Origin of the sequence: Caulobacter sp. DWP3-1-3b2, assembly GCF_049896325.1 — a bacterium.
Lineage (GTDB): Bacteria > Pseudomonadota > Alphaproteobacteria > Caulobacterales > Caulobacteraceae > Caulobacter.
This window is the reverse complement of record NZ_JAFCUB010000027.1, coordinates 1-54,443: the sequence shown is the minus strand read 5'-3', so window position 1 is coordinate 54,443 and position 54,443 is coordinate 1. Positions and strand designations below refer to the sequence as shown.

The following is a 54,443-nucleotide window of genomic DNA, read 5'->3' as shown; positions in this document are numbered from 1 at the left end:
ACGGCAAGCCCGGCCCCATCGTCATGCTACGCGGTTGGCGCAGCCTCCAGGACCGCAAATGCGGCTGGACCCTGGCTAACTTACAGGCCGCCCTCAGACATGTGTGAATCTGCTAGCCCCGTGGGAGAGGGTTTTAGCGTGACCCCCTCTTCGGAAACCACGGCACGAAGCCAGACGTCCGCGCCACATAGGCCTCGTAGTCCGGCCGCTTGCGGCGCATGCGCCCCTCGACGGTCGGCACGCCGCTCCACCGGGTCAGCAGCACGGTGATCAGGATCGGGCCCGGCAGCGACCACGCCCCCAGCCCCGTTTCGGCGGCGACGAGGTAGAGGCCCCACCAGACGCAGGCGTCGCCGAAATAGTTGGGGTGTCGGGTGTAGCGCCACAGGCCGGTGTCCAGCACCTTGCCCGCGTTGGCCTGGTCGCCCTTGAAGCGCAGCAACTGCCAGTCGCCCAGGCTCTCGAAGCCGATGCCCACCACCGCCAGCACCGCGCCGGCGATGGCCAGGGGGCCGAGCGGCGAAGGGCTGAGTTGACCCAGTTGCACCGGAAGGGCCACGACGAACTGCAGCAGATATTGCAGCGAAAACACGATCAGCAGCGAGGCCTTGGCGAAGCTCCAGCCCCGCACGGTCTCGGCATGGTGCATCATGGTCACGTAGCGGCGGTCTGGTCCCTGCTTACGCCAGCGCCACAGTAGATAGCCACCCAGGCGCACGGCCCACAGGGTGCACAGGCCGGTCAGGAGCGCCCCGTGCGGCGTCACGCCGACCTGGGCCAGCGTGCTCCAGGCGATCAGCGCCATGCCCACGCCCCACCAGGCGTCGACGAAACTGACGTCCTTGAGCCGCAGGCCAATCAGCCACAGGCCGAGGAAAGCGGCGGCGGAGACGGCGGCGTTGATCAGGAAGAGGGTGAGCAGAGGCACGATTGAACTTTCAAATTGATGGTAGCTACGTCTGGCGGCGTAAGGAAGATCCTTCCCCCTCTGAGGGGAGAATCTACACCCCCACCAACAGGCTCACCGTTGTCGTGGTCGAGCCGCCGCCCGACGGGTTGATCGGCAGGCGGCCGCGCATGGTTATGGAGCCGTCCTCGATCGCCTTCCAGCTCTCGCCCGGCGCGGTCAAGCCGAGGTGGTCGATGGCCATGTAATGCGTGGCGGTGAAGCAGTCGTAGACCTCGATCGCATCCACCTGCGACAGGTCGGCGATCCCAGCGCGGACGTCTAAACCCCTCACCCTCCCGAGCTTCGCTTGGACCCCTACCTCTCCCGGAGGGGAGCGGGTCGAGGGTCAAAGCCACAGCCCCGCCGCTGTCACGCCGTCGCCCCAGAAGCCTTCCGCCGGTCGCGTCAACCACCCGTCGGCCACTCGCGCGCCGCCGGGATAATCCTCCGCCAGCCACCAGGGTCCATCGAGATCCGCGAAGGCGCAGGACCCCGCCAGATGCAGCGCCGGCGCGATCGCCAGGGACGGGGCCACCATGCAGCCAACCATCAGGGTGAAGCCGTGGTTGCGGGCCTCCTCCAGCATCAGCAGCCCCTCGGTCAGTCCGCCAGCCTTGTCGAGCTTGAGGTTCACGGCGCCATAGCGACCCTTCAGAGCCGCCAAGTCCTCGGCGGTATGCACCGACTCGTCGGCGCAGATCGGATAGGGCGGATCATAGCCCTCCAACGCCATGTCTTCCCCGGCCGGAAGCGGTTGCTCGACCAAGGCGATATTCAGGTCCGACAGGATGGGTTTGAGCCCGTCGAGCGTGGCGAAATCCCAGCCTTCATTGGGGTCGACGATCAGGCGGGCGTGCGGGGCGGCCCGCGCCACGGCCAGCAGCCGCGCGGCGGGGTCGTCGGCCGACAGCTTGACCTTGATCAGCGGCGCGCTTGCCACCACCAGAGCGGCCGCGCCCATGGCCTCGACGGTGTCCAGACTGATGGTCACGGCGGTGATCAGGCGGTCGGGCACACGCAGAGCGGTCAAGGCCTCGACGCTCAGCCCCTCGCGTTTGGCTCGCAAGTCCCAGAGCGCGCAGTCCAGGGCGTTGCGGGCCGCGCCGGGCGTCAGCAGCGCAAGGGCCTCATGCGGCGCGGCGCCATCCCGCAGGGCCTGGACGGGTGGCTGCAGTTCGGCGATGACGCTCTCGACCGTTTCGTCGTAGCGGGCATAGGGAACGCACTCGCCGCGCCCGATCAGATCCCCTTCGACGACCTCGACCACCACCGTCTCGGCGGCGGTCTTGACCCCGCGCGAAATGCGGAACGGCGCCTTCAGGCGGTGGCTGACAGGGACGATCGAGACGGTGCGCTGCATGGCTCATCGATAAGCCAGTTTGGCGAGACTCTTCAACCGATCCGGCGCGGGATCGGCGAGTCGGCGCGGCGCTCGCGAAGCACCTGCATGGCCAACCGGGGATCCCATACGAACAGCACGACCCACACCAGCAGCACGCCGGCATAGTTCAGCGCGCCCACGACGCCGCCGGGACGGCCCGGGCGAGTGAAGTGTACCGGACGGGTCTGGGGCTGGAAAAGGCTGGGCATGGGGATGTCGGTCATGGCGTTCTCCGTGGACACCGTGACCATCGCCGCCCGCTGCGTCAGATCCGGACGTGGCCAACGACGGTTTTCGCACCCATATGTCGCTTCTGGGCGTTAGCCCTGCCGAACGAGAGCCCGACGAATGAGCAAGCCGATCACCATCACCATTCCCCATCAGCTCGGCGCCGCCGAGGCGCGTCGCCGCATCGAGGAGGGGTTTGGACAGTTGATCGGCCAGGCGGGCGGCGCGCTCAAGGACGTTCGGAAGACCTGGGACGGCGACACCCTGAACTTCTCGGCCTTGGCCATGGGTCAGACCATCTCGGGCGCGCTGTTCGTGATGGAGCAATCGGTGCGGATGGACATCGTCCTGCCCGGCCTGCTGGGCATGATCGCCAGCAAGATCACCGGTCAGGTCAAGAAGCAGGGCACGCTGCTGCTGGAGAAGAAGTAGCCTCTCGGCATTCGCCAAAATGAGCGTTGTTTAAGAGGTCTTCACCCGGCGCGCTGGCGCGTCCTTGGCCGGCGGGCGCTTGGCCGGACTGCGCTTGATACGCGGTGAGGCCTTGGACTTGGTCCGCTTCTCACGTTCTTCGCCAATCTTGCCCAAGCGCAACTGGGCCATCTCCGCATGCTCGGTGCAGCGGGCGTGCATGGCCTCCAGCTCCTTGTCGGTCAGCTTCTCGATGCCCATGAACTTGTTCTCTGCGGCTGAGGTCAGGATCAGTTCGTCAAGCTTGGTCTGAACGGCAGTTCCGTCGCGGTTCTGGATGTTCTGGATCAGGAACACCATCAGGAAGGTGATGATGGTCGTGCCGGTGTTGATCACCAGCTGCCAAGTCTCGGAAAACTTGAAAAGCGGTCCGCTGGCGGCCCAGACCAGCACCATCAGCACGCAGATCAGAAAGGCGGGCGGGCTGCCGGTGATCTTGGCGGTGGCGTTGGCGAATTTGGCGAAAAGCTTGTCCATGGGCGCTCCCTTGGCGCCTTAACGCACAAGCTGGACAATTTGTTCTGCGGTGAGACAAGGTCGTCACGAGCTTCCATGCGTTAGGGACGGGATGTTCGATCCTTATCTGCTATTCCTGCTGGGCCTGGGCGTTGTGGTGCTGCTGGTCGCCTGGCTGCCGATGGCGCTTAGCCGCCTGCCGCTGTCGCTGGCTATTCTTTGTGTCCTGATCGGGGTCGCGGTGTTCCACGGCGGCGTCGTGCCGTTCCGCTCCGATCCATTGCGCTTTTCCACCCTGACCGAACGCATGACCGAGATCGTGGTCATCGTCTCGCTGATGGGCGCGGGCCTGAAGATCGACCGGCGGATCGGCTTGAAGCGCTGGGCTTCTGCCTGGCGGCTGATCGCCATCACCATGCCGCTCAGTATCCTGGGCGTGACCCTGATGGGCATGCACGGCCTGGGTTTGGGCTTGGCCTCGGCCCTGCTGCTGGGCGCGGCCCTGGCGCCGACCGATCCGGTGCTGGCCTCGGATGTTCAGGTCGGACCGCCGATGGCCGGCGACCGGGGCGAGGCGCGGTTTTCTCTCACCGCCGAGGCCGGACTCAACGACGGCTTCGCCTTTCCCTTTGTCCATCTCGCCGTCGCCATCGCCCTGGCGGGCGGCGCGGCCAGTCAGGGTCTGCTGACCCATTGGCTGACCATCGACGTCCTGTGGCGGGTGGCGGCGGGCGTAAGCGTCGGCTGGGGCGTCGGCAAGCTGCTGGGCTGGGCCACCTTCAAGGCGCCGCACGCCCGGATGTCGGGTACGGGCGACGGTCTCGTGGCCCTCGGCGCGACCCTGGTGGCCTACGGCGTCACCGAGGCGGCGCACGGCTACGGCTTCCTGGCGGTGTTCGTCGCTGGCCTGGCCCTGCGCGAAACCGAGCGCGACCACGCCTTCCACGAAGCCATGCACGACTTCGCCGAACAGGTGGAGCGCCTGCTGATGATGTTGGTCCTGGTGCTGCTCGGTGGGGCGGTGGCCGGCGGTCTGCTGGACTCCCTGACCTGGAAAGAGATCGCCTTTGGTCTGGCCCTGGTGTTCGTCATTCGGCCCCTGGCCGGATGGATCGGGTTGATCGGCTCGCCCCACTCCCTCCGCGAACGGGCCCTCGTGGCGTTCTTTGGTATTCGAGGGATTGGTTCGCTCTACTACCTGGCCTATGGTCTCAATCACGGGCACTTCCAGCGGTGGGATCGCCTATGGGCAATCACTGGCTTCGTGGTGTTGTGTTCGATCCTGGTGCACGGCGTCACCGCCACGCCCTTGATGGCGCGGATCGACGCCTGGCGCGCGGCCAACAAACCCCGCTGAATGACCACAACCTCGACGGGATCGCGCTCGGCCTAAGGATGCGACAAAGCGTCACATCCGGAATATCGAAGAAACTCAAGGCGGTCGTTCATCGTATTCCTTCCGCCGGGGGAACGGGATCAAGATGCAGGCTAGCGCCGCCCATCAGGAGCAACGACGGCAGGACTCGCTCCTGGCGCTACTGGCGGTGTCGCTGGTGGCCAGCCAGGCCTTCAGCGACTTCCTGACCCGCGACGCCTTGGGCATCGCCGCGCTGTGGCCGTCGAACGCTCTGCTGACGGCGGGGTTTCTGGTTCTCAGCCGCCCCCGCAGGCTCATCCTCGCCGCGATCGCGCTGGTGGCCCATCTGGTCATCGACCTGTTGGTCGGCGACAGTGTTGGCCGCGCCGTCATCTATACCGTGGTCGACCTCGGCGAAGCCGTCTTGGCGTGGGTGGTGATCCGCCGGTTCTTCGGCGGTCCGCCGCGCGTGCGCACCATGCGACAGCTGGCCCTGCTGACCACCCTGACCGCTCCGGTGGCCTTGCTGATGTCAGCGGTCTGCGCGACGCTGCTGTTGATCTTCTATCGACAGCCGTTCCTGCCGGTGATGGGCGCCTGGTTCGTGTGCGGCGTGCTGGGCATGGCCATCGTGCTGCCCGGCGTGCTGGTGCTGATCGACGCCGAGCATCGCCGCACCTTTCAACGGGCGCCGCCGGAACAGCTGGGGCTGGCCGTGCTGATGGCAGGGCTTAGCGGCGCAGTTTTCTACGCCAAGGGCTTGCCCGCCCCGTTCCTGCTGTTCCCGGCCGCCGTGCTGACCGCTTTCCGCCTGGGTCCGCGCGGCGCGGCCCAGGCTTCGCTGATCGTCGCCTGCGTCGCCATTCCGCTCACCGTGAACGGCCTGTGGACCCAGCAGATCTCCACGGGCTGGTCCCACGCTCATCAGAACCGATTTGTCCAAGTGTTCGTCGGTGTGCTGTTCGTCACCAGCCTCGCCACCGGCCTGGCCCTGGCCCAGCAAGAGCGCCTGCGCCGTCTGCTGGTCCGTCGCGAACAATTGACCCGCGCCGCCCGCGCCCGCGCCCTGTCCGCCAACGAGGCCAAGACCGAATTCCTGGCCACGATGAGCCACGAAATCCGCACGCCGCTCAACAGCGTGCTCGGCTTCTCCCAACTCCTGGTCGAGCGCACGGACCTGCCGGCCGACGCGCGCCGCCAACTGGGTCTGATCGACACCGCCGGCAAGGCCCTGCTGACCGTGGTCAACGACATCCTCGACTTCTCGCGGGTCGAGGCCGGCCAAGTGGAGCTGCTGTTCCAGCCCACCTCGGCGGCGGCCGTGCTGCACGACGCGGTCGGCATTATCCGGCCCGAGGCCGAGAACAAGGGCCTGACCATCGAGGTCGAGGTGGTCGACCAGGTCGGCGGCCTGCATGACCTGGACGGCCTGCGCCTGCGTCAGGTGCTGCTGAACCTGCTAAACAACGCGGTGAAGTTCACCGAGGTCGGCCGGATCCGGGCCCGCCTGGCGATTGAGCCGGGCGAGATCGAGGATAGGCTGCGGTTCGAGATCGTCGACACCGGTGTTGGCATCGCCATCGAGCAGCAAGGGCGTCTGTTCCAGCGCTTCAGCCAAGTCGACGGCTCGGCCAGTCGCGCTTACGCAGGCGCCGGCCTTGGCCTGGCGATCAGCAAGGCCCTGGTCGAGTTGATGGGCGGCAGGATCGGCGTCGATACGGCACTGGGTCACGGCTCGGCCTTCTGGCTGGAGCTCGGCGCGCCGCAGGTCGAAGCCTATGACCTCCCAGAGGCCCAGCCAGCAGCCGAACCCGGCGCGGCGCGCATCCTGCTCGTCGATGACCACCCGATGAACCGCGAGATCGGCGCGGCGCTGCTAGCCCTGGTCGGCTGCCGGGTCGAGACCGCCGACAATGGCCAGCAAGCCGTGGCCATGGCCGCGCGCGGCGGCTACGACATCATCCTGATGGACATCCACATGCCCGAGATGGACGGCCTGGCCGCCACCCGGGCCATCCGCGCCCTCGACGGAGAGGCCGGCAAGATTCCGATCATCGCCATGAGCGCCGACGCCCTGCCCCAGCAGGTCGAGCGCTGCTATGCCGCCGGCATGGTCGACCACGTGGCCAAGCCCGTGCAGCGCGAGGTGCTGTACGCCAAGGTCAGTCGGTGGCTGGCGCGGAAGTAGGCATTCTTCTCCCTGTGGGGCAGGTGTCGGCGCAGCCGACGGAGGGGGCGTGATCGGCAGTTAGCCGGACTCGGATCGACGATCCCAAAGCTTTCCCCACCAGCCTTCGGCCGCCTCCCCCAGAGGGGAAGGAACTAGGCTTCCCTCTCACCGCCTCCCCCACTAACCTCCCCCCGCTATTCGGGGAGAAGAGCATGAACACCCTGCGCCTGGCCGCCCTGGCCCTCTGCGCCGTTTTGGCCGCCTGTTCGCCCGCCAAGCAGGCTGTGGAGACTCCCGGCCGCACGGCCTTGAAGCTGGCCACTGACTGGAAGGCTGAGGCTGAACTCGGCGGCTATTACCAAGCCCTGGCCACCGGCGAATACGCCAAGCGCGGGCTGGACGTGACCCTGATCCAAGGAGGTCCCGGCGTGAACGTGCCGCAGCTTCTGGCCGCCGGGGCGGTGGACGTGGGCGTCGGCTCCAACAGCTTCATCGTGCTGAACCTGGCCCAGCAGAACGTGCCGGTCAAAGCGGTCGCCGCCTTCATGGACAAGGATCCCCAGGTCCTGATCGCCCACCCCGGCCAGGGCGTGAACAGCATCGCCGACATGAAGGGCCGACCGATCCTGCTGTCGGACGCCTCCAAGACCGGCTTTTGGGTGTGGCTGAAGGCCAAGCACGGCTTCACCGACGACCAGGTCCACAGCTACAACTATTCGGCCGCGCCGTTCCTGGCCGACAAGCGGGTGATCCAGCAGGGCTATGTCACCTCCGAGCCCTACCTCATCGAGAGGGAGGGCAAGCTGAAGCCGGCGGTATTCCTGCTGGCCGACGACGGTTACCCCTCATACGCCTCGATGGCGCTCGTCCCCGACGCCCTGATCGCCAAGAACCCCGCGGCGGTGAAAGCCTTCGTCGAGGCCACGGCTGCGGGCTGGACGTCTTACGTCTATGGCGACGCCAAGCCGGGCGACGCCCTGATCCTCAAGGACAATCCGGAAATGACCCAGGACGTCCTCGACCAGGCGCGCGACAAGATGCGGTCCTACAGCGTGGTGCCCCGCACCGGCGTGGGCGCTATGACCGACGCGCGCTGGGCGGCGTTCTTCGCGGCAACCTCTGGCCAGGGCGTCTATCCTAAGGGCATGGACTACAAGCGGGCCTATTCGCTGGACTACCTGCCGAAGTGATCGCGGCCCTGCAACAGGTCGAGGTGGATTACCCCGGTCGCGGGCGCGCCCTGGGTCCCATAGACCTGACCCTGAACGCCGGAGAAATCGTCGCCCTCGTCGGCCCGTCGGGTTGCGGAAAGTCCACGGCGCTGCGTCTGCTGGCGGGGCTGGAGTCGCCGACGCGGGGTACGGTGACCCGCGCCGCCGGTCGGGGCGAGACCTCGGTGGTGTTCCAGGCCCCGACCCTGGCCCCGTGGATGAGCACGGCGGCCAATGTCGCCCTGCCGCTCGAACTGGCTGGAACGCCAAGGCGGCAGGCTCGGGAGCAGGCTGTCGCGGCCCTGGCCAGGGTGGGCCTCAAGGACGCCGAGACCGCCCGCCCCGCCCAGCTGTCGGGCGGCATGGCCATGCGCGCCGCCCTGGCGCGCGCCCTGGTCACCAGCCCGCGCTTGCTGCTGCTGGACGAACCTTTCGCGGCCCTCGACGAGATCACCCGGCGGGCCTTGGCTGATGATGTTCTGGACCTGGTCGAGGCCCTGGCGCCCGCTGTGGTCTTCGTCACTCACAATGTGGAGGAGGCCGTCTATATGGCCCGGCGGGTCGTCGTGATGAGCCCCGGTCCGGGCCGCATCGCGGGCGAGGTGGCGGTCGAGGGGCCTGTCGTCCGGCCGCCCGGCTTTCGGACGACAGCAGCGTTCCGCGAGACGGCGGAGGCGGTGTCAGGCTTGCTGGCGCGCGGTGTCGAGGCGGCGGCATGACCGCCGCTCAACAGGCCCTGCCCCTGTGGGGGGGGCGGCGCGAAAGCGCCGGTGGGGGGAGCAGACCCGCCTCGACCGACTCCCCCCTCCGTCGGCTTCGCCGACACCTCCCCCACGGGAGGAGGACTTGGTAATGAAGCTCCTCGCCCCCCTTGCCCTGATCATCCTTCTCCTGGCCGCCTGGGAGCTAAGCTGTCGCGTCCTCAACGTGCCGGTCTACCTCCTGCCCGCGCCCTCGGCGATCGGCGCCGCCCTGGCCCAGGGTTGGCCGCTGCTGCTGTCCAGCGCCTGGGGGACCTTGTCGACCGCCCTGATCGGCCTGGCCCTGGCCAGCCTGCTCGCCTGCGGCCTGGCCCTGCTGGTCAGTCTCAATCCCGTGCTGGAGGACGCTATACGGCCCGTGGCCGTCATACTGCAGGTCACGCCGCTCCTGGCCCTTGGACCTTTGATGACCATCTGGGCTGGGATAGACCATCCGCAGCGCGCGGTCACAGCCCTGGCCGCCGTGGCCGCTTTCTTCCCGATCTTCTCGGGCGCCCTGACCGGCCTCAAGTCCGTGGATCCAGATCTGGCCAGGTTATTCGACCTCTATGGCGCGGGACCCGTCCAGCGTCTGTGGCGGTTGCGCCTGCCCTCGGCGGTCCCGGCCTTGCTGGAGGGCCACAAGGTGGCGGCCGGCCTGGCTGTTGTCGGAGCCGTGGTCGCCGAGTTCGTCGCAGGCTCCGGCGGCGTCCAGGGCCTGGCCTGGCGGTTGCTAGAGGCGTCCTACCGCCTGCAGACCGCGCGTATGTTCGCCGCCCTGGCCGTGCTGGCTGTGCTCGGCGTGGCGCTGCACGGCGTGATGGCGCTGGTGGAACGCCGCCTGCTGGCCTGGTGGTGGGGTCGCTGACCCGAGCCTGGCGCGGCCCAGGGTCACGGCGCGCGAATTCGCGGCGCCGTTAGGCCCGGATTAAGTCGGGATGCTTATGGATCAAGGGGACCCTGCTCGTTTCCGGACCGGTTCATGCGCCTTGTTGTCCTCCTGCCCGTGCTGATCAGCGTCGCCGCCCCGGCGTATGCCGAAGGCGCGCGCGAGAGCCGCTATGGTCCCAGCAGCCCCCGCCAGACCACCGCCGCCGTCGCCGTGACCGCCGCCGCGGCGACCGCACGCTATGACGGACCCATGCTGGGTTGGGCCAACAAGCGTCAGGCGGCCGCCTTCGTCTCGACGTCAGCCACACCGGCGCCGGTCGCCGCATCGACCAATTACCAGCCCGCTCGCGCCCCGGCCACGCCAAGGCCGGCAGCCTTCACACCACCGGCCGCGCCGCTGCCGACCAGCCTCTACGCCCCGCCGACCCCGCCCGCGTCGCCGCCGCCGCCAGCCGCCCGGCAGGTCGCCGCCGTGAACACAGCCGGAACAGGTGCGCGCTTCTACTCCGTGGGCCGTGAATACGGCCTGACGCCCGACGCCATCCCGCCCCTGGGCCCTGACAGCCGCGTGCTGATCACCGCCAGCGAACCGACGCCCGAAGCCAGAGACGCCGCGCCCCGCCATGGCTCGGCCGATTGGCTGGCGGCCGGCGTGAATGGCGACGACGAAGATGACGACGGCGACAGCCTCAAGACCCGGAAATTCCAGTGATCCAGTCGCGTCTGCACGACCTCATCGCCCTGGCCGACGAGCCGTCCAGCGAGCGCCGCCGCGACCTGCTGCGTGGGGTCACCGACCTGTTCTTCGCCAGCGAGAGCCACGACGATGTGGAGATGGGCCTGTTCGACGACGTCATGGGCCAGTTGGCCGGCGAGATGGAAGAGGCCGTCAAGATTGAGCTGGCCGAGCGGCTCGGCACGGTGGCGAAAGCGCCGCCGACCCTGACCCGGGCCCTGGTCAGCGACACCATCGCCGTCGCCCGCCCGATCCTGCAAGGCGCCCCGCAGCTTACCGAGGCCGATCTGCTGCACGTGGCCCGCACCCAGGGCCAGGACCATCTGCGCGCCATCTCCCAGCGCCTCGCCGTGCCCATGGTCGTCTCGGACGCCATCGTGGCGCGCGGCGACGACACCACTTTGAGCGTGCTTCTGCGCAATGAAGGCGCGGTGCTGTCGCGCAAAGCCCACGAGACGGCCATCGACCGCGCGACCGCCAATCCCGAGTTGCACGAGGCGGTGATCGATCGCCAGGCCCTGCCCATCGACCTGCTCAACGAGATGTATTTCGTGGCCGAGGCGCGACTGCGCGACCGGATCATGGAGCGCAACGCCAATGTCGATCCGATCGCCCTCGACGCGGCCCTGAAAGCCGGCCGCAACCGCGTGGCCGAACGTGACGGCGCCCTGCCGCCCGACTATGCTGCTGCGGTCGAGGAGATCAGCGCGATGAAGGCTCGCGGCGGCGTCACGCCGCCGGTCTTGGCCGGCATACTGCGGGCCAAGAAGACCACCTTGTTTCTGGTCGCCCTCGCCGAGATGGCCGACATCGACTTCCACACCGCGCGCAAGATCATCGAGCGCCGCGAGCTCGACGGCCTGGCGGTGGTCTGCAAGGCGGCCGATTTTGATCGCGCCCTGTTCCTCACCTTCGCCCTGCTGATCCTTGATCCCAACGACAACGCCATGGACAAGGCCAAGGCCTATGGCGAGCTCTACGCCGCCCTGCCCCGCGATGCGGCCCTGCGCACTATCCGCTTCTGGCGCATGCGTCGCACCACGGGCGACGTGGCGGCGGCCTAAGGCTCGCGCCTGATCCCGACCACTGGAGGCGCGGAAACCACACCGAGCCCCGTTTGGCGTCGCGTTGATCCGGCCACGGGCGGAACTCGCTCGGCAGGCGATCGTTTGAAGTCCATCGAGGGGCCTTCCTCCGGAGCGCCCTTGTGGAACAGTCAAAGAAACGCGCGACCCTGGTCGCCTCCGTCGCCGTGGCCGGGACCATGACGGCGGCCGCCATCGCCGCCCTGGCGTGGCCAGCCCTGACGCGACCGGAGCCGCCCACGGAGGCGGCGGCGGGAGCGGACGGGATCAGTATCCATTTGGTCCAACCGCCGAAAGCGGCGGTCGCGCGGACCGGCCTCCTGGATGTTGGCCTTTCCGACGCCGCCCTGGCCATGACCAAGGGCCGGCAGGCGTTGACCGACACCTTCGCCCCCGCTGCAGATTCGCCGCCGCCGAGGCCGGTGATGGGGCTCGCGCCTCCCCGGGTCATCCCCGTCGAGCGCGACGACGAGGAGGTTGGTCTCCCCCAGACGGAGCCTGACCGTCGTGATGATCGGTGGGAGCGCGAGCGCTGGGCGCGCGATGACGCCCGGGAGGCGCAACGCGCCCGCTGGGAACGTGAGCGCATGGCCGAGGACGACCGCCGCGAACGGGCCGCGCTGGAGCAGGAGCGGCTGGAGCAGCGTCGTTGGCGCGATGACCGCGAGGACGATCGCTACGCCCCGCCGCCGCGCGGCGACGATCCGCCGCCCGGCGAGCCCTGGTAGGCCAGTCTAGCGAATACGGATGCGGACCGGGACTTCAATGAATGAGCCAGCACGGCTCTTGCCGTCGGGGCCCATCAGCTCGACCTGGAACTGCGAGGCCATCGACAGGGCGGCTTGACCGACGCCCAGTTCGGCCGGGGTCTCGCTCTGCACCGAGCAGGCGGTCAGGCCGCCATCGCGCTTGACCATGCAGCTGAGGATCGCTTCGGCGACCTGAGGCGTAGTGTCCCGGATCTGGGTCATGGCGGGTTGAGCCGAGGTGGTCGGCGCGGGAGCGATGGAAACGGCGGCGGCGGCGAGCAACGAAGCGATCACTGGGTCTTCCCTACTGGCTTGGGTCCAGGCCCCGTCGGAGCCGGCCGGTTTCATTCTGGGTCAGGCGGGGTGCGCCTGTTTCACGCGTTGCAACCCTTGAGCCGCCAACTCGGTTAGCGACCGCAGGCCCAGTTCGGCGAACACGTCAAAGGCGCTGGCCAAGGCCATGGCGGCCCGATCCAGGCGGCCATCGTCGCGACCGGTGATCTCGACTCGCGCCTCGTAGAGCCGGGCCAGATTCATCTGGGCCACGGCCCAGGCGGCCGGATCGCGCGCGCCTGGCGCGGCGGTAAGCTCGGCCTTGAAGGCCATCTCGGCGGCGTCGAGCACGGCCAGGTCGGCGGTCAGCTCGGCGCAGCGGGCCAGGCTGAGGGCTCGGTTGTTGGCGACCACGGCGCGCAGGGCCAGGGCCGGCTGGGTCTTGAGAATGTGCGAGGCGCGGTCGTAGCAGGTGACGGCGCGTTCGAAACAGCGCTCCGAGGTCGTCGCCTCGCCCATGGCTTGCAGGCCGGCCCCCAGCGCGGCCTGGGCGCGGGCCCAGTCCATGGGGCTGTGGTCGGCGGTGACCGGCTCCAACGCCTGGGCCAAGGCCTCGACGCCGTCGGCGATGTGGTTGATCTCGCCGTCCAGTTCGCCCAGTTGCACCAGCGCCGTGCCGCGCAGCGACTCGAGCCGCGACCAGGCCAGGGGCTCGAAGTCCGGGTCTAGCGCCGCCTCGGCGGCCTTGGCCTCGTTCAGCGCGACCTCGGTCAAGGCGCGGTCCTTCAGGCGAGCGGCGCACGACAGCAAAAGCTCGACGCGCGCGGCGCGCTGGTCGGCCAGCAGCAGGCGCGAAGCCCCGCCCTTGACCCGACGCGCGGCCGACAGGCCTCGCAGCGGCGATTCAAAAGCCTGGGCCGCAGCCAGGGCGCGGTCGATATCGTTCTCGGCCAAGGCGACGCGGCCTTCCAGCCCGGCCATCAGGGCCTCAGCCATGGCGCAGCGATGGCCTGGCGCGGTCTTGGCCAGGGTCAGGGTGGCGCCGGCGGCGGCGTGCAGGCCCTCATCGCCGAACATGTCGGCGCCCAGAACCGCCAGGGTCGCCTGCTCGCAGCGCGCGGCGGCCAGGCAGTCGGCGCGGCGTTCGGTCTCGAAGATTTTGGCGGCGGCTTCGGCCTGCGCCGCGCCCTTGCGCAAGGCGGCGGCGTCGCCGGAGCGGCGGGCCAGTTCGCGCCAGACCGTGGCGGCTTCCAGCAGGCGGCGGCCGCGATCCTTGGCGCCGATGCGGCCGGCGGCCACGTCGGCCGAGCGGGCCTCGTTGACCAGCAGTCGCAGGTCTAGCAACTCCAGCAGCGAGGTGTCGCCGCCGGTCAGTCCGTCCCGATGGGCGGCGGCCCTGGCGGGGGCGCCGGCGTCGACTCCGAAGAGTCTTTTCAGATCACGACCAAACTCAAACATCGCTGCGTACTCCGCACACGGAACGTCCCACGCCGGGACGTCCGGCAAGGGTTCAACGCATCTGTAGCAAAGCCGGAGCCATCGCGTTTAACAAGTCGTTAACCGACCCTAAGATGGCGTTAACCGTAAATATTTGGGACTCGTTTACGCTTCGTTCCTGAAAGCCACCCAAAGCGTTGTTTCCGCCCCGATATGGCACATTTTTTGCTTACCGGTTCTTGACGGGACGGCGAAAAAGCCATCCGCGTTAGAACTCTGTTCATCGACCTGAAGATGACGTTAACCAAGGCTTTTAAGGCCTGGTTTACTTTCTGTTCCGGCGAAGCTGTCTCCAGCCCGTTCGTCACCCGCCTCTGGCCACGTCGGGGCGACGGCCCTAGACAGGCGCCATGACCGCCGTGACCCTCTGGACCGCCGCCCTGTGCAAACCCGACCCCGGCTATGGCGGCTGGGCTTACGTGCGGCGCAACGCCGACGGGACCCTGGCCGGCGCGGCTGGCGGTGAGCGTCGCGTCACCGGCCCGCGCATGGTTCTGACCGGCCTGATCGAAGCCCTGACCGCCCTGGCCGACCTGCCGGCGCAGACGGCCGTGAAGCTCTATGTCGCCGAGCCCTCCCTGGCCGCCGAGTTGGTCGCGACCGACGGCGCCTACGCCCTGGCCGAACCCGACGCCTGGGCCGCCGCCCGCAAGCTGCTGGCCGCCCGTCCGGTGCTGACCCTGACGCCGCTGACCGACGCCACGCCCGCTGCGGGCTTCCTCAAGGCTTGGGCCGATTTCGGCCTCGACACCGCCAAGACGCGGGGCAGCTTCAAGGCCATGATCCCGAAGCCGAACCTGCTGAAGTTCCCCGGCTAGATCATTTCCCGACCTGACTGCGTCAGGCCGTGAGCTCTAATCTTCTGTTTTGACGCATTTTTCTTCACGCGAACCGCAACCACTTCGCTCGAAAAATGCTCTAGCGCCCCGCCACGATCATGTCGGCCGTCGCCACGTTGCAGGCCAGTGGCACCTCGGCCAGGGTCGCCATGCGGATCAGCGCCTTGACGTCGACATCGTGCGGCTGGGGCGACAGCGGGTCGACGAAGAACACCAGCATGTCCAGCAGACCCTCGGCCAACAGCGCGCCCAGTTGCTGGTCGCCGCCCAGCGGTCCGCTCTTTAGCCGGGTCAGGTCCAGGTCCGGCAAGGCCTCGAGGATCCGGCCGCCGGTGGTTCCGGTGGCGCAGAGCTTGTGCTGGCTCAAAAAGCCCCGGTGCGCCACGGCCCACGCGACCAGGGCGGCCTTTTTATCGTCGTGGGCGACGAGGCCGACGGCGAAGGGACGGTTGGGCATGGGCGGCTCCGGACGCCAAGAGGGACGCACTCATTTCGCGCCCTCGCCCGAATGACAAGAGCGTCCTGGCGTCGGCGCTGACGATCCCCCGAGCAGGGATGCTCCCGCCGCGAGCAGGATATCGCTTCGGCGGCGCGGCTCCAGACGAGACCTTGCGCGTCCCTCAAGAGCGGCGTGTCCTGCCAAGGTCGGGCCGGCAAGACCCGCGCCAAGGAGACGGGAACGAACATGGACATGCAAAATTCTGACGCAAAGGCTCTGGGCCGCCGGTCGTTCCTGCGCGCCGCCGCGCTGGTCGCCGCGACGCCGATCCTGACCGAGGCCAGCCTGGCTCGCGCAGCACAGACCACCGCCGCCCCGCCGTCCGGCATGGCCCTGCACGGCCAGGGCCCCAGCGTGCCGCCGCCCGGTTCGGTGCTGATCAACGCCAACGAAAACCCGCTGGGCCCGTCCAAGGCCGCCTGCGACGCCATCGCCCGCGTGGCCCCTTTGGGCGGCCGCTACGACCTCAATGGCGAGACCGAGATGCTGGCCATGACCTTCGCGGCCCAGAACGGGCTGAAGGTCGAGAACATCGCCGTCTATGCAGGCTCCTCCGAGCCGCTGCACTACAGCGTGCTGGCCTTCACCTCGCCGACCCGCAGCTTCGTCACCGCCGATCCGTCCCATGAGGCGGGCATGTATGCGGCGATGACCAGTAAGGCCAAGATCGTCAAGGTGCCGCTGGCCGCCGACTACGGCCACGACGTCAAGGCCATGGTCGCCGCCGATCCGGCCGCCGGGGTGATCTATATCTGCAACCCCAACAACCCGACCGGCACGACCACCACCAAGCAGGACATAGCCTGGGCGCTGGACCACAAGCCCGCCGGCTCGATCCTGCTGGTCGACGAGGCCTATATCCACCTGTCGGACGCCCAGGACACGCTGGACCTGGTGGCGGCGGGCAAGGACCTGATCGTGCTGCGGACCTTTTCGAAGATCTATGGCATGGCCGGCATCCGCTGCGGTTTCGCGGTGGCCCGGCCCGACCTGCTGGCCAAGCTGGCGCCGTTCGGCCAGAACGCCATGCCGATCACCGGCTCGGCCGCCGCTCGCGCCTCGTTGGAGGACAAGGGCCTGGTCGCCGAGCGCAAGACGATCATCGGCGACACCCGCCGCGACACCCTGGCCTGGCTGAAGGCCAACGATTACAGAGTGATCGGTGCGCCCGAGACCAACTGCTTCATGATCGACACTGGCCGCGACGGCAAGGGCGTGATCGCGGCGATGAAGGCCCAGCACGTCTATATCGGCCGCACCTGGCCGATCTGGCCCAACGCCGTGCGGATCTCGGTGGGGACGCCCGCCGAGATGGCGGCCTTCAAGACAGCGTTCAAGACGGTGATGGCGAGCCCGGCGGTGGCGATGGAGGGCCATGACCTCGGTGGACATCGGGCCGACCTGGGCCATTACCCGACCGCCTAGCGCCGCTGCGAACTGGCGACCGAGCCAGGGTGAAAATCCTCCCCCCGTGGGGGAGGTGGTCGCGCAGCGTCCGGTGGGGGGAGTTTTGGGGTCTTCGATCGCAGGTCTGGCCGGCATCCGATCACTCCCCCCACCGTCGGCTTTGCCGACACCTCCCCCACGGGGGAAGGACTTGAGACACACGGCTTCGTCGCCTGACGGGATGGCCCGAAAGGGGGTTGAGGAGGCGCGGAGCGGCCGGGCCAAGCCCGGATGACCGTGAGGTAGAGTTTGCGTTTCGGCGTGGACCGACCGCTCCGCGAAACCGTTTGTCTCGAGGGACGGCGATTGAGGGCTTGTTTCATCCCGATCGTCGTTCCCCCTCGGACGGGCAGGATCAAAGTCGCCCGGAAGGGGCCGTCAGCGACTCCGACAGATCCTGGAACAGACCGGTTTGACTCCCGGCCCCGTCGACCCGCGCAGATCCCGGCAAGGTTTTGATGGGCGGCGGATTTCTCCGACAACCCACACCCGCCTCGCGCGTGGCCCTGCACGGCCCCGCTCGGTTCCATCTCCATCGCCGCTTCGGGTCGGGTACCAAGCGCCCTCCTCCGCGACGGAGACGGGGTTAGTATGAGGCGGTTGTGGGTGCGCCAGCGGTCGTGACGCTGATTATTTTATAGGGCGTTGATATTGCCCGGTTGTTTATAAAGAATTGTGGGGACAGACGACGCTCGATCCCCTCTCCGAGAGGGAGAGGGTTCAACAAAGGCGGCCCGGCACCGCTAAACAAGGACCGCCCAGCCCCTTCCCTGACCGCCCGCCACGGCGAGGCCGCGCCTTGAAACCTTGATGGCGAGCTTGCTCTGCGTCTGACGATGTCAAGGACGGCGCGGAGCGCCGCCGCGACGCGGCCGCCAGAGGCGGTCCTTGACATCGTCAGACGCCAGAGCTCCGATCCACCAAGGGTTTAAGGCGCATCCGGGGCGGACGCGGGCGGTCGCCGGAAGCAGACATTCCAAAAGTCTGCGAAGAGTGGGAAACGAACAATAGCTCCGAGCGCGACGGAGCCTAAGCGAGCGCTTTCACCTCAAAATCCTGGACGAAGCCACATCCTCATCGCGTTTATAAGCTCGCGCAGAGGCTGACCTTCAATGTCCTCATCCGAGTATCTTGCAGCCTTCAAGGCTAGATAGTTCTCGCCGATGAAGTCTGTGAAACGGGCCCACAGCTCCGAGGGTGGTGGTGGCGGAGCGGCCATCGATTGAGCCAGCCAGTCGCGGACGATCTTGCATATTCGGCTAGGATCGTTGTTGTGCGCTTCAACATCAGATCCTGCCAGATCAGACAGCGCCTTTTTTAGTTCGTGAGCTTTATCCTCTAGGATGAGTATCTTTTTCTCTGCGAGCTCTCCGCCGCCATATAATCTGCACGCATAGTCGACGCCCAGCTCAAATGGCATATTAAGGCGAAAGTACTCTTTGCTCTTTTTGGCGCGCAGTCGGGACAAATCATGGACCGCAAACATACTTTCATTGATTAGTTCAATAATTTTTTCTAACCTCACGTCCGCACCATCTGCTCTCTCTAAGGCGATGCGGGGTTCGAAGCCGAGTGCTAGGATGCAAATAATTAACGGCCGAAGTAAATCGACGTATTCTTTGTCGAAGGGGCAATTAATGAATACGTTTAGGCGAAATGACAAATTCACGTCACTTCTTGTATGAGGTATGATCTCTAATCATGCCGTTCTTGCCATGAATGAAGACATCGCTACCGTCCCGGCGAGCGTGCTCTTTGCCATACTCGATGGCCTCTTCTTGCCGTGTGAAGTTTTTTGATGCCCTGGCAGCCCCCTGCTTACGGACGCTCCAGCCGCCTGACGTGCTCGGGACGACATGTCGCGTATCTTTTGCCATTGGGCCTCCGCTAGGCAAATCTACGTGCCTACACCGCTTAATGTGCCTTCCCATCCGTCGTCTTTCAAGCGCTGACGGCGGCCGAAAATGGTGGGCCTGGACGCTGCTGACCGCAAGCGGACATTCGGCAAGTCCGACTAGGCTCGGAAGCCGGCTTTGGGATCGATCCGGACAGTCGACGTCCAGCACCTCAACGCGAAGCCCTAGTTATCAGGCACTCACCCCCTACCCCCTACCCCCTACCCCCTACCCCCGCTCCTTCGTTCGCTCGAACCGCACCTTTGGGAACCGCTCTGTGACATAGCCGATTTCCCACGACGACTTGCCCAGAAATACCGGCTGGTCGTCGATGTCGTGGGCCATGGCCATGCGGTGCTTGTTGGTGAAGTCCTCGACGTCGGCGCGGTCGCCATTGACCCAGCGGGCTTCGGAATAGGGAGCGTTCTCGAACAGGCAGTCGAGGGCGTATTCGTTGGCCAGGCGGTCGGCCATGACCTCGAACTGCAGTTGGCCCACGGCGCCGACCACGAAGTCGGAGCTGCCGATCATCGGCCGGAAAAGCTGGGTTACCCCTTCTTCTGCCAGGCCTTCCAGCGCCTTTTTCAGGTGCTTGGCCTTCAGCGGATCGCGAACCCGAACGCGGCGCAGGATTTCCGGGGCGAAGTTGGGCAGGCCGGCGAAGCGCAGGGTCCCGCTCTCCGACAGGCTGTCCCCAACCCGCAGCACGCCGTGGTTGGGGATGCCGATCACGTCGCCGGCGAAGGCGTCCTCAGCCAGTTCGCGGTCGCTGGCGAAGAACATGATCGGCGCGTTGACGCTCATGGCCTTGCCGGTATTCTGGGCCTTCAGCTTCATGCCGCGCACGAACTTTCCGCTGGTCAGCCGCAGGAAGGCGATGCGGTCGCGGTGGTTGGGGTCCATATTGGCCTGGACCTTGAACACGAAGCCCGAGACCTCCGGATCGCCGGGCGCCACATGGGTGTCGACGCCGCTCTTGTTGACCTTGGCCGCATGCGGCGGGGGGGCATAGGCGCCGATGCCGGCCAGCAGCTCGTTGACGCCAAAGTGGCGCAGGGCCGAGCCGAAGAACACCGGCGTCATGTGGCCTTCGAGGAAGCTCTTGACGTCGAACGGCTTGGCGGCCTCGGAGACCAGCATGGCCCCCTCCTCCACCTCCGACAGCTCCTCTGGGTCGAGATACTGGACGATGGCGTTGGACTTCAGCGACACGGCGGCCGGGTGGCCCTCGTCGTCGGTCGAGCTCTTCTTGGCGTAGGGGATGAAGGTCTGGCCGCGCAGGTCAAGCATGCCCTTGAAGCGTCCACCCGAACCGGCCGGCCAGTAGAGCGGCGCCGGATCGAGGGCCAGTTTCGAGGAGACCTCGTCCAGCAGCTCGAACGGGTCCTGGGCCTCGCGGTCCATCTTGTTGATGAAGGTGATGATCGGGATGTCGCGCAGGCGGCACACTTCGAACAGCTTCAGGGTCTGGGGCTCGATGCCCTTGGCGGCGTCCAGCACCATGATCGCCGCGTCGGCGGCCGTCAGGGTGCGGTAGGTGTCTTCCGAGAAGTCCTCGTGGCCCGGGGTGTCGAGCAGGTTGAACATCAGGCCGTCGTGGTCGAACGTCATCACCGAGGCCGAGACCGAGATGCCGCGCTCGCGCTCGATCTTCATCCAGTCGGACTGGGTGCGGCGAGCCTGGCCGCGGGCCCGCACCGCGCCGGCCGCGCGGATCGCCCCGCCGGCCAGCAGCAGGTTCTCGGTCAGGGTGGTCTTACCGGCGTCAGGGTGGCTGATGATCGCGAAGGTGCGGCGGCGCGCGGCCTCGAGGGCGAGAGAAGTGCTCATCAGCGGGGGTTAACGCTCCGGCGCGCCGTTGTCACCTTCCCCGGGCGTCTGATCGGGCGTTTCCGACGGAGCTGCGGCTGCGTCAAACCGTACCGCTTGCACGAAAACTCTCATATGGCCCTAGGCAGCCTAGGGTTTTCGGATCATGCTGATTTTACGGCGACAGGTCCCCTGCAGAGGGACCGCCGCGAGCGAGGAAACGACGAATGGCCATGGTTCACGACCCGCGCCACCAGCGTGGCGCATGCACTCCTCAAGGCACGGCCTTGTGCTTCGGCGTCGCGGTGGCGGGCCTGGTGATGGCCGCGGTGGCGCTGAGCTGGCTGATAGGGCTGATCGGCCTGCTCTAGCCGGCCCCAAAAGACCAGCCTAGGCCGCCAGGCGTCGCCAGACCTGACGGTCGGCTTCCAGATTGCTGAGCGCGCCGGTCTTCTGCCGCTCGAACAACGACCCCATGATCTCCGGCCCAAGCTGGGCGTACCGCACCTGCACCTGATCAACCAGGCAACCGCGCGACGGGGCGATGAACAGCGCGGCGTTGATGTCCGGCATCTTGGCGATGATCAGGGTGGCCAGGCGTCGAGCCTTCTCCAGATCCTTGTGATGCAGCAGGGGCTCGGTGGCGTAAAGCTCCTGACCCAGCTTACCGACGTAGTTCAGTGACACCTTCGCGAAACGCTCGCGGGTGATCGGCGGGGCCGGTTCGGCCGCGTCGAGGCTGAGGACGACGTCGTTGAGCAGAAACAGCATCGGAACCTTGAAATCACCGGGCGGCGGCTGGGATCGGGGCGTTCGGGGAGAACCGCGTCATCCTGCCTCTGCGGGCTTTCGTTCCGGTTTAGGAGCAGGGTTAACAACCTGGGAAACCTGGAAATCCCCGATCGCGCCGGCGCCGAGCCCGGAACCAAGGCTTGGCGACCCCGCCTCGGCGCCCCATGTGGAAGCTTCGCCCTCGCCGGAGCCGCAGCACTTGATCCCATCCCCGATCACCACCGCCCTGCGCGTCGCCGGGTTCTGTCGCGTGTCGCCGCGCGAGACCGACGCCCTGCTCGGCCGGCCTGCGGTGGCAGGCTGGACGCCTTCGCCGACAGCTGGAATGATCTCGGCCTGGACCGCTTCATGGCCGACGGCGGTCGCTGTCGGCGGCGGCGGTTCGCGGCCTTTTCGGCGTCGCCGGAGCAGATTGTCCGCAAGCCCCACCAGCCGCACTATCAGAGTCGCGACCACAACGGCCTCAATGGCGGAGTGCAGCGCTGGTTCGCGCCAATCGACGACGCCATCGCCGACCATCCGGTGACCCAGGCTGTGATCGGCGCGGGCCTGGCGCTGTTCCATCCGCTAACGATGGATCCGCCCAAGGCTTGGCACGTCGAGCTCCACCAGTTCCGGATCGAGGCCGGCGATGGCGAGGCGGGGCTGCCCACGCCCGAGGGCGCCCATCGCGACGGCGTCGATTGGGTGATCATCATGCTGGTGGATCGCCACAACGTGGCCAGCGGCGTCACCGACATCTACGCCAATGACGGCGCCCGCCTGGGCAGCTTCACGCTGGAGCGCCCGCGCGACACGGTGTTCCTCGACGACCACCGCGTGCTGCATGGCGTAACGGCGATCCGCCCGCTCGAACCCGGCGCGCCGGCGCGGCGCGACGTGCTGGTGGCGACCTTCCGGCGGGAGTAGCGACCGCTAGAGCTGCGGATCGGCCTCCACCGGCTCGGTCAGGAAGTGGCGGCCTTCGCGGTCCTCGATCTCGATCACCCAGATGTCGGGATCGATCCGGGCAGCGCGCTGCGTATAGGCGTCCAGGTCGGGTTCGAAGTCCGAGCGGACCGGCTGCATCCAGAACCGCTCGCCGTCGCCGCGCGTCGCCTCGCCATAAAGGCGCGCGGTGTTGGCGCGCCGGTCCACGGCCTTGACCAGCACCGCCCCGGCGCGCGGGTCGCCCTTGCGCGTCACCATGGCGAAGGCCCCACCCAGCTCGGCGCGGCGGATCAGGGCCCCGACCCAGATATCCGTGGAAAGTAGCATCGCTAACCGAACCGCAACCTCGGCGCCCTAAGGCTGCCTGCTGAAACCGCTCTCGCAGAATACGAGACCATGACGTCGAAGACCAAGACCCTTGAGGGTTTGACGGCGCGGTGGCCAGGGATTTTCGTCGCCATCGCCGCGCTCGGCGCGGCGACCGCCGTCCAGGCCGCCACCGCCGCCGACCAGCTCTATGAACGCACGCTGATGACCTCGGCCGACGCCCGCTGCCGGCTGTTCAAGCCCGGCGTGGGTTCCGCCCTGGACGCCGCCCGGGCCCAGGCGCGGGGCGCGACCCTGCGCTCGGGGGCCAGCGAGGCCCAGGTCACGGCGCTGGAGGCCCGCGCCCAATCCAAGGCCGGCGCCGCGCCCTGCAATTCCCGCGACCTGACAACCGCCGCCGACCGCGTGCGCAAGGCCTTCGACGGCTATTCGACCATGTTGCGGATGACCTATCCGGGCGACCGCGCCACCTGGCAAGCCGACCGCTCGGTCTCGGCGACCATTCCGATCTGGCGGCTGTCGCAGCCGGCCGGCTTTGGCGCCGATCGACTGGTGTTCGGCCTGGAGGGTCGCGCCAACCAGATGCGGGCAGTGGTTGTTTTCGCCGACGCCGCCCAGCCCTACACCGCCCGCCTGGTGCTGCGCGACACGCTGCGCACCCAGGGCCCCTATCTGAACGCCCGCAACGCCAAGGGGCTCGCCGCCAACGCCGCTCCCCGCAACGCCAGCCGGGTGTTCGGCGCCGAGACCCGCGACAGCGCGCCCGTCACCCTGCTGCCGGCCGGCGCGAAGACGGGCTTGTCATTCCGCTTTCCCCGCGACGCCATCGACGCCATGAGCCGGCTGGACCCGCGCGAAGCCGCGACGCTGGAATTCGTGTTCACCGGCCGCGCGGGACAGGACGTGGTGCGGCGGGCCTATGTGGAGGTTGGCGATTTCGCGGCGGGGCGGGCGTTCTTGCGGTAGGCGCTCCGGCGGCGAACACTTGCCCTCTACGGATCGCTTCGCGATCGTCTTCCTCCAGAGGGGGAAGAGCTCAAGGCTCCGCGCCCATGGGGGCGGACAGACCGCGAAGCGGTCAGGTGGGGGCAAGTGTGTGAGCCGCCTACCGCGGCGGTGCGAACTTCACGACGTTGGGGCCTAGTTCAGGCTCGGCTTCGGGCTCGGCCATCGGCTCCAGGGTCGCCGGCATCGGCCGTGACGCGTGCAGCAGCACCGGCATGCGCACCGAGACGCTGGTGCCCGCGCCCATCCGGCTTTCCACATGCATCTCGCCGCCATGCAGCTTGGCGAAGGCGCGCACCAGCGACAGGCCAAGGCCCGTGCCCATGGCCCGCTGGTCGACACCGCCGGCCTGTTCATAGGGCCGGCCCAGGCGTTCCAGGTCTTCGGGACTGATGCCAACGCCGGTGTCGGCGACCACCAGCTCGAACTCACCGTCATGGCCGTCGGCGGTGACCGTCACCTGGCCGCCGCGCGGGGTGAACTTCAGGGCGTTGGACACCAGGTTCAGCACGATCTGCTTCAGCGCCCGACGGTCGGCGTCGACCTCCAGCTCGCCCGGCGGCAGCACGCCGCGCAGCTGCACGCCAGCCGCGTCGGCCTGGACGCGCATCAGCCGCATGGCCGCCGTTACCGCCTCGCGGGCGTCGAATTCGCCACGCGTCAGCTCGAACCGCTCGGCCTCGATCTTCGACATGTCGAGCACGTCATTGATCAGGTCCAGCAGGTGGCGGCCGCTCTCATGGATCAGCTCGGCATATTCGCCGTAGCGATCGGTCAGCGGGCCGAACATCCGGGCCCGCATGATGTCGGAAAAGCCCATGATGGCGTTGAGCGGGGTGCGCAGCTCGTGGCTCATGTTCGCCAGGAAGCGGGCGCGGCCGGCGGCCAGGCTCTCGGCCTCGGCGCGGGCTTGCTGCAAGGCGGTCTCGCGGGCGCGCTCGACGGTGGCGTCGCGCATGACCCCGACCAGCAAGGCGGGAGAAACCAGGCGCAATTCCAGGCTGACCGTGCGGGCCGGATCCAGAAGGGGCGCGAACGAGACGCTGGCCTCGCCGGCCTCGAGCGCGGCGGCCAGGGCGGCGCTGACCTTTTGGCGATCCCCGGCGCTGGCGACCGTGACCAGGCCTTCATTGACCAGATTGACCGAGCCGACGCCGCGCGGCGCCACGCCGCGCAGGGTCTTGATCCGGCCGATGCTGTTGACCACCAGCAGCAGCTGCGGCGCGCCATCGACCAGGGTCTGCAGCGTGTTGAGTTCAACGAGATGGCGGCTGTCGCGTTCTCGGGCGACGCGATGGGTCAGAATCAGGCCGGACGCCAGGCCCACCCCCACCGTGGCCACGGACAGGAAGCCGAGAATGAAGGCCAGCGGCCCTTCTGGCGCGGCGGGCGCCAGGCCGGAAAGCTGGGTCAGGGCCGCCACCGCGCCGCCAATCAAGGCCAGGCTGGCGCCTTCGGCCAAGCGTCTGGGGGACGACAGGGTCGAGGCGGCCGCCACCGGCGCCAGGATCCAGGCGCTCATCGCGCCCGAAACGCCGCCCGTGACGATCGCCGCGCCCGCGCCGCAGGTGGCCCACAGCACCAGGATCAGGGATTGCAGGCGCTCGTCCCGCCGCTCGCCGACGGCCAGGGCCGCCAGGGCCGGAACTCCTCCGGCCGCCAGGGCGAGCCAGACGTACAGGCTGGTGGCGTCGGTGAAGGCCGCCGCGCCCGCCGCCAGAAACACCGCCGCCAGCCAACCCAGCCGCCACAGATAGGCCGCGCCAAAGCCACCCGTCGCAGACAGGGGCCGGCCGTTCGGGATCTGGGCGCCGTCAATGGCCAAGGCCGCGAGAATCCCTCTTCGCTGTTTCTGGTCGTCAAAGCTTAACGCGGACCGGGCGCTGCCCCAAGGCCGCACAATCGACGCGCGATCGTTAGCGCCCGAGCTTCCTGTGGACGGAAACGGATTCGTAAGCGCCTTGGTTCAAAGGTGGTCGCTCGCGTTACGGACAGAAGGTCCGGGAGTTCCTGATGCCGCCACCGGCCATCACCGATGCGTCGCCCCATGCCGAACCGCCTCGCGAGAGCGTAGGCGCCGACATGGGACCGATGTCTCAGACCGCGACATTCCGTCGCGCGGCGGCGCGCGCGCGCCGAAAACAGGCTCTCGACGACCAGAAGCGCTCATTCCTGCGCATGGTCAGCCACGAACTCCGGACCCCGCTGAACGCCGTGATCGGCTTCTCCGAAATCCTGTCCTGCGAACTCTACGGCCCCCTGGGGGCGCCCCAATACAAGGAATACGCCACCCTGGTGCATGAGAGCGGCCTGAAGCTGCTCAAGCTGGTCAATCAGATCGTCGAGATCGCTCGGCTGGAAGGCCATGTCACCGACCTGGACCTGGGGTCCGAGGACCTGGACGAGGCGGTCGAGGACGTGATCCTGCAATTGCGGGCGGAAGCTGCGGCCAAGGGCGTCAGCATCGTCGCGCCGGAGGTCGGCGTCCTGCCCAGCCTGCGCGCCGACGGCCGAGGCCTGCGCACCATCCTGTGCAATCTTTTGCAGAACGCCATCATTCACTCGCCGCAGGGCGGGCTGATCGTCATCGAGGCGCGACGGATCGAGGAGGCGATGGTGGAGATCGAGATCCGCGACCACGGCGAAGGCGTGGATCCCGCCGATCTAAACCGCCTCGTCCGGCCTTTCGAGCAAGGTGGCAGCACGCTGACGCGGTGTTCCGAAGGCGCTGGCCTGGGGCTGCCGATCGTCGATCTGCTGACCCGGGCCATGGACGGCGGACTGCGGCTGAAATCAGCGCCCGGCCAAGGCTTCACGGCGATCGTCACCCTGCCGGAAGTTCAAGCCCGGACCGCAACGGGGCGCGGACGGCTGTAAACGGGCTTCCCCTTTGGGCGGCGGCGCACTAAGTCCCGCGCCATGCAACGCCCGATCGACGCCGCTCTGGACGAACTCGCCGACGAATTCGAAGTCCTTGGCGACTGGGAAGAGCGCTATCGCTACGTGATCGAGTTGGGCAAGGACTTGGCGCCGCTCAGCGAGGCCGAGCATTCCGGGGCCAACAAGGTGCGCGGTTGCGCCAGCCAGGTGTGGCTGGTCACCCAGCCCCAGGCCGATGGCACGGTGGTGTTTCGCGGGGACAGCGACGCGCACATCGTCAGCGGCTTGATCGCGATCGTGCTGCGGCTCTATTCGGGCCAACCCGCCAAGGACATCGTGGCGTTCGACGCGGCGGCCGCCATGGCGCGGCTCGGCTTGTCGGAGGCGCTGTCTTCGCAGCGGTCCAACGGCCTCAAGTCGATGGTGGCGCGGATTCAGCGCGACGCCGGGGCGCTGAGCTGAATCCTGCCGACCGCATCGGTCGAGATTTAGAAGAAGCCCGCCCGGGTTCCAATGAACCAGATCGCGATGACGATCAGCACTAGCTGCAGCAGCCAGTTGACCGGCGAGGGAATGGGGCTGCGTTGGACCGCATAGAGCGCTAGGCCAAGCAGAACGAGGGCGACGACGATGATGATCAGGATGCTCATGACGGCTAAACCGCGCTACCTGGACATTAGTTCCAGTCACGCTTGAGAACCTGTCACGCTTGAGAAGAAAGGCGTCACGGCCTATGGCCAGCCGATGAGCTTCCGCGTCGCCGCCCTCTATCGTTTCACCACCTTCGAGGACCCGGCCGCGATCCAGGGACCGCTGGCCGCCCTGTGCTGCGCCCTGGGCGTAAAGGGGACCCTGTTGCTGGCTCGCGAAGGGATCAACGGCACCATCGCCGGCCCGCCGGAAGCGATCGACCAGGTGCTGGGCCACATCCGCGGCTTGCCCGGTTGCGGCACGCTTGAGCTAAAGTTCGCCGACGCGGACGCCATGCCCTTCCACCGCATGAAGGTGCGGATCAAGCGCGAGATCGTCACCCTTGGGGCGGGAGAACTAGACCCCGCCAATCAGGCCGGCGCCTATGTCGAGCCCGCCGACTGGAACGCTCTGATCGCCCGGGAAGACGTGGTGGTGATCGACACGCGCAACGCCTATGAGGCCGCCATCGGCACGTTCGAGGGCGCGATCGATCCCCGAACCTCCAGCTTCAGCGACTTCCCCGCCTGGTTCCGCGCCTTCCGCGAGACCTGGGATCCAACCGCGCCGCCGCCCAAGGTGGCGATGTTCTGCACCGGAGGCATCCGCTGCGAGAAGTCCACGGCCTTCCTGAAGAGCGAGGGCGTGCCGGAGGTCTTCCACCTGAAGGGCGGTATCCTCAACTATCTGGAGACCACGCCCGCCGACGAGAGCCTGTGGCGCGGCGAATGTTTCGTGTTCGACGAGCGGGTGGCGGTCGGCCATGGGCTGACGCCCGGCACGCACGGCCTGTGCCGGGGCTGCCGACGGCCGCTGGGGCCGGAGGATCGCGCGTCACCGCTTTATGTCGAAGGCGTCGCCTGCCCCGCTTGCCACGACGAACGCGACGAAGACGCCAAGGCCCGCTACGCCGAACGCCACCGCCAGGCGGCCCGGGCACGGCAGCTGGGCATCGCCCATGTGGGGGCGGTGATGCCGCCGCGTGAAACGGACTGAACGGTCGGGATCATCGCCGCGTCGTCCGCGTTATCGAGGCTCACCCTTGTTGACGGAGCCTCCCCATGGCCGCCTATGACGCCTCCTACGGCAAGCCCGCCGCCTCGTCGGGCCTCTTTTCCAGCCTCAGCGACAAGCTTTCCGGCCTGTTCGGCTCCAAGGCCGCCCCGGCCTTCTCGACCGACCCCAACGCGCCGGCCCCGCCGGTCGATTACGCCCTGACGCCGGACGCCCAAGGCAAGATCACCCTGGCTGGCTACAAGGTGCCCGTGGCCTTGGCCGTGGTCGGCGCCGTCGCGGTCGGCGCCCTGCTGATCAACCGCCGCACCCGGGCCCCGGCTATCGCCGCAGCGGCCACCGCCTGGAGCTTCCTCGGCAAGAAGGCCGTCTAAGCCGCCGCTTAGAACCTTTCGGCCGAGCCCCGCGTTAGACTGGTCACCATTCCAAGGAGAGCCTCTCATGGCCCATACCAACGAAGACCACATAAAGCTCGTCAACGGCCTGGTGGAAACCACCATCGACAGCGCCGACGGCTATGAAGAAGCCGCCAAGGACGCCGACGGCGCCCGCTTCAAGGACCTGTTCACCCAGCGCGCCCAGGAGCGTCGCTCGGTGGCCTCCGACCTGCAGAACGAAGTCCGCCGCCTGGGCGGCGAAGCCAAGGACGACGGCACCATCCTGGCCGCCGCCCACCGCGCCTTCGTCAACCTGAAGGAGAGCCTGACCAAGGGCGACGAAGCCGTGGTCAACGAGGTCGAGGCCGGCGAGGACCACATCAAGCACAAGTTCGAAAAAGCCCTGGCCGACACCGACGTCGACACCCAGACCCGAGCCGCCATCGAAAAGGCTTGGACCTCGGTCAAGTCCGGCCACGACCAGATGCGCGACCTCAAGAAGTCGCTGCAGCATTAGGGCATTTCCCCACCTGACTGCGTCCGGCCGTGAGCTCTAATATTCTGTTTTAACGCACTTTTCTTCAGGCGAACCGGAACCACTTCCGCTCGAAAAATGCTCTAGCGTCTAGTCGGGGGACACACACTCATCCCACGCCCTCTGCCCTGTCGGCACGGGCAGGAGGTTGAGCGTTTGTCCCCCTTTCGCCCGCGCTAATCACGCCATCCGGTAGTGGCTCGCCAGTCGCTGCAGCGCCAATTTCAGGATCGTCTTGCCCGACCGCCTGGGCAGGCCCAACTCACGTTCCGCCGCCTGAAGCGCGGTCTCGGCCAGGCACACCCGCTCCAGCATCTCCCGCAGTCCCGGACCCACCGCCGCCAGGGCCGCAGCGATCCGGTCCTTGGCCGCCCGCGCCCGCAACGCCGGCTCAAGGCGTTGGCCGCCACCTGCGGAACGTGGCTGGGCGTCCCAGTTCATGGTCAGACGGCCCAGCGTGCCGGCCTTTTGGAAGTCCTCGCGCAGCCGCTCGCCCGCCGCCATCTCGACGGGCTCGATGCCGCCGCGTCGGGCCAGCCAGGCCAAGGGGGACTCGCCCAGATTGGCCTTCAACACCACGTGGGCGCTGCTGCCCTCGATCACCACCCGCTCACCCTCGATGACGCCAGGACGGCCGGGGGGCGGCAAGGCCGGGCCCTGGAGCGGGGCCAACCGCCAACCGCCCTCGCGCCGGACAATCAGGCCCCACTCACGCGCCAGAGCCCGAAAGGCGGCCTCGTCCATGGCCAGCATCGCCCGCTGGCGCGGTCCGAAGCGTACGGCGTAGCCCAGGCCCTTCACCTCTAGCAGCGCGCCGGGCCGCTGCAGCAGCCGCGCCGCCCGGGCGGCTAGGCGCTCGGCCTCCAGTTCACGCTCGAAGACACCGCTCACCGCCGCGCGCCTTGGTGACAGGTGAGGTCGGGGATGGTGTCGGGCGCCTGTTTCACGCAGGCGTCCAGGGCGTTCATCTGGGCGTCAAAGGCGGCGTTCTCGCGCATGTCTTCGATGCGGTGGCAAGCGTGGCCGCAGGTGGTGCGGTCGCGGTTGAAGGCCAGGGCCACGCGCAGCAGCGGCCAGTTGAAATTGACGTGGGCCAGATAGATGGCGATCTGCCGCGCGCGGGCCGCCGCCTTGCTGGTGCGGCCGACCGAGGCGATCTCGGACGGCGACACCCCGGTGGCCAGGGCCACGGTATGGGTGACGAAGGCCGCGGCCAATCGGTCGCGACGCGGGTCGGGCGTGATCGCCCACAGGTCTTCGAGCGCTTGAGCAATCATGTACCACCCCCAGTGGTCGACGCCCCAATGACGCCGTCTGACCATCAGCCTAGGCCGATATTCCGGGGTAGAGGATAACTTTCCTATTACGCGCGTCTAGTAGGAATATAAACCTTTGATTGTACTCAGGTGGGAGCCCCTCTATCCCCGCGTCCAAACGGGCATCGACGCTTTCGGAAGGATCGCGCCCTTGCAGCCGACGACCGCCGCGGCCAGCTCATGGCCGCGAATCACCGCCGTTTCGATGGCCAGTCCGGCCAGGCGCGAGTGCAGGTAGGCGGCGTTGAAACTGTCGCCCCGCCCCGGTGGTGTCCAGCGCCTTGACCCGCTGCGGCGCGGGCGTGGCGATGCGGCCTTCGGGGGTGTGGACATTGACCGCATGGCTCTCGTCAAGCGCCACCACCCCGGCGCCGGTGGCGGCCCATTCGGCGGCCAGGTCCTCGGCCTCGCGGCCACAGAGCGGGCGGCTGTCCTCGCTGCTCAGCGAGATGTAGCGGCAGGACGGTACGACGCCATCGAGCGCCTCGCGCGCCGGCTCTGGACTGGGCTACAGGGCGGGGCGGTAGTTGAAGTCGAGGGCCACCGCCACGCCCAGCGAATGGACATAGGCAAGAATATCCTTCAGCCGCGCCCGTCCGATGTCGCCGATCACCGCCAGGGTGACGCCGGACAGATAGACCAGGTCGCTGGCCTTGGCCGCGGCGATCAGTTGGTCGGCGGTATGCTGCGAGAACAGGTCGCGGATCGGGGCCCGCTCGCGCCAGTAGTGGAACTTACGCTCGCCGTTGTCGTCCAACACGATGGCGTAGAGGCCCGGCAGCCGGTTCTCGGCCTCGCGCACCAGCCGGGTGTCCAGCCCCTCGCGCCGCATGGCCGCCAGGGCGCCCTCGCTGAAGGGGTCGTCTTGGCCAAAGCGCCGTGCAGTAGGCGACCAAGTCGCCCAGCCGGGCCAGGTAGACGGCGGTGTTGAAGGTGTCGCCGACATAGCTCATCCGGTAGAGCCCATCGCCCTCCGGCGACAGCTCGACCATGCATTCGCCCAAGACGGTGATGCGCGCCATTATGCTACTCTGCTCCGCTGACAGTCCAATTCTAACATCACTTCAGATATCCTATCGGGGGTTTGGGTATAAATATCAGAATCTTACATTCGCTTGATAGTAAGGCTTTAGAGTCATCAGGCATTGTGGATAGATACATATCGCCAATTTTTCGAATTATGAGTCCGTCATCACATCTTGAATTGCGAGCGATCGCATCGACATATGAGGACGATCTATCAATATGACCGCCGTCTAACCCCAAAGACGCAGCAGATATGAGTAGAGACGTGTAAATAACTACAGATTCATGCCAAAAATCGGTCAGTCCCATTCTATGTTTATACCTATATATTAATATGTAATATAGTAAGATATTGGACTGCCAAAAAATAAAATATCCGATATACACTCCATGGTATAAGTTCCAAGCGAGGCCAATTATTGATATTGTGGATATAACTAAAGCGCCAAAGAGTATAATTCTCTTCATGCGATTGTTATGCGCCTCCGCAGCCGAGCGAGCCTCGCCATCGAACCGATCGATAGCGGTCGTCGCAAATGGCGTTCCAGAAGCATACCTGAGCCACACCACCACTACGGGTATAGCTAAAGATGTTATGTATATCCTAATGATAGACTGGAATGACGTCGCAAATAGGTCGTCTATTTTCAAGAATGATGAGATGTTTGCCCCAAATCCAATGCAGTAAAAAAACAAATACACTGAGACAACTACAACATGCACAAAAGGCGCAGCAACCAAAACGCTTGAAATGCCGATTTCTTGCTTATGAGACACCTCTTTAGCCCTTCTTCCGCTCCAGAATCCACGCGTCCACCTTGGCCTCCAGCACCGCCAGCGGCAGCGAGCCGTTGAGTAGCACCGCGTCATGGAAGGCACGCTCGTCGAACTTGTCTCCCAGCGCGGCCTCGGCGCGGTGGCGCAGTTCGAGGATCTTCAGTTCTCCCACCTTGTAGGCCAGGGCCTGGCCCGGCCAGGAGATGTAGCGGGCCACCTCGACGTCGATATTGACCGGCGACAGGGCGGTGTTCTCGACGAAACAGGCCTTGGCCTGGTCGATCGTCCAGTGCTTGGCGTGGAGGCCCGTGTCGGCCACCAGCCGGCAGGCCCGCCACATCTCGTAGGACAGCCGGCCAAACAGTTCATAGGGGTCGCGATAGAGCCCCATCTCCTCGCCGAGCCATTCCGAGTAAAGGCCCCAGCCCTCGCCATAGGCGTTGAAATAGACCGTCTTGCGAAAGTCCGGGACGCCGGTCTGTTCCTGGGCCAGCGAGGTCTGGATGTGAGGGCCTGGCGCGCCCTCGTGCAGCACCAGGGCTGGCAACTCATAGAGGCCGCGCTGGTCGAGCGCCGAGGTGTTGATCATCAGGCCGCCGGCCCGGCCGGTCTTGGGGTCGCCGCCGAAATAGCGGCCGGTGGTGTAGCCCTGCTCGATGCTGGCCGGCACGGGGCGCACGCCATAGGTCAGGCGTGGCAGGGTCCCGAAATGGGCCGGAAGCTGGTCGTCGGCCCGCTTGGCGATCTCGCTGGCCTTTTCCAGCAGCTGCTGGCGGCTGGTGGCGTAGAAGCGCGGGTCCTTGCGCAGAAAGGCGATGAAGGCCGGCAGGTCGCCCGTGAAGCCCGCCTGCCGCATCACCGTCTGCATCCGGCCGCGAATGCGCGCCACCTCCGACAGGCCCAGGGCGTGGACCTCGTCGGGCGTCATGGTCGTGGTGGTATGGCGGCGCACCAGGAAGGCATAGTAGCGTTGGCCATCGGGCAGGTCGGTCGCGGCCAGGCTCTTGGCGGCATGCGGCAGGTATTCCTGTTCCAGGAAGGTCACGAAGCCCGCGCGGGCCGGCGCCACCTTGTCGGCCAGCACCTTGGCGCCGTCGGCCAGCAGGGCGGCGCGGCGATCGGCGGGGATGGACGCGGGCAGGTCGCGCAGCGGGGCCAGCAGCGGCTCGTCGACCAGCGGCGTGGCGGCCGTTCGGCGGGCGCGGTCCAGCACGGCCCGCGCGGTCGGGACGGCTTGGACAAAGCCCGTGCTGATCCCGCGCCGGGCGTTGGCGATATTGGCGGCGTACCAGTCGGGCGTGGCGGCCAGCAGGCCGATCCACTGGCGCGCCTCGGCCTCGCTCTTCAGGTGCATGCCGTTGGCGCGGTACAGCAGGGTCACGTCGAAGCCGCCGTCGGTGTTGAACGGCATCCGCGCCTCGTCGAAAGACAGGCCCGCCAGCCGCTCGTCGAGACTCCATTTAAGGATGGCGTGGGTCAGGCGCTGGTCGGGGGTCAGGCCGGCCAGGTCGACGCCGTCCAGGGCCTGGCGGGCGGCCGTCAGCTGAGCCTTACGCGTGGCGTCGGCGGCCGGTCCTACTGGCGGAAACTTGAAGCGCGAAGCCTCGTCGGCCCCGCCCTCCCCGTCGTCCTCGCCCGCTCCGGCGGCCTCATAGGCCTTGACGGCCTGATCCAGCGGGTCGGCGGCGCTGGGCGTCGCGGCGGCCGCCGCGCCATTCAGGGCGAGGGTCAAGGCCAGACCTACAAGGACGCGCTTGAACATTGGAAGTTCCCCGCTAAAGCCTCGCGGTTAGAGCAGGAATCGCGGCGCCGCCCAAACGGCTAGAACGTCGTCTTGCAGCCTTGCTTGGCGTGGACGCCGCGCAGGAAGCCGCGACGGGCGAAGCCGGCGTCGAGGGCGGCGTTCATGCGGCGCTCGGCGGGGGCGGCGCCGGATACTTCGCGCACTAGCCCGCGGAACGGGATGATGGCGTTGACCACGGTCTTGCCGCCCGCCTCGGCCAGACGGCCGACGCGGTTTTCCTTGTACTCGTTGCCGACGTTGTAGTCGGGGCCGAGTTCGCCGTTGAGGCTGGCGATCTCGGCGGCCAGCGCCTTGCAGGTTTTCAGGCCCTTGATGTTGTAAGGGTCGCTGGCGGCCTTGGCCAGGATCGGCGGTACGTCGCGCTTCATCACGCCGACGTCGCGAGCCGGCTGGGTGCCGATCTCCAGGGTCTTCTTGCGCGCGCCGTCTTTCCAGCTTTCGTTGGTCTCGTCGGCGGGTTTCTTCTGCACCACCTTGGCGGGGACCTTGCCCGGATCCCTGCTCGGATCCTCCGCCTGGATCTGGCGCTCGGCTGCGGTCTCCTGGATCTTGGCTCTTGCCTGGGCGTGCGCCTGGCCAGCCAGCATAAGCGCCGCCGCAGCGACCGTCATAGAGGCCAGGCGAGCGCGTCCAAGGTTCATTCGAGTCATGTGCCGTTCCTACACCTTCACCGGCCCGACGCAGGTGAACGCCGTTTAGAAACGGCTAGCTTCACAGTGGGTTCCGCAGCGCACTCAAGGCCCACCGGATGCGTCACGCTTCAAATTCTGGGGAGGAAATTGGAGCGGGCGAAGAGATTCGAACTCTCGACCCCAACCTTGGCAAGGTTGTGCTCTACCACTGAGCTACGCCCGCATCCGGGATCTTCTGGGTCTCGTTCCACGCCCCGAAATCCGGAGAATGGAGCGGGCGAAGAGATTCGAACTCTCGACCCCAACCTTGGCAAGGTTGTGCTCTACCACTGAGCTACGCCCGCATCGGCGAGGGCTGAAACAGCGCCCCGCGACGAGGAGGCGGCTTATGGCAGAGCGCCCCGCGGTTGGCAAGCGGTCTGAGGGAGGGTTGCGGCGCATGATGGTGGACATTGCAAACTCCTCCCCCTTTGGGGCAGGCGGCCGAAGGCCGGTGGAGGGAGTATTGGGGTCGTCGATCTTGTTCGTGGCCCGCGTCCAATCACTCCCCGCTCCGTCGGCTGCGCCGACACCTCCCCCACAGGGGCCCCTGTGGGGGAGGAACTGGGGTTGCGCCGAGGCTCGTTTTGCCCGTTCATTCCGCCCCTCATTTTCAGGAACTTAGCGTTTGCGTCTGTTCGTGTTCGGATTGGGTTATGTCGGCCTGGCCTTCTGCAAGGCCCTGGTCGCGAAGGGCTGGAGCGTCGTCGGGACGACGCGGGGCGCTGACCGCGCCGTGTCGCTGCGCGCCCTTGGGATCGAGACCATCGACGCCAACGACCGCGCTGCGATGACCGCCGCCCTGACCGGCGTCAACGCCGTGCTGATTACCGCCCCGCCCACCGCCGAGGGTTGCCCCGGCCTGCAGGCGGTGATCCCCGCCCTGGCCGCGGCCCAGGCCTTTCCCGACTGGATCGGCTATCTGTCGACCACCGGGGTCTATGGCGACTTCGAGGGCCGCTGGGTGTTCGAAAGCTCGCCGCTGAAGGCCCAGTCGGTCGAGGGCGCCCGCCGGGTCGGCGCCGAGCGCGACTGGCAGGAGGTGGGGCGCGGCATGGGCCTGACCGTGACCACCTTCCGGCTGCCCGGCATCTACGGCCCTGGCCGCAGCGCGCTGGACCGCCTGCGGGCCGGCGAGGGCCGGCGTATAGTCAAGGCTGGCCAGGTGTTCAGCCGCATCCATCTGGACGACATCGTCACCGGCCTGCTGGCCTCGCTGGACCGGCCCAGGGCGGGCGGCGTCTATAATCTGTGCGACGACGAACCGGCCCCGCCGCAGGATGTCATGGAACACGCCGCCGGCCTGCTGGGCGTGGCCGTACCGCCCGACCTGCCGTTCAACGAACTGGGCCTGTCGCCCGCCACCCGCCGCTTCTACGCCGAGAACAAGCGCGTCTCGAACGCCCTGGCCAAGGCCGAGCTGGGCTGGCGGCCGAGATATCCGACCTATCGAGAGGGGCTGGCGGCGATTTTGGCGGGCGGGGGCTAGGGTCGCCCTACTCCTCCTCGGCGCTTGCCCACGGCGCCGGCGCCAGGGCCTCCAGGTTCGGCGCACCGCGGAGGCGGGCGGCTCGGGCGAGGCGGCGGGAGACCAGGTCGCCTTCGCCTTCCGTCGCGACCCGTGACCGCGCCTCGGCCACGGCCGCCACCAGCCGCTCCAGGTCCTGGGGCCGCGACAGCCGATGATCGCCGTCCTTGATCAGGGTGAAGACCACGTCGCTTGAGGTCAGGCTGTTGGCCAGTTCCAGGGCGTGGGTCCAGGGCACATCCGGATCGGCACCGCCTTGCAAAACGCGCACGGGGACGTCGATCGGCACGGCGCCTTGCAGGATCGACCAGCGCGCGCCGTCTTCCAGGAGTTCGCGGGTGATCGGATAGCCGCCGTCCTCGTAGTCGGAAGGCCGGGTCCAGAAGCCGTCGCGGGCGATGGCCGTCTTGGCCTCGGCGGAAAGTTCGGGTTCCATCAGCTTTTCGGTGAAGTCCGGAGCCGGGGCGATCAGCACCATGGCCTTGACACGCTCGGGCCGGGCGATGGCCGCCAGACACGCGATCCAGCCGCCCATCGACGAGCCCACCAGCACCAGCGGGCCCGTCGTCAGGTCGTCGATCACTGACAGGGCGTCCTCGCGCCAGCGGCTGATGGTGCCCTCGGCGAAATCGCCGTCCGATGCACCGTGGCCGAAATAGTCGAAGCGTACGAAGCCGCCGCCGGTGGCCTGGGCCTGGTCGGCCAGAACCTGCGCTTTTGTCCCCGTCATGTCCGAGTGGAAGCCGCCCAGCCAGACCACGGTCGGGCCATCGCCGATAACCTTGTGATAGGCCAACCTGAAATTGTCGTCTCGGGCGTGGTATTCAACGGAATCGGTCATGGCGCGGCCTTGTTCATTTCGATAACTACGACCCCGTAACCCTCGCCAGAGCAACGCGTGTCCATTCTCCCCGATGATTTCACGCTTCTGCAAGTGACCCCGGAGCTTGAAACGGGCGGCGCCGAGCAGACGACGATCGACGTGGCCCACGGCGTGATCGCCCAGGGCGGCAAGGCGTTGGTCGCCACCAAGGGCGGACGGATGGCCGCGCGCCTTCAGGCCGATGGTGGTCGCCTGGCCCAGATGCCGGCCCAGACCAAGAACCCGCTGATCATGCTGGGCAACGCCGCCCGCCTGGTCGACCTGATCCGCCGTGAAAAGGTCAGCCTGGTCCACGCCCGCTCGCGCGCTCCGGCCTTCAGCGCCCTGTGGGCGGCCCACGCGACGAAGGTGCCGTTCATCGCGACCTATCACGGAGTCTACAACGCCAAGTCCAGCCTCAAGCGCTGGTACAACGCGGTGATGACCAAGGGCGACCTGGTGATCGCCAATTCCGAATATACCCGCGCCCACGTCATCGCCGAGCACGGCATTTTGCCCGACAAGGTGGTGGCGATCCCGCGCGGCGTCGACCTGACCCGGTTTGAGCCCGGCCTGGTCTCGGCCGAGCGGGTCGACGCGCTGCGCAAGGCCTGGGGCGTATCGTCCGAGGATCGCCGCCTGAAGGTGGTGCTGGCCGGCCGGCTGACCCGCTGGAAGGGCCAGGCCCTGGCCATCGAAGCCCTGGCCAAGCTCAAGGCCGTCGGCGAGCTGCGCATCCTGCTGCTGCTGGTCGGCGACGACCAGGGCCGCAAGGCCTATCGGGCCGAGCTGGAACACATGATCGCGCAGGCGGGCCTGCAGGACAGCGTCAAGCTGTGCGGCCATTGCGACGACATGCCGGCCGCCTATCTGGTCGCCGACCTGGCCATCGCGCCCTCGCTGGAGCCCGAGGCCTTCGGCCGCACGGCGGTCGAGCCGCAGGTGATGGGCAAGCCGGTGATGGCCGCCGATCATGGGGCGGCGCGCGAGACCGTGCTGAACGGCGACACCGGCTGGCTGGTCAAGCCGGGCGACCCGGAAGCCTGGGCCGAGGCCCTGTCCAACGCTTGCGAGGCGGGCGCGGCGCGACGTCAGATCATGGGCATGGCGGCCCGGGCCCGCGCCCGTAAATTGTATTCTGTTGACGCGATGGTCGAAGCAACGCTCAAGGTCTACGCGCGCGTTCTGGAGACGAAGAGTTGAGCAAGGAAGTCAAGAAGGTCCTGGTCATCAAGCTGGGCGCCCTCGGCGATTTCGTACTGGCCCTGGCCGCGATGAAGAAGATTCGCGAGGCCCATCCGCGCGCCAAGATCACCTTGCTCACCACCCCGCCCTTCGAAGCCCTGGCCAGGCTGTCGCCCTATTTCAACACCATCGAGACCGACGGGCGGCCCGGCGATTTCGGCGACCTGACAGCCATGCTCGGCCGGATGCGCAAGGCGCGCTACGACAGGGTCTATGACCTGCAGACCAACAGCCGCAGCAACTGGTACTTTCAGGCCCTGCGGCCTTTTCCGCCACAGTGGTCGGGCATCGCCACGGGCTGCGCCCTGCCCCAGCGCGGCAAGGCCCGCGACCACATGCACACCCTGGAGCGGCAGGCCGACCAGCTGAAGCAAGCTGGCATCTGGCCCGACGCCCCCACCGAGCCCGGCAGCGCCCCGCCGCCGGACCTGACCTGGATTCTGCGCCGCACCAAGGAGCCCCGCGGCCCAGTGGCTGGCGCGACGGCGGCCAAGCCCTATGTGCTACTGGTGCCGGGCGGCTCGGCCCATCGGCCCGAGAAGCGCTGGCCGGTCGAGAGCTATGCGCAGCTCGCGGCGCTGCTGAAGGCGCGGGGGCTGGATATCGTCATCATCGGCGGCCCGCAGGAAAGCGCCATGGCCCGCCAGATCCAAAAGGCGGTCGGCCAGGCCCGCGACCTGACCGGCCGCACCGACTTCGCCCAACTGGCCGTGCTGGGCGCCAAGGCGGCCCTGGCGATCGGCAACGACACCGGCCCCACCCACCTGCTGGCCGCCGCCGGCGCCCCGACCATCGCCCTGTTCTCCGACGCCTCCGATCCCGAACTGTGCGGCCCGCGCGGCCATGTGGCGGTGATCCGCTCGCCGGACCTCAAGGCCCTGCCCGTCAGCACCGTGGCCAGCGCCGCGATCTCGCTGCTACCGCACTGAGGACCGGGCGGGGACATGCACTTGTGCGTGTCCCCGGGTCTTGGCGTCATGCCTCCGAGTGGGGACACGCACAAGTGAATGTCCCCAGCTCAGTTCCGATCTCAATACCCCTCGTACCGCCCAGGCTTGTGATTGGCGATGATCACCACGCTGAGCGCGACAGCCGACAGGATGGACAGCAGCAGCCTGTCCCACGAGATCACCGCGAAGGCCGCGACCACGATCACGCAGTCCGACGCCATCTGCACCTTGCCGGCGCTGATCCCGCGTTTCTCGTAGAGCCACAGGGCCAGCACGCCGATGCCGCCGACGCTGGACTTGTGCCGCGCCAGGGCCAGGATCCCCATGCCGATGATCGTGCCGCCGAAGATCGCGGCGAACAACGGGTCGACGCCGGTGATCTTCAGCCAGTGCGGCATGGACCAGGCCAGGCCCATCAGCAGCAGGTTGGTGACCAGGGTCTTGCCCGTGAACACCCAGCCCAGGGTGCGCTGGGCCAGAACATAGAACGGAATGTTGATCAGGAAGAACAGCACCCCGACCGGCCAGTGGGTTAGGTACGAGATGATCAGCGCCACCCCCGCCACCCCGCCGGTCGACAGGCCCGCGGCCTTCAGCAGGGTCAGGCCCACGGCAATGAAACTGGAGCCGATCAGCAGGGCGTGGACGTCCTCGATCGGCGTATGGCGCGCGGCTGAAGCGGGCGCGGAGGCGGAGGCGACGGGGGCCGCCACGGGGGAGATGGTCATCGGGACTGAACGGATCACGGCTGGAAATGAAGGCCAGCCCGACCGAACGCCTCGCTCCCCTACCCGTTCCTGACACGACAAGGCCCAAAAAGCGGGGCCTTGGACGCGCGGCGCCTTGATAGCGCGGGACTCCTTCGTCATATATCACTAGGCGAACGCGGCGTCCCCAGGGCGCCGCGCGAACCTATTCAACGCCATAGCGCTACGTTCATGCTATCGTGGTGCAAACGCCCTTAAACAACACCGGAGCCGCCCTATTCGCCGTCCTATGCAAACGCCGCCCGTCAAGGATGGTCCGCGTATCAACGAAGACATTCGGGTCCCCCGCGTCCTGCTGATCGACCACAATGGCGAGAAGCAAGGCGAGATGCCGATTTCGGCCGCGCTCGAAGCGGCCGAGGAAGCTGGCCTGGACCTGGTCGAGATCGTTCCCAACGCGAACCCTCCCGTCTGCAAGATCCTGGACTATGGCAAGTTTAAGTTCCAGGAGCAGAAGAAGAAGAACGAGGCCCGCAAGCGGCAGAAGATCGTCGAGCTCAAGGAAATCAAGCTTCGCCCCAACATCGACATTCACGACTATGACGTGAAGGCCAAGTCGATGAGCCGGTTCTTCGAGGAAGGCGACAAGGTCAAGGTGACCCTGCGTTTCCGCGGCCGTGAAATGGCCCATCCCGAGCTGGGCATGAAGCTGCTGCTGAAGGTCAAGGCCGACTTCGACGAGATCGCCAAGGTCGAGTACGAGCCGCGCATGGAAGGCCGCCAGATGATCATGATCCTGGCCCCGCGCTAGGACCAGGCTTTCAGGCCCATTCTGCAAAACGCCCCGGCCCATCGGCCGGGGCGTTTTTCCTTGCCCAGCCGCCCGCAACCGCACCTTGCAAACAAGCGCGACAATGGGCAGGTTGCCCCCGGTATCGGGGAGTCCTAAGTTTTGAAACGCTTTCTGGCCGTCGTTTCGGCCTGCGTCGCCATGGCGAGCACCTTGGCGGGCGTCGCCCAGGCCGAGGTGACGCCTCTGTCGGTCTATGGCGGCCTGCGCAACCTGGAACAGGTGGAGATTTCGCCTGACGGCAAGCTCCTGGCGATCGCGGTGACCGACGGCGAGAAGCGGATGCTGGTCGTCCGTGAGGCGGCCGAGGGCGGCAAACTGCTCAGCGCCATGAACTTCGGAAACACCAAGTTGCGCGCCGTGCAGTGGGCGGGGCAAGAGCACGTGCTGATCACCACCTCAAGCACCGCCGAGGTCTTTGGTCTGAGCGGGCCCAAGCGCGAATATCTGATGGGCTTCGACTTCAACCTGGTCACCAAGAAGCAGACCCTGCTGCTGAAAAACCAGGAAGGCGCGATGAACGTCATTCTGGAAACGCCCGACGTGCGGTTCATCGACGGCGTACCCCAAGCCTTCGTCGAGGGCGTGCATTTCAACGACAATCGCGGTTGGAACACCCTCTACCGGGTTAATCTGAAGACCGGCGTCACCAAGATGCTGGACAGCGGCGGCAGCGAAAACACCGACGACTGGCTGGTTTCCCCTGCGGGTCAGCCGCTGGCCCAGTCGATCTATGACGAAAAACAGGGCGCCTGGAGCCTGAAGGTCAAGGGCGACGGCGGCTGGACCACGGTCGAGAAGACCGTCTCGAAGATGGGCTCCTTTGGCGTTAAAGGCATGGGGCGCGACGGGCGCAGCGTGCTGGTCTGGGCCTATGACGAGGACACCGACAAGACCCTGCTGCGCGAATACGCCTCAGACGGCGGCCACGTCGACGTGCCGGGCAGCGGCGACTACGACAGCCCGATCCAAGCGCCCGACGGCTCGCGCCTGCTGGGTGGCTACAGCCTGGTCGGCGACGAGCGCCGCTATACCTTCTTCGACACCAAGACCCAGGCCAACTGGAGCGCCGTGCGCAAGGCCTTTCCCGGCGACCAGGTCTCGCTGGAATCCTGGTCGGATGACCGGCGCAAGGTGGTGGTCAAAGTCGACTCGCCTACCCTGGGCCCGGCCTACGCGCTGGTGGATCTGGACGCCAAGAGCGCCCGCTGGCTGGGCGACATCTACAGCAAGCTGACGCCCGACGGCGTCTCCGAGGTTCGCCCGGTCAAGTACAAGGCCGCCGATGGCCTGGAGATCACCGGCTATCTGACCCTGCCGCGCGGCAAGGAGCCCAAGAACCTGCCGCTGTTGGTGCTGCCGCACGGCGGTCCCGCGTGGCGCGATATGCCGGGCTTCGACTGGTGGTCCCAGGCCCTGGCCTCGCGCGGTTATGCGGTGCTGCAGCCCAATTTCCGCGGTTCGGACGGCTTTGGCCAGGCCTTCCTCGAAAAGGGCTACGGCCAGTGGGGCAAGACCATGCAGACCGACCTGTCGGACGGCGTACGCTATCTGGCCACGCAGGGGACAATCGACCCCACGCGCGTCTGCATCGTCGGCGCCAGCTATGGCGGCTACGCGGCCCTGGCCGGCGCAACGCTGGATCGCGGCGTCTATCGCTGCGCGTCGTCGGTCGCCGGCCTCTCGGACCTCAAGCGGTTCGTGGTCGACGGCAGCAAGCGTTTCGAGACGGGCAATAACTCGGCTCAGCGCTACTGGCTGCGGTTCATGGGCGCCGATGGCCTCAAGGACCCCGACCTGGCCCTGATCTCGCCGGCCAAGATGGCCGACAAGATCGAGATCCCGCTGCAGCTGATCCACGGCAAGGACGACACCACCGTTCCCTATGTCCAGAGCACCCTGATGGTCGACGCCCTGAAGAAGGGGGGCAAGCCGGTCGAACTGGTCACGCTCGACGGCGAGGATCACTTTCTATCCAGAGGCGCGACGCGACTGCAGATGCTGACCGCGATGGTGGCCTTCCTGGAGAAGAACAACCCGCCGAACTGACCGGCCAAAGACGCCCGGTGAAATTTCAGACAGCAGTCGCCAGGGCGCATGATCTGGCGTAACCCGCGCGGCCCGATGTCCACGCTCTCAACCCCCGCCCTGCTGGGCCTGAACATGGCCGCCGGCTCGCTGGCCCGGATGAGCGGACCCATGCTGGCCGGCCCCTTGTTTGGCCTGGCCATCGGCGGGCCCTACTGGTTCGGCGCCGCGCTGATGATCCCGGCCATCGCCTTCGCCCTGACGATCGAGCACAGGGCCAAGGCGGCGGCATAGGCTGGACAGCTCTACCTTGGCCGGGTTACCCCAGACGGGTAGAGTTCGGGGGTTTTCATGTTGAAGTTGTTCGCGGGCGCCGCCTTGGCCGCGTTGGTCGGAATTGGCGCGGCGGTGGCGTCGCCGATCGACGCCTATGGCCGCCTGCCGGCTATGAGCGACGTCTCGATCTCGGCGAATGGCGCCGACATCGCCTACATCGCCAATGAGGGCGGCGCCGCCACCGTCGTCGCCATGGGGCTGGACGGCACGGTGTTGCAATCGGCCAATCTAGGCCCGCGCAAGGTGAGGGCGGTGAGCTGGGTCGACGGCACTCATGTCATGATTCAGGTCTCGACAACCGTCGGTATCGCCAACATCGCCTATGTCGGCGAATGGTATCAGGCGCTGAGCCTGAACGTGAAGACCGGCGCGATGGTGCAACTGCCCAGCGGTTCGGAACAATCGGTCCTCAACGTGATGATGGACACGCCGCATGGCGGCACGTTGGAAGGCAAACCTGTGATCTGGGCCAGCCTCTACGCTAAGGAGGCGCAGAGCTGGCAGGACGACGGCCATTTGGATTTCTACCGCATGGACCCGGAAACGGGCATGGCGCGCAAGCAACAGATGGGCGACGCGGAGACCAAGGAATTCCTGGCCAAGTCCGACGGGACAGTCCTGGCGCGGGTCAAGTATCGCGCCAAGGACGGCGCCTGGCGGCTCGAACTGCGTCATGGCGGCTGGGAACAGGCCTATAGCGAAATCGCGCCCATTGATCAGCCCGACCTCGTGGGTCGGTCGCTGGACGAGAAGTCGGTTATCCTCACCCTCTGGGACGAGAAGAACGACCGGTGGCGCCTGGCGCCGTTCGCGTTGGCGGATGGCAAACAGGGCGAGTTTTTCGGCCCCGACAAACCGTTCGGCACGATCACCGACGAAGAGCGTCGACTGGTGGGTCTGTCCTATACGGACGTCTACACCGAATATGACTTCTTCGAGCCGCGCCTGAAGGCGATCTGGCCCCAGGTGCGTCAGGTGTTCGCCGGACGCCAAGTGAGCCTGACCTCCAACACGCCCGACTACGCCAAGCTGATCGTCTATGTGGAGGGTACTGGAGAGCCGGGCGGCTACTATCTCGTCGATCTGGGCGCTAAGAAGGTGAAGCGGATCGGCGCGGCCTATCCCGCCTTGACCAGCGCCGACATCGCGACGGTGAAGGCTATCAAGTACAAGGCCGCCGATGGCCTGGAGATCAGCGGCTACCTGACCTTGCCCAACGGTAGGGCACTCAAAGGCCTGCCGCTGATCGTCATGCCGCACGGCGGGCCGCAGTCGCGCGACACCGCCGGGTTCGACTGGTGGGCCCAGGCCCTGGCCTCGCGTGGCTACGCCGTGTTGCAGGCCAACTTCCGCGGCTCGTCAGGGTACGGTCACGCCTTTATCGAGGCCGCCTATGGCGAGTGGGGCGCCAAGATGCAAACCGACCTGTCGGACGGCGTACGCTACCTCGCGCAACAGGGCGTCGTGGATCCCAAGCGGGTCTGCATCGCCGGCGCGAGCTATGGTGGCTACGCGGCCCTGGCCGGCATCACCCTGGACAAGGGTGTCTATCGCTGCGCCGTCGCCGTGGCCGGAGTTTCGGACATGGCCCAGATGCTCGCCAAGGAGAGCAGCCAGAGCGGCCCCGACAGCACCGCCGTGCGCTACTGGAAACGTTATATGGGCGTCGAGCGGTCGTCGGACCCCAAGCTCCGGGAACGCTCCCCCGTCAATTTCGCCGACAAGGCCGACGGCCCTGTGCTGCTGATCCACGGCAAGGATGACACGGTCGTCTATTACGATCAGAGCGTAGCCATGCGCCGCGCCTTGGAAAAGGCCAAGAAGCCTGTCGAGTTCGTGACCCTCAAGGCGGAGGACCACTGGCTCTCGCGCGAGGGCACCCGCCAGCAGATGCTGTCGGAAACCGTCGCCTTCCTCGAAAAGCACAATCCGCCGAACTGACCGACAGCGCGACGGGCCGAGGGGCGGAGACGGCTCTTGCCTTCGCCGCCCCTTTCCCGTACTAACCCCGCCTTTCCGGAACCGCCTGGCTAATGGCATGCCATGGCGGTTCGTCATGCTTCTCTAGAGGACGGGGCGGTTAAACGCTCCGACGCGAAATGCCTAAGTTGAAGACCAAGTCGGGCGCCAAGAAGCGCTTCAAGATCACGGCCACGGGCCTGCTGAAAGCCGGCGTCGCCGGCAAGCGTCACCGTCTGATCGGCCACAACGGCAAGTACATCCGCCAAAACCGCGGAACGAAGGTCATGAGTGCTTCGGACACCAAGACCATCCGTTCGTACATGCCCTACGGCCTTTAAGAGGAGCGCTGAGATATGGCTCGCGTCAAACGGGGCGTCACCGCCCACGCCAAGCACAAGAAGGTTCTTGAACAGGCCAAGGGTTTCTACGGCCGTCGCAAGAACACCATCCGTATCGCCAAGCAGGCCGTCGACAAGGCCGGGCAGTACGCCTATCGCGACCGCAAGGTGCGCAAGCGCGCCTTCCGGTCGCTGTGGATCCAACGCATCAACGCCGGCGCCCGCGTCGAGGGCTTCACCTACTCGCAATTTATCCACGGCCTGGACGTGGCGGGTATCGTGATCGACCGCAAGGTCCTCTCGGATATCGCGGGTCAAGACCCGGCTGCGTTCAAGGTCATTGCCGACAAGGTCCGCACCGCCCTGGCCGCCTAAGGTCTGTTTTCGGGCCCGCCCGATCGCGATCTGGAAAAGCCCTCCGGTGTGAGCCGGGGGGCTTTTTGCCGTCTGGGCCTCGGCGGAACGCTCTTCCCCTGCCCCTCCCCCTCCAGGAGGAGGGAAATGACGTCAGTCGCTAGTTCCAACAGCCCCCGAAACCGCCTAGACGGAACCCCGTCATGACCGATCTCACACCTCTCGAAGCCGACGTGCTGGCGCAAGTCGCCGCCGCTGGCGACCTCGCCGCCCTGGACGCCGTGCGCGTGTCCGCCCTGGGCAAGACCGGCTCGATCTCGGGCCTGCTCAAGACCCTGGGGGCCATGAGCCCCGACGAGCGCAAGGAACGCGGCGCGGCGATCAACGTGCTGCGCGACCGCGTGCAGACGGCGCTGAGCGACAGGAAGGCCGCGCTGGAAACCGCCGCCCTCGACGCGCGCCTCGCCAGCGAGACCCTGGACCTCACCCTGCCCGCCCCCTATCGCCGCAAGGGCAGCGTTCACCCCACCATGCAGACCCTGGACGAGATGATCGCCATCTTCGCCGAGATGGGCTTCGCCGTGGCCGAAGGTCCCGATATCGAGGATGACTTCCACAACTTCACGGCCCTGAACTTCCCGCCCAAGCACCCGGCGCGGGAAATGCACGACACCTTCTTCTTCAACGAGAAGGAAGACGGCGAGAAGCTGTTGCTGCGCACCCATACCAGCCCCGTACAGGTGCGGACCATGGTGTCGCAGACCCCGCCGATCCGCATCATCGCGCCCGGCCGCACCTATCGGGTCGACAACGACGCCACCCATACCCCGGTCTTCCACCAGGTCGAGGGCCTGGTGATCGACAAGGGCATCCACATGGGGCACCTGAAGTGGACCCTGGAGACCTTCCTGGCCCGGTTCTTCGAGACGGGCGCCGTGACCACCCAGTTTCGCCCCCACCACTTCCCGTTCACCGAGCCCTCGGCCGAGATGGATGTGCAGTGCGACCGCCCAAAACCCGGGGAGAGGGGCGGCGAGATCAAGATCGGCCAGGGCACGAGCTGGCTCGAGATCCTGGGCTGCGGCATGGTCCATCCCAACGTGTTGCGGGCCTGTGGGATCGATCCCGACGAGTACCAGGGCTTCGCCTTCGGCATGGGCGTCGACCGGCTGGCCATGCTGAAATACGGCATGCCCGACCTGCGCGACATGTGGTCGTCCGACGGCCGCTGGCTGGCCCACTACGGCTTCAGCGCCTTCGCCGCGCCGAACGCGGCTAGCGGGCTTAGCTGATGCGCGCGCTCGGCGTCGCCAGCCTGGCTCTGACGGTCCTCGCCGCCTCGCCCGCCCTTGCCGCGACGCCGGTCGCGTTGTGGAAGGTCGGCGACGACGGCCTGACCAATCGCAACTTCGACGCCCTGGAAAAGGCGTTTGGCGCCGCGAAGGACTTTAGCCTGGCGCAGTCCGGCGAAGGCCTTGTGAAGGTGGAGATCACCAACCACCTCGCCTGGCGCCAAGATGGCGGCACGCTCCATGCCACCGCGCCCTATTCGATTTCCCGCGCTGGCGCCGCGCCGCTCGTCGGCGAGGCGACCTGCACCGAAGCCACCCTGCCTGTCTGCGCCGACGAGATCCTGAGCGCGACCCGCACGTACCTGAAGAACCGGTAGACCCATGAAATTCACCCTCTCCTGGCTCAAGGATCACCTCGACACCGAGGCGTCCGCCACCACCGTCGTCGCCGCCATGACCATGGCCGGCCTCGAGGTCGAGCACGTCACCGATCCGGCGACCAAGCTGGCGGCCTTCACGGTCGCCAAGATCGTGGAAGCGGTCCAGCACCCCAACGCCGACCGCCTGCGCGTCTGCCAGGTCGACACCGTTGACGGCCGCAAGGAGATCGTCTGCGGCGCGCCCAACGCCCGGGCTGGCCTGACCACCATCTATGCCCCGATCGGCGCCTATGTGCCGGGCCTGGGCGTCACCCTGGTCGAGAAGCCGGTGCGCGGCGTCGTCTCGAACGGCATGCTGTGCTCGGGCTCCGAGCTGGAGGCCGACGACGGCGCCGAGGGCATACTGGAACTGTCCGATGATCTCGCCGTCGGCACGCCCGCGAGCCAGGCGCTCGGCCTGGAAGCCGTCATCGACTTCGAGGTCACCCCCAACCGCCCCGACTGGCTGGGCGTGGCCGGCATCGCCCGCGACCTGGCCGCCGTCGGTGTCGGGACATTGAAGGACCAGTCGATCGCCCCCGTGCCGGGAACCTTCCCCTGCCCGATCAGCATCAAGGTCGATGGCGACGCCTGCCCGGTTTTCAGCGGCCGGCTGATCAGGGGGATCCGCAACGGTCCAAGTCCTGGCTGGCTGGCCGACCGGCTGAAGGCCATCGGCCTGCGCCCGATCAACACCCTGGTCGATATCACCAACCTGATCTCCTATGACCGGGCCCGGCCGCTGCACGTCTATGACGCCAAGCTGCTGGTCGGCAACGTCATCGAGGCGCGCCTGGGACGCGGCAAGGCGCAGGTCACTCCCGGCGACCAGCCCTCGCCCGCCGAGCACCAGGATGAGCAGCTGATCGCCCTGGACGGCAAGACCTATGACATCACGTCCGAGATGAGCGTCATCGCCGACGCCGCCGGCAATCGCCCGATCGGTTTGGGCGGCGTCATGGGCGGGATGAGCACCGGCTGTTCGGACGCCACCACCGAGGTCTTCGTGGAAAGCGCCTGGTTCGAGCCGATCCGCATCGCGCAGACCGGCCGCGCCACCGGCATCAACAACGACGCCCAGTACCGCTTCGCCCGCACGGTCGACACCGGCTCGGTCGTGCCTGGCCTGGAGCTGGCGACCCGGATGATCCTCGAGCTGTGCGGCGGCGAGGCCTCGGAGGTCGTGGTGGCCGGTCAAGCGCCCGAAGCGCCAGGCCCGATTCTCTTCGACCCGGCCTATGTCGAGCAGCTGTCGGGCCTGGCCATCACGCCTGAGCGCAGCCTGAAGATTCTGACTGACCTGGGCTTCGCCATCGCCCCCCCCAGCGACGTCTCGACCACCGCATTCGCCATGAACGCCGAGAGCCTGGTCTGCGTCACCCCGCCGACCTTCCGCCGCGACGTGGACGGCAAGGCCGACCTGGTGGAAGAAGTGGCCCGCATCGCCGGCTATGGCGAATTGCCCTCCACGCCCCTGCCCGAGGTTCCCCGCGCCGTCGGCGGCGTGCTGACCGCCCAGCAGGCCCGCGTCCGCGTGGCCCGCCGCGCCCTGGCAGCCGCCGGCTATGCCGAGGCCCTGACCTTCAGCTTCACCAGCCGCAAGACGGCGGCGCTGTTCGGCGGCGGCGCGGCGCAGCTGGTGCTGGCCAATCCGATCGCCGCCGACCTGGATTGCATGCGCCCCTCCTTGCTGCCCAACCTGATCGAGGCGGCCGGCCGCACCGCCCGCAAGGGCTTTTCGGACATCGCCCTGTTCGAGATCGGCCCGGTGTTCCTCGGCGATCGCCCACAGGACCAGAAGACCCCCATCGCCGCGATCCTCGTCCCCCGCGCGCCGCGTGGCTGGGCCAAGGCTCCGGCCGAGGACCTGTTCTCGGTCAAGGCCGATCTGATGGCCCTGCTGGAGGAGATCGGCGCGCCGGTCGCGTCCTTGCAGACCGCACAGGGCTCAGCCTCGGCTTGGTGGCATCCGGGCCGCTCGGCGCGCCTGCAACTGGGCCCCAAGGCGGTGCTGGCCGAGTTTGGCGAACTTCACCCGGCGGTGCTAAAGGCCCTGGATGTGGCCGGCCCGGTCTATGGTTTCGAGATTACCTTGGAGGCCGTCCCCGAGCCCAAGAAGAGGGCCCTCAAGGCGCGCGCCGCCTTCAGCCCCTCGGCGCTGATGCCCCTGACCCGCGACTTCGCCTTCGTGACCGACAAGGCCAAGGCGGCGGGCGACCTGGTGAGGGCTGCGGCCGGCGCCGACAAGGCGCTGATCACGGCGGTGCGCGTGTTCGACGTCTATCAGGGCCCGGGCGTGCCGGAGGGTTCCAAGTCGGTGGCGCTCGAGGTGGTGGTGCAGCCGCGAGACAAGACCCTGACGGAGGCTGAGATCGAGGCGCTGTCGGGCAAGATCGTGGCGGCGGTGGAGAAGGTGGGCGGGACGTTGAGGTCGTAGGACATAGGTCCTCCCCCACAGGGGGAGGACTTACAAGTTGGCGCCGTCGCATATTTCTTGCGCAGTCTGGACCAAACGCCGCGCCGCAACGGCCGCCCCTTGCGCAGCGCCCAACCCCGCGCTACCTGTAAAGCCGTACACGGAGTCCGTTCGCCAAGATGCACGCGCAGCTGGCCATGACCGTTCTGATCGCGACCGGCCTCACCGCCGGGCTCGCGATCTCCTGTACGCGCGCCATTATGATGCAGGCCAAGATTAAAACCGTTCGGATTCGGACGGGGCAGCACAGGCGCGCGGACTAGACCCGCAACACCGCCGAAGATCGCAAGATCCGCAAAGCCCCGCTTCCGAAAAGGAGCGGGGTTTTTGCTGTGCGCTCGTCGGTCCTCCTCTCAAATCCAAGGACCTTGAACCCATGAGCTACCTGCCTTCCCCACCCGCCTTCAACTCCGACCACCAAGGCGTCACCATCCACCAGCTGCTGCTGGCCGCCCAGGATGCGAACTCCGCCCTGGACGCGGTCCGCCAGGGCCTGGCCGACAGCGGCGCCGAGCTGTGCGGTCTGTCGATGAAGCCGGTCGGCCAGATCGTCGAAGGCTCCTTACGGGTGCGCCATCTCAGCGACCAGGCCGCCCGCCTGCTGGCCCGCGACCTGGCCGCCTGGCCCGGCGTCACCTCGGCCAGCGTCGAACATCAGTGGGTGCGGCCGTGAAACCGGACGACGACAAACGCCGTCTGTTCTTGGTGATCGCCGACGACACGCCCGACGCCCTGATGCGGGTGTTGGGCGTGGCCAATGTGCAGCAAACCCGCCTGCGCTCCCTGACCGCCCAGCCGGACGGCGCGGGCCTTTCCATCCGCATGGAGATCGACGACCAGGGCGACGACCGCGCCCAGGTCCTGGCCGCGCGCCTGGCCGCCGCGCCTTCGGTGCGCAGCGTCGGGTTCGGCTGGCGATAGGGATGTAACCTTTCGGCGGTCTCGTCCGTATCTATCGGTACGCACCCTGGAGCCACCCGATGATCCGCCGCCTGCTCGTCCTGCTCACCGTCCTGCTGATGCCGAGCGCCGCCCTCGCCGCCGCGCCCAAGCCCGCGACCCAGACCCAGACCGCCGTGTTCGCCGGCGGCTGCTTCTGGTGCATGGAGAACGACATGCGCGGCATTCCCGGCGTGCTGAAGGTGGAGTCCGGCTATACAGGCGGCCACGTCGCCAAGCCCACCTACGAAGACGTCACAAGCGAACGTAGCGGGCATTACGAGTCGGTGCGCGTCACCTATAACCCCGTCAAGCTCGACTACGGTTTCCTGCTCTACAAGTATTGGAAACTGGTCGACCCCACCGATGACGGCGGCCAGTTCTGCGACCGCGGCCCGTCCTACAAGCCCGCCGTCTTCGTCACCCCCGCCCAGCGCCCGATCGCCGAAAAATCCCGCGCCGAGGCCGCCGTGCGCTTGAAGTCCGGCGGGATGAAGGCCCAGATCCTCGACGCCAAGACCTTCTGGCCAGCCGAGGCCTATCACCGCGACTACGCCAAGAACCACGCTGTTCAGTATCACCTGTATCGCACCGGCTGCGGCCGTGACCTGCGCTTGAAGCAGGTGTGGGGCGGCTAGCTGGACTCTTCGACCCACAGCGCGTCTAAGCCCGGACGCCCGTCTGAACCTTCACCCGGGCAAGCCGTTGGCACGGTTCACTCCGGGAGAGTTTGACGATGCGCGTAAAGGTCGAGGCACGGCTGGACTATGAGTTCCCGGAACGCTCTGAATCGCTGCTGCAGATCGAGGCCGCCGTCGCCGCCGATCAGCGCGTGATCGGCGAGACCCTGACCTTTGACCCGCCCTTGGTCGTCACCCGCCGCGACGACCCGACGACGGGCGAGCGTCGTGTGGCCTTCACCCACCAAGGCCATCTGTCCATGGTCTACACCGCCGAGGTCGAGATCGATCCGCGCGAGATGGAACTGACAGGTTCGGACCAGCACCCCATCGCCGAACTGCCGGTGGACACCCTGCCCTTCCTGCGCGGCAGCCGCTATTGCCCGTCCGACACCTTCGAGACCATCGCCCGCCAGAAGTTTGGCAGCTTGCGCGGCGGCGAACGGGTCAGCGCGATCATGGATTGGATCGCCGCCCACCTGGAATACATCCCCTGCAGTGACTCCCGGACCACGGCGCTGGAAACCTATGTCCAGCGCGCCGGCGTCTGCCGCGACTACGCCCACCTGGCCGTCACCCTGTGCCGAGCCAGCGACATTCCGGCCCGAGTCGCCAGCGTCTATGCCCTGGGCCTGCACCCGCCCGACTTCCACGCCGTGGCCGAGGTGTTCGTCGGCGACCGCTGGCGGCTGCTGGATCCCACGGGCTTGGCGCCGATCGACGGCCTGGTCCGCATCGCCTACGGCCGCGACGCGGCGGACGTCGCGTTCCTGACGATCTTCGGCCGGGCCAACATGGTGGCGCAGAGCGTGACGGTGACACTGGCCTGAAGCCGCTAAAATGTTCGACTGAACCGTTTCACCTGAACAAGGTTCGCGAACCGATAACCGCTAGAGCATTTTTCGAGCGAAGTGGTTGCGGTTCGCGTGAAGAAAAATGCGTCCAAACAAAAGATTAGAGCTCACGGCCTGACGCAGTCAGGTCGGGAAATGCTCTAGCTGGGCCGGATGATCTTCAGCAAGGCCAGGGTTGGCGGTGCGAACGCCAGCGGGCCGATGAGGATTTCGCTCAGCAGGATCGCACCCACCCCCCACAGATAGGCCGGATGGATACGCCGCCGGACGATCAGGTCGATGACGGGGCCGGCGAACGCGAACAGGGCGATGACGCCGAACATCACCAGCGGCGCGGCCTTGCCAAAAGAGTCCATCGGCAACAACCGCCCCAGGCCCGGTCCTAGGATCGAGACGGTGGCGCACAGCATCAGCCGCTTGTGCCACTCGGACCTGCGCCTCAGCGCCACGCCGGCGGCCACCAGGCCGCCGAAGACCAGGATCCCAATCGCGTTCATCACCAGGAAGATGGTGGGAGGAAAGAACGAGGGCACCCGGTGGTAGCGGACCGCGAAGAGCGTGGCCGCCAGGCCCATCACGACCATGGCCGCGGCCAGGACCGCGCCGAACATCCCGACCTGGCGATGCAGTTTCAGCGACCCGCGCGCGATGAAGGCCGGCTGCGCCACGAACAGCAGCACCCAGCAGGTGAAGACCGCCCCGTGGATATGGAGCAGCAGCGGCAATCCGGGGGACGGCGCGAAGTCGCCCGGCACGGTTTGCGAAAAGCCGCCCACCAACACGGCGGCCATGACCAGGGCCATGATCAGATAGAACCGGCGCCCGACCTGGGCAGCCGGTCGTTGGGTCGTCATCGCCGCGGCCGTCATTCTACCCCCCCCCCGGGCTTTCCGCGTGATACCGCGTGACGCTATCCTGCGCTTCGCCGCATATTTTGCAATGGGGACGAGAGTGATCGAATCGCGACGCCGGCCGGGCGCCTCGACCCTGGGCGCCGAAGGGGAAACTAGCCATGAACTGGCGGCGCCGCTTTCAGCCCCTGTGGGCAGGGGGAGGACCTGAAAACTCTAGAACGGGATGAGATTCCGCTGCCGGCTGTAGGCCAGATAACCCACATTGGCCCCCAGGCGCAGGCCGAGGCCAGCGCGGATCGGGGCCAGGGTGATGGTGTCGGCGCGCTGGTAGTTCACGCCGAGGCCGCCGATCAGATAGGCCGTGCCCTCGACGCCCGGGAAGCGGCGGAAGATGGCGTCCGGATATTGCAGATTATAGCACAGGGTGAAGGCTCGGCTGACGTTGCCGCCCCAGTCCCAGCCCACCGAGGGGCCCTGCCAGAACACTTCCTGGGTCGGCCGGCCCTTCATGTAGAGCAGACCCCGGCCGTAGCGCAGGCCCAGGCCGATGGCGCCCGAGCCCTCCTCGCCGGCGATGTAGCCGGTGGGCTGGCCATTGTCGCGGAACACCCGCTCGACCGCTGCGCCGACCGTCTCGGCGGCCACGCCCAGGAAGTCCGAACCGTTGCGGATGATCTCGTCGGCCGAATAGGTGGCGGCCGCGCCGGTGTCATAGGCCGGAGCCTTGGCGTTGTACGGGTCACGCGGCTGGGACGTGCTGGCGCAGCCCCCGAGGCCGGCGGTGGCCATACCTGAAAGGATCAGCTTGCGGCGGTCCATGGGGGTGCTCTCGTGATGTCCGACAGGCTTCAGAGTGCCAAGCCTTCTTGTCCGGTTTGCGGCCGGGAGCTTAAGGCACGGTTAACCATGCCACCGTTCCTCCCCCCATGGGGGGAGGTGTCGG

The 54,443-nt window shown here is 67.1% G+C and carries 56 protein-coding genes, 2 tRNA genes and 4 pseudogenes; 36 read left to right on the top strand and 26 right to left on the bottom strand.

Translation table 11 applies throughout. From position 1 onward, the window contains the following. Window positions 1-133: 133 nt before the first annotated feature. From ACP7AG_RS15885 to didA, 4 genes and pseudogenes are all read right to left on the bottom strand, one after another. Complete coding sequence (locus tag ACP7AG_RS15885) at window positions 134-928, bottom strand: DUF1295 domain-containing protein (protein ID WP_426031976.1); 795 nt, start codon at window positions 926-928, stop codon at window positions 134-136. 73 nt (window positions 929-1,001) lie between these two features. After that, window positions 1,002-1,223, bottom strand: a pseudogene (locus tag ACP7AG_RS15880) (thiolase C-terminal domain-containing protein); the annotation flags it as partial. A gap of 72 nt (window positions 1,224-1,295) precedes the next feature. Next, the gene (gene dgcA, locus ACP7AG_RS15875) at window positions 1,296-2,309 is read right to left on the bottom strand and encodes an N-acetyl-D-Glu racemase DgcA (RefSeq protein ID WP_426031974.1); all 1,014 of its coding nucleotides are present in this window, start codon (window positions 2,307-2,309) and stop codon (window positions 1,296-1,298) included. 32 nt (window positions 2,310-2,341) lie between these two features. Beyond that, on the bottom strand, window positions 2,342-2,554 hold the full coding sequence (gene didA / locus ACP7AG_RS15870; RefSeq protein WP_426014133.1) for a DNA damage-induced SOS-independent cell division inhibitor A: 213 nt from the start codon (window positions 2,552-2,554) through the stop codon (window positions 2,342-2,344). Window positions 2,555-2,678: 124 nt separating this feature from the next. Between didA and ACP7AG_RS15865 the strand changes: the two genes are divergently transcribed. Next, on the top strand, window positions 2,679-2,990 hold the full coding sequence (locus tag ACP7AG_RS15865) for a polyhydroxyalkanoic acid system family protein (RefSeq protein ID WP_426014136.1): 312 nt from the start codon (window positions 2,679-2,681) through the stop codon (window positions 2,988-2,990). A gap of 30 nt (window positions 2,991-3,020) precedes the next feature. On the opposite strand, the gene ACP7AG_RS15860 is transcribed toward ACP7AG_RS15865, so the two are convergent. After that, window positions 3,021-3,506 (bottom strand): low affinity iron permease family protein, encoded by a 486-nt coding sequence (locus tag ACP7AG_RS15860; RefSeq protein ID WP_426031972.1) that lies wholly within the window; start codon window positions 3,504-3,506, stop codon window positions 3,021-3,023. Window positions 3,507-3,597: 91 nt separating this feature from the next. On the opposite strand from ACP7AG_RS15860, the gene ACP7AG_RS15855 reads away from it, so the two are divergent. The 8 genes from ACP7AG_RS15855 to ACP7AG_RS15820 all read left to right on the top strand — a co-directional run bounded on the left by ACP7AG_RS15855 (window position 3,598) and on the right by ACP7AG_RS15820 (window position 12,403). After that, on the top strand, window positions 3,598-4,842 hold the full coding sequence (locus ACP7AG_RS15855) for a cation:proton antiporter (protein ID WP_426031970.1): 1,245 nt from the start codon (window positions 3,598-3,600) through the stop codon (window positions 4,840-4,842). Window positions 4,843-4,966: 124 nt separating this feature from the next. Then, window positions 4,967-7,030: a response regulator gene (locus ACP7AG_RS15850; protein WP_426031968.1), complete on the top strand. Its 2,064-nt coding sequence runs from the start codon at window positions 4,967-4,969 to the stop codon at window positions 7,028-7,030. 194 nt (window positions 7,031-7,224) lie between these two features. Continuing rightward, window positions 7,225-8,202 carry an ABC transporter substrate-binding protein gene (locus ACP7AG_RS15845; protein WP_426031966.1) on the top strand — a complete coding sequence of 326 codons (978 nt, stop codon included), beginning with the start codon at window positions 7,225-7,227 and terminating at the stop codon, window positions 8,200-8,202. Beyond that, a complete protein-coding gene (locus tag ACP7AG_RS15840; protein ID WP_426031964.1) occupies window positions 8,199-8,942 on the top strand; it encodes an ABC transporter ATP-binding protein in 744 nt (247 codons plus the stop codon). The genes ACP7AG_RS15845 and ACP7AG_RS15840 overlap by 4 nt, the downstream gene beginning before the upstream one ends. Window positions 8,943-9,075: 133 nt before the next feature. After that, a complete protein-coding gene (locus ACP7AG_RS15835) occupies window positions 9,076-9,831 on the top strand; it encodes an ABC transporter permease (protein ID WP_426014145.1) in 756 nt (251 codons plus the stop codon). 114 nt (window positions 9,832-9,945) lie between these two features. Then, complete coding sequence (locus ACP7AG_RS15830) at window positions 9,946-10,566, top strand: hypothetical protein (protein WP_426031962.1); 621 nt, start codon at window positions 9,946-9,948, stop codon at window positions 10,564-10,566. After that, window positions 10,566-11,654, top strand: coding sequence for a DUF2336 domain-containing protein (locus tag ACP7AG_RS15825; protein ID WP_426031982.1), 1,089 nt, complete (start codon window positions 10,566-10,568; stop codon window positions 11,652-11,654). The genes ACP7AG_RS15830 and ACP7AG_RS15825 overlap by 1 nt, the downstream gene beginning before the upstream one ends. Window positions 11,655-11,797: 143 nt before the next feature. Then, window positions 11,798-12,403 (top strand): hypothetical protein, encoded by a 606-nt coding sequence (locus ACP7AG_RS15820; RefSeq protein WP_426031960.1) that lies wholly within the window; start codon window positions 11,798-11,800, stop codon window positions 12,401-12,403. Window positions 12,404-12,409: 6 nt separating this feature from the next. Here the strand turns inward: ACP7AG_RS15820 and ACP7AG_RS15815 are convergent, their stop codons facing one another. Together ACP7AG_RS15815 and ACP7AG_RS15810 are read right to left on the bottom strand one after the other, a co-directional pair. Continuing rightward, entirely contained in the window at window positions 12,410-12,718 is a 309-nt protein-coding gene (locus ACP7AG_RS15815) for a hypothetical protein (protein WP_426031958.1), read from the bottom strand. Between the two features lie 60 nt (window positions 12,719-12,778). Then, window positions 12,779-14,155 (bottom strand): hypothetical protein, encoded by a 1,377-nt coding sequence (locus ACP7AG_RS15810; protein ID WP_426014151.1) that lies wholly within the window; start codon window positions 14,153-14,155, stop codon window positions 12,779-12,781. Window positions 14,156-14,544: 389 nt separating this feature from the next. On the opposite strand from ACP7AG_RS15810, the gene ACP7AG_RS15805 reads away from it, so the two are divergent. Then, window positions 14,545-15,012 carry a ribonuclease H gene (locus ACP7AG_RS15805; RefSeq protein ID WP_426031956.1) on the top strand — a complete coding sequence of 156 codons (468 nt, stop codon included), beginning with the start codon at window positions 14,545-14,547 and terminating at the stop codon, window positions 15,010-15,012. 100 nt (window positions 15,013-15,112) lie between these two features. Here ACP7AG_RS15805 and ACP7AG_RS15800 read toward each other — a convergent pair whose 3' ends face one another. After that, entirely contained in the window at window positions 15,113-15,490 is a 378-nt protein-coding gene (locus ACP7AG_RS15800) for a methylglyoxal synthase (RefSeq protein ID WP_426031954.1), read from the bottom strand. 234 nt (window positions 15,491-15,724) lie between these two features. On the opposite strand from ACP7AG_RS15800, the gene ACP7AG_RS15795 reads away from it, so the two are divergent. Continuing rightward, window positions 15,725-16,957: a pyridoxal phosphate-dependent aminotransferase gene (locus tag ACP7AG_RS15795; protein WP_426031952.1), complete on the top strand. Its 1,233-nt coding sequence runs from the start codon at window positions 15,725-15,727 to the stop codon at window positions 16,955-16,957. Between the two features lie 1,069 nt (window positions 16,958-18,026). Here ACP7AG_RS15795 and ACP7AG_RS15790 read toward each other — a convergent pair. The 3 genes from ACP7AG_RS15790 to ACP7AG_RS15780 all read right to left on the bottom strand — a co-directional run bounded on the left by ACP7AG_RS15790 (window position 18,027) and on the right by ACP7AG_RS15780 (window position 20,703). Next, window positions 18,027-18,647, bottom strand: coding sequence for a hypothetical protein (locus ACP7AG_RS15790; protein WP_426031950.1), 621 nt, complete (start codon window positions 18,645-18,647; stop codon window positions 18,027-18,029). A gap of 1 nt (window position 18,648) precedes the next feature. Further along, entirely contained in the window at window positions 18,649-18,855 is a 207-nt protein-coding gene (locus tag ACP7AG_RS15785) for a DUF2188 domain-containing protein (protein WP_426031948.1), read from the bottom strand. Between the two features lie 246 nt (window positions 18,856-19,101). Beyond that, window positions 19,102-20,703, bottom strand: coding sequence for a peptide chain release factor 3 (locus ACP7AG_RS15780; protein WP_426031946.1), 1,602 nt, complete (start codon window positions 20,701-20,703; stop codon window positions 19,102-19,104). Window positions 20,704-20,909: 206 nt separating this feature from the next. Between ACP7AG_RS15780 and ACP7AG_RS15775 the strand changes: the two genes are divergently transcribed. Next, window positions 20,910-21,053 carry a hypothetical protein gene (locus ACP7AG_RS15775; RefSeq protein ID WP_426031944.1) on the top strand — a complete coding sequence of 48 codons (144 nt, stop codon included), beginning with the start codon at window positions 20,910-20,912 and terminating at the stop codon, window positions 21,051-21,053. A gap of 19 nt (window positions 21,054-21,072) precedes the next feature. Here ACP7AG_RS15775 and ACP7AG_RS15770 read toward each other — a convergent pair whose 3' ends face one another. Then, window positions 21,073-21,453 carry a hypothetical protein gene (locus ACP7AG_RS15770; RefSeq protein WP_426012945.1) on the bottom strand — a complete coding sequence of 127 codons (381 nt, stop codon included), beginning with the start codon at window positions 21,451-21,453 and terminating at the stop codon, window positions 21,073-21,075. 235 nt (window positions 21,454-21,688) lie between these two features. Here ACP7AG_RS15770 and ACP7AG_RS15765 point away from each other — a divergent pair. After that, window positions 21,689-22,383 (top strand): annotated as a pseudogene (locus ACP7AG_RS15765) (2OG-Fe dioxygenase family protein). Window positions 22,384-22,389: 6 nt separating this feature from the next. On the opposite strand, the gene ACP7AG_RS15760 reads toward ACP7AG_RS15765, so the two are convergent. Beyond that, on the bottom strand, window positions 22,390-22,731 hold the full coding sequence (locus ACP7AG_RS15760) for a DUF1491 family protein (RefSeq protein ID WP_426031942.1): 342 nt from the start codon (window positions 22,729-22,731) through the stop codon (window positions 22,390-22,392). Window positions 22,732-22,800: 69 nt separating this feature from the next. Between ACP7AG_RS15760 and ACP7AG_RS15755 the strand changes: the two genes are divergently transcribed. Continuing rightward, window positions 22,801-23,697, top strand: coding sequence for a hypothetical protein (locus tag ACP7AG_RS15755; protein WP_426012949.1), 897 nt, complete (start codon window positions 22,801-22,803; stop codon window positions 23,695-23,697). Between the two features lie 139 nt (window positions 23,698-23,836). On the opposite strand, the gene ACP7AG_RS15750 is transcribed toward ACP7AG_RS15755, so the two are convergent. Continuing rightward, a complete protein-coding gene (locus ACP7AG_RS15750; protein WP_426012951.1) occupies window positions 23,837-25,561 on the bottom strand; it encodes a sensor histidine kinase in 1,725 nt (574 codons plus the stop codon). A 188-nt stretch (window positions 25,562-25,749) separates the two neighbouring features. On the opposite strand from ACP7AG_RS15750, the gene ACP7AG_RS15745 reads away from it, so the two are divergent. After that, window positions 25,750-26,613, top strand: coding sequence for a sensor histidine kinase (locus tag ACP7AG_RS15745; protein ID WP_426031940.1), 864 nt, complete (start codon window positions 25,750-25,752; stop codon window positions 26,611-26,613). 42 nt (window positions 26,614-26,655) lie between these two features. Continuing rightward, window positions 26,656-27,078, top strand: coding sequence for a SufE family protein (locus tag ACP7AG_RS15740; RefSeq protein WP_426031938.1), 423 nt, complete (start codon window positions 26,656-26,658; stop codon window positions 27,076-27,078). A gap of 26 nt (window positions 27,079-27,104) precedes the next feature. Here the strand turns inward: ACP7AG_RS15740 and ACP7AG_RS15735 are convergent, their stop codons facing one another. Further along, window positions 27,105-27,266 (bottom strand): hypothetical protein, encoded by a 162-nt coding sequence (locus ACP7AG_RS15735; protein WP_426012956.1) that lies wholly within the window; start codon window positions 27,264-27,266, stop codon window positions 27,105-27,107. A gap of 94 nt (window positions 27,267-27,360) precedes the next feature. Here ACP7AG_RS15735 and ACP7AG_RS15730 point away from each other — a divergent pair, with 94 nt between their 5' ends. The 3 genes from ACP7AG_RS15730 to ACP7AG_RS15720 all read left to right on the top strand — a co-directional run bounded on the left by ACP7AG_RS15730 (window position 27,361) and on the right by ACP7AG_RS15720 (window position 29,214). Further along, window positions 27,361-28,302, top strand: coding sequence for a rhodanese-related sulfurtransferase (locus tag ACP7AG_RS15730; RefSeq protein WP_426031936.1), 942 nt, complete (start codon window positions 27,361-27,363; stop codon window positions 28,300-28,302). Between the two features lie 65 nt (window positions 28,303-28,367). Beyond that, a complete protein-coding gene (locus ACP7AG_RS15725; RefSeq protein WP_426012960.1) occupies window positions 28,368-28,694 on the top strand; it encodes a hypothetical protein in 327 nt (108 codons plus the stop codon). Between the two features lie 67 nt (window positions 28,695-28,761). Beyond that, the gene (locus tag ACP7AG_RS15720) at window positions 28,762-29,214 is read left to right on the top strand and encodes a PA2169 family four-helix-bundle protein (protein WP_426012962.1); all 453 of its coding nucleotides are present in this window, start codon (window positions 28,762-28,764) and stop codon (window positions 29,212-29,214) included. A gap of 198 nt (window positions 29,215-29,412) precedes the next feature. Here ACP7AG_RS15720 and ACP7AG_RS15715 read toward each other — a convergent pair whose 3' ends face one another. The 7 genes and pseudogenes from ACP7AG_RS15715 to ACP7AG_RS15685 form a co-directional block, all read right to left on the bottom strand. Next, window positions 29,413-30,123, bottom strand: a complete 711-nt coding sequence (locus tag ACP7AG_RS15715; protein WP_426012964.1) for a DUF6456 domain-containing protein — start codon at window positions 30,121-30,123, stop codon at window positions 29,413-29,415. Beyond that, on the bottom strand, window positions 30,120-30,509 hold the full coding sequence (locus tag ACP7AG_RS15710; RefSeq protein ID WP_426012965.1) for a helix-turn-helix domain-containing protein: 390 nt from the start codon (window positions 30,507-30,509) through the stop codon (window positions 30,120-30,122). The genes ACP7AG_RS15715 and ACP7AG_RS15710 overlap by 4 nt, the downstream gene beginning before the upstream one ends. Window positions 30,510-30,650: 141 nt before the next feature. Next, a pseudogene (locus ACP7AG_RS15705) lies at window positions 30,651-31,570 on the bottom strand (sugar kinase). Between the two features lie 785 nt (window positions 31,571-32,355). Continuing rightward, window positions 32,356-34,113, bottom strand: coding sequence for a DUF885 domain-containing protein (locus ACP7AG_RS15700; RefSeq protein ID WP_426031934.1), 1,758 nt, complete (start codon window positions 34,111-34,113; stop codon window positions 32,356-32,358). Between the two features lie 59 nt (window positions 34,114-34,172). Then, window positions 34,173-34,805 carry a hypothetical protein gene (locus ACP7AG_RS15695; RefSeq protein WP_426031932.1) on the bottom strand — a complete coding sequence of 211 codons (633 nt, stop codon included), beginning with the start codon at window positions 34,803-34,805 and terminating at the stop codon, window positions 34,173-34,175. Window positions 34,806-34,935: 130 nt separating this feature from the next. Beyond that, window positions 34,936-35,010 (bottom strand) — tRNA-Gly (locus ACP7AG_RS15690). 46 nt (window positions 35,011-35,056) lie between these two features. Then, window positions 35,057-35,131 (bottom strand) — tRNA-Gly (locus tag ACP7AG_RS15685). A gap of 323 nt (window positions 35,132-35,454) precedes the next feature. Between ACP7AG_RS15685 and ACP7AG_RS15680 the strand changes: the two genes are divergently transcribed. Beyond that, entirely contained in the window at window positions 35,455-36,315 is an 861-nt protein-coding gene (locus ACP7AG_RS15680; RefSeq protein WP_426031930.1) for an SDR family oxidoreductase, read from the top strand. Between the two features lie 7 nt (window positions 36,316-36,322). Here the strand turns inward: ACP7AG_RS15680 and ACP7AG_RS15675 are convergent, their stop codons facing one another. Then, complete coding sequence (locus tag ACP7AG_RS15675) at window positions 36,323-37,195, bottom strand: alpha/beta fold hydrolase (protein WP_426031928.1); 873 nt, start codon at window positions 37,193-37,195, stop codon at window positions 36,323-36,325. A gap of 57 nt (window positions 37,196-37,252) precedes the next feature. Here ACP7AG_RS15675 and ACP7AG_RS15670 point away from each other — a divergent pair, with 57 nt between their 5' ends. Then, window positions 37,253-38,419: a glycosyltransferase family 4 protein gene (locus tag ACP7AG_RS15670; RefSeq protein ID WP_426031926.1), complete on the top strand. Its 1,167-nt coding sequence runs from the start codon at window positions 37,253-37,255 to the stop codon at window positions 38,417-38,419. Beyond that, the gene (locus ACP7AG_RS15665; RefSeq protein WP_426012976.1) at window positions 38,416-39,390 is read left to right on the top strand and encodes a glycosyltransferase family 9 protein; all 975 of its coding nucleotides are present in this window, start codon (window positions 38,416-38,418) and stop codon (window positions 39,388-39,390) included. The genes ACP7AG_RS15670 and ACP7AG_RS15665 overlap by 4 nt, the downstream gene beginning before the upstream one ends. A 101-nt stretch (window positions 39,391-39,491) precedes the next feature. Here the strand turns inward: ACP7AG_RS15665 and ACP7AG_RS15660 are convergent, their stop codons facing one another. Beyond that, window positions 39,492-40,139, bottom strand: a complete 648-nt coding sequence (locus ACP7AG_RS15660) for a YitT family protein (protein ID WP_426031924.1) — start codon at window positions 40,137-40,139, stop codon at window positions 39,492-39,494. A 268-nt stretch (window positions 40,140-40,407) separates the two neighbouring features. Between ACP7AG_RS15660 and infC the strand changes: the two genes are divergently transcribed. The 14 genes and pseudogenes from infC (at window position 40,408) to ACP7AG_RS15590 (ending at window position 52,622) form a co-directional block, all read left to right on the top strand. Continuing rightward, complete coding sequence (infC, locus tag ACP7AG_RS15655; protein WP_426012979.1) at window positions 40,408-40,929, top strand: translation initiation factor IF-3; 522 nt, start codon at window positions 40,408-40,410, stop codon at window positions 40,927-40,929. Window positions 40,930-41,109: 180 nt separating this feature from the next. Then, entirely contained in the window at window positions 41,110-43,017 is a 1,908-nt protein-coding gene (locus tag ACP7AG_RS15650; protein ID WP_426031980.1) for an alpha/beta hydrolase family protein, read from the top strand. Between the two features lie 99 nt (window positions 43,018-43,116). After that, window positions 43,117-43,290, top strand: a pseudogene (locus tag ACP7AG_RS15645) (MFS transporter); the annotation flags it as partial. 57 nt (window positions 43,291-43,347) lie between these two features. Continuing rightward, complete coding sequence (locus ACP7AG_RS15640) at window positions 43,348-45,273, top strand: alpha/beta hydrolase family protein (RefSeq protein ID WP_426031922.1); 1,926 nt, start codon at window positions 43,348-43,350, stop codon at window positions 45,271-45,273. A 158-nt stretch (window positions 45,274-45,431) separates the two neighbouring features. Beyond that, entirely contained in the window at window positions 45,432-45,632 is a 201-nt protein-coding gene (gene rpmI, locus ACP7AG_RS15635) for a 50S ribosomal protein L35 (RefSeq protein WP_012285249.1), read from the top strand. Between the two features lie 15 nt (window positions 45,633-45,647). Then, the gene (gene rplT / locus ACP7AG_RS15630) at window positions 45,648-46,007 is read left to right on the top strand and encodes a 50S ribosomal protein L20 (RefSeq protein WP_426031920.1); all 360 of its coding nucleotides are present in this window, start codon (window positions 45,648-45,650) and stop codon (window positions 46,005-46,007) included. Between the two features lie 182 nt (window positions 46,008-46,189). Continuing rightward, window positions 46,190-47,278, top strand: a complete 1,089-nt coding sequence (gene pheS, locus ACP7AG_RS15625; protein ID WP_426031918.1) for a phenylalanine--tRNA ligase subunit alpha — start codon at window positions 46,190-46,192, stop codon at window positions 47,276-47,278. Further along, complete coding sequence (locus tag ACP7AG_RS15620) at window positions 47,278-47,655, top strand: hypothetical protein (RefSeq protein WP_426012986.1); 378 nt, start codon at window positions 47,278-47,280, stop codon at window positions 47,653-47,655. Before pheS ends, ACP7AG_RS15620 begins: the two co-directional genes overlap by 1 nt. Before the next feature lie 4 nt (window positions 47,656-47,659). After that, window positions 47,660-50,134 (top strand): phenylalanine--tRNA ligase subunit beta, encoded by a 2,475-nt coding sequence (gene pheT, locus ACP7AG_RS15615; RefSeq protein WP_426031916.1) that lies wholly within the window; start codon window positions 47,660-47,662, stop codon window positions 50,132-50,134. A gap of 158 nt (window positions 50,135-50,292) precedes the next feature. Beyond that, on the top strand, window positions 50,293-50,436 hold the full coding sequence (locus ACP7AG_RS15610; RefSeq protein ID WP_426031914.1) for a hypothetical protein: 144 nt from the start codon (window positions 50,293-50,295) through the stop codon (window positions 50,434-50,436). 113 nt (window positions 50,437-50,549) lie between these two features. Beyond that, window positions 50,550-50,846, top strand: coding sequence for a hypothetical protein (locus ACP7AG_RS15605; protein WP_426012989.1), 297 nt, complete (start codon window positions 50,550-50,552; stop codon window positions 50,844-50,846). Next, window positions 50,831-51,094 carry a hypothetical protein gene (locus ACP7AG_RS15600; RefSeq protein WP_426031912.1) on the top strand — a complete coding sequence of 88 codons (264 nt, stop codon included), beginning with the start codon at window positions 50,831-50,833 and terminating at the stop codon, window positions 51,092-51,094. Before ACP7AG_RS15605 ends, ACP7AG_RS15600 begins: the two co-directional genes overlap by 16 nt. 62 nt (window positions 51,095-51,156) lie before the next feature. Next, complete coding sequence (gene msrA, locus ACP7AG_RS15595; protein WP_426031978.1) at window positions 51,157-51,750, top strand: peptide-methionine (S)-S-oxide reductase MsrA; 594 nt, start codon at window positions 51,157-51,159, stop codon at window positions 51,748-51,750. Between the two features lie 98 nt (window positions 51,751-51,848). Next, window positions 51,849-52,622, top strand: a complete 774-nt coding sequence (locus ACP7AG_RS15590; RefSeq protein ID WP_426031910.1) for a transglutaminase-like domain-containing protein — start codon at window positions 51,849-51,851, stop codon at window positions 52,620-52,622. A 164-nt stretch (window positions 52,623-52,786) separates the two neighbouring features. Here the strand turns inward: ACP7AG_RS15590 and ACP7AG_RS15585 are convergent, their stop codons facing one another. Beyond that, window positions 52,787-53,515 carry a hypothetical protein gene (locus ACP7AG_RS15585; protein ID WP_426031908.1) on the bottom strand — a complete coding sequence of 243 codons (729 nt, stop codon included), beginning with the start codon at window positions 53,513-53,515 and terminating at the stop codon, window positions 52,787-52,789. A 198-nt stretch (window positions 53,516-53,713) separates the two neighbouring features. Then, window positions 53,714-54,319 (bottom strand): DUF1134 domain-containing protein, encoded by a 606-nt coding sequence (locus ACP7AG_RS15580; protein WP_426012996.1) that lies wholly within the window; start codon window positions 54,317-54,319, stop codon window positions 53,714-53,716. Between the last annotated feature and the right edge of the window lie 124 nt (window positions 54,320-54,443).

Coding starts and splice junctions, on each gene's coding strand:
- dgcA (WP_426031974.1), bottom strand. CDS start 2,309: ATGCAGCGCACCGTCTCGATCGTCCCTGTCAGCCACCGCCTGAAGGCG.
- didA (WP_426014133.1), bottom strand. CDS start 2,554: ATGACCGACATCCCCATGCCCAGCCTTTTCCAGCCCCAGACCCGTCCG.
- ACP7AG_RS15865 (WP_426014136.1), top strand. CDS start 2,679: ATGAGCAAGCCGATCACCATCACCATTCCCCATCAGCTCGGCGCCGCC.
- ACP7AG_RS15860 (WP_426031972.1), bottom strand. CDS start 3,506: ATGGACAAGCTTTTCGCCAAATTCGCCAACGCCACCGCCAAGATCACC.
- ACP7AG_RS15855 (WP_426031970.1), top strand. CDS start 3,598: ATGTTCGATCCTTATCTGCTATTCCTGCTGGGCCTGGGCGTTGTGGTG.
- ACP7AG_RS15850 (WP_426031968.1), top strand. CDS start 4,967: ATGCAGGCTAGCGCCGCCCATCAGGAGCAACGACGGCAGGACTCGCTC.
- ACP7AG_RS15845 (WP_426031966.1), top strand. CDS start 7,225: ATGAACACCCTGCGCCTGGCCGCCCTGGCCCTCTGCGCCGTTTTGGCC.
- ACP7AG_RS15835 (WP_426014145.1), top strand. CDS start 9,076: ATGAAGCTCCTCGCCCCCCTTGCCCTGATCATCCTTCTCCTGGCCGCC.
- ACP7AG_RS15830 (WP_426031962.1), top strand. CDS start 9,946: ATGCGCCTTGTTGTCCTCCTGCCCGTGCTGATCAGCGTCGCCGCCCCG.
- ACP7AG_RS15810 (WP_426014151.1), bottom strand. CDS start 14,155: ATGTTTGAGTTTGGTCGTGATCTGAAAAGACTCTTCGGAGTCGACGCC.
- ACP7AG_RS15805 (WP_426031956.1), top strand. CDS start 14,545: ATGACCGCCGTGACCCTCTGGACCGCCGCCCTGTGCAAACCCGACCCC.
- ACP7AG_RS15800 (WP_426031954.1), bottom strand. CDS start 15,490: ATGCCCAACCGTCCCTTCGCCGTCGGCCTCGTCGCCCACGACGATAAA.
- ACP7AG_RS15795 (WP_426031952.1), top strand. CDS start 15,725: ATGCAAAATTCTGACGCAAAGGCTCTGGGCCGCCGGTCGTTCCTGCGC.
- ACP7AG_RS15785 (WP_426031948.1), bottom strand. CDS start 18,855: ATGGCAAAAGATACGCGACATGTCGTCCCGAGCACGTCAGGCGGCTGG.
- ACP7AG_RS15780 (WP_426031946.1), bottom strand. CDS start 20,703: ATGAGCACTTCTCTCGCCCTCGAGGCCGCGCGCCGCCGCACCTTCGCG.
- ACP7AG_RS15775 (WP_426031944.1), top strand. CDS start 20,910: ATGGCCATGGTTCACGACCCGCGCCACCAGCGTGGCGCATGCACTCCT.
- ACP7AG_RS15770 (WP_426012945.1), bottom strand. CDS start 21,453: ATGCTGTTTCTGCTCAACGACGTCGTCCTCAGCCTCGACGCGGCCGAA.
- ACP7AG_RS15760 (WP_426031942.1), bottom strand. CDS start 22,731: ATGCTACTTTCCACGGATATCTGGGTCGGGGCCCTGATCCGCCGCGCC.
- ACP7AG_RS15755 (WP_426012949.1), top strand. CDS start 22,801: ATGACGTCGAAGACCAAGACCCTTGAGGGTTTGACGGCGCGGTGGCCA.
- ACP7AG_RS15745 (WP_426031940.1), top strand. CDS start 25,750: ATGCCGCCACCGGCCATCACCGATGCGTCGCCCCATGCCGAACCGCCT.
- ACP7AG_RS15740 (WP_426031938.1), top strand. CDS start 26,656: ATGCAACGCCCGATCGACGCCGCTCTGGACGAACTCGCCGACGAATTC.
- ACP7AG_RS15735 (WP_426012956.1), bottom strand. CDS start 27,266: ATGAGCATCCTGATCATCATCGTCGTCGCCCTCGTTCTGCTTGGCCTA.
- ACP7AG_RS15730 (WP_426031936.1), top strand. CDS start 27,361: ATGAGCTTCCGCGTCGCCGCCCTCTATCGTTTCACCACCTTCGAGGAC.
- ACP7AG_RS15725 (WP_426012960.1), top strand. CDS start 28,368: ATGGCCGCCTATGACGCCTCCTACGGCAAGCCCGCCGCCTCGTCGGGC.
- ACP7AG_RS15720 (WP_426012962.1), top strand. CDS start 28,762: ATGGCCCATACCAACGAAGACCACATAAAGCTCGTCAACGGCCTGGTG.
- ACP7AG_RS15710 (WP_426012965.1), bottom strand. CDS start 30,509: ATGATTGCTCAAGCGCTCGAAGACCTGTGGGCGATCACGCCCGACCCG.
- ACP7AG_RS15700 (WP_426031934.1), bottom strand. CDS start 34,113: ATGTTCAAGCGCGTCCTTGTAGGTCTGGCCTTGACCCTCGCCCTGAAT.
- ACP7AG_RS15695 (WP_426031932.1), bottom strand. CDS start 34,805: ATGACTCGAATGAACCTTGGACGCGCTCGCCTGGCCTCTATGACGGTC.
- ACP7AG_RS15675 (WP_426031928.1), bottom strand. CDS start 37,195: ATGACCGATTCCGTTGAATACCACGCCCGAGACGACAATTTCAGGTTG.
- ACP7AG_RS15660 (WP_426031924.1), bottom strand. CDS start 40,139: ATGACCATCTCCCCCGTGGCGGCCCCCGTCGCCTCCGCCTCCGCGCCC.
- infC (WP_426012979.1), top strand. CDS start 40,408: ATGCAAACGCCGCCCGTCAAGGATGGTCCGCGTATCAACGAAGACATT.
- ACP7AG_RS15650 (WP_426031980.1), top strand. CDS start 41,110: ATGGCGAGCACCTTGGCGGGCGTCGCCCAGGCCGAGGTGACGCCTCTG.
- ACP7AG_RS15640 (WP_426031922.1), top strand. CDS start 43,348: ATGTTGAAGTTGTTCGCGGGCGCCGCCTTGGCCGCGTTGGTCGGAATT.
- rpmI (WP_012285249.1), top strand. CDS start 45,432: ATGCCTAAGTTGAAGACCAAGTCGGGCGCCAAGAAGCGCTTCAAGATC.
- rplT (WP_426031920.1), top strand. CDS start 45,648: ATGGCTCGCGTCAAACGGGGCGTCACCGCCCACGCCAAGCACAAGAAG.
- pheS (WP_426031918.1), top strand. CDS start 46,190: ATGACCGATCTCACACCTCTCGAAGCCGACGTGCTGGCGCAAGTCGCC.
- ACP7AG_RS15620 (WP_426012986.1), top strand. CDS start 47,278: ATGCGCGCGCTCGGCGTCGCCAGCCTGGCTCTGACGGTCCTCGCCGCC.
- pheT (WP_426031916.1), top strand. CDS start 47,660: ATGAAATTCACCCTCTCCTGGCTCAAGGATCACCTCGACACCGAGGCG.
- ACP7AG_RS15610 (WP_426031914.1), top strand. CDS start 50,293: ATGCACGCGCAGCTGGCCATGACCGTTCTGATCGCGACCGGCCTCACC.
- ACP7AG_RS15605 (WP_426012989.1), top strand. CDS start 50,550: ATGAGCTACCTGCCTTCCCCACCCGCCTTCAACTCCGACCACCAAGGC.
- ACP7AG_RS15590 (WP_426031910.1), top strand. CDS start 51,849: ATGCGCGTAAAGGTCGAGGCACGGCTGGACTATGAGTTCCCGGAACGC.
- ACP7AG_RS15585 (WP_426031908.1), bottom strand. CDS start 53,515: ATGACGGCCGCGGCGATGACGACCCAACGACCGGCTGCCCAGGTCGGG.
- ACP7AG_RS15580 (WP_426012996.1), bottom strand. CDS start 54,319: ATGGACCGCCGCAAGCTGATCCTTTCAGGTATGGCCACCGCCGGCCTC.